The 53,564-nt window shown below is 69.3% G+C and carries 58 protein-coding genes and 1 riboswitch (1 of these 59 only partly in view); of the genes, 27 read left to right on the forward strand and 31 right to left on the reverse strand.

The annotated features are described in order from the left end of the window. Nucleotides 1-933: the end of a bifunctional proline dehydrogenase/L-glutamate gamma-semialdehyde dehydrogenase PutA gene (gene putA, locus AC1RRF_RS14425; RefSeq protein WP_492835712.1), read on the forward strand. 2,190 nt of this gene lie to the left of the window's left edge; 933 of the gene's 3,123 nt are visible here — the last part of the coding sequence; the start codon falls outside the window, past its left edge; it ends in the stop codon at nucleotides 931-933. Nucleotides 934-1,025: 92 nt separating this feature from the next. Next, entirely contained in the window at nucleotides 1,026-1,550 is a 525-nt protein-coding gene (locus AC1RRF_RS14430; RefSeq protein WP_492835714.1) for a hypothetical protein, read from the forward strand. 27 nt (nucleotides 1,551-1,577) lie between these two features. On the opposite strand, the gene AC1RRF_RS14435 is transcribed toward AC1RRF_RS14430, so the two are convergent. From AC1RRF_RS14435 to AC1RRF_RS14450, 4 genes are all read right to left on the reverse strand, one after another. Beyond that, the gene (locus AC1RRF_RS14435; RefSeq protein ID WP_492835716.1) at nucleotides 1,578-1,994 is read right to left on the reverse strand and encodes a hypothetical protein; all 417 of its coding nucleotides are present in this window, start codon (nucleotides 1,992-1,994) and stop codon (nucleotides 1,578-1,580) included. Nucleotides 1,995-2,104: 110 nt separating this feature from the next. Next, nucleotides 2,105-3,133, reverse strand: a complete 1,029-nt coding sequence (locus tag AC1RRF_RS14440) for a hypothetical protein (protein ID WP_492835718.1) — start codon at nucleotides 3,131-3,133, stop codon at nucleotides 2,105-2,107. 74 nt (nucleotides 3,134-3,207) lie between these two features. After that, entirely contained in the window at nucleotides 3,208-4,125 is a 918-nt protein-coding gene (locus tag AC1RRF_RS14445) for a hydroxymethylglutaryl-CoA lyase (RefSeq protein WP_492835720.1), read from the reverse strand. Beyond that, on the reverse strand, nucleotides 4,122-5,804 hold the full coding sequence (locus AC1RRF_RS14450) for an ArnT family glycosyltransferase (protein WP_492835722.1): 1,683 nt from the start codon (nucleotides 5,802-5,804) through the stop codon (nucleotides 4,122-4,124). Before AC1RRF_RS14450 ends, AC1RRF_RS14445 begins: the two co-directional genes overlap by 4 nt. Before the next feature lie 90 nt (nucleotides 5,805-5,894). Here AC1RRF_RS14450 and AC1RRF_RS14455 point away from each other — a divergent pair, with 90 nt between their 5' ends. Both AC1RRF_RS14455 and AC1RRF_RS14460 read left to right on the forward strand, forming a co-directional pair. Beyond that, on the forward strand, nucleotides 5,895-6,623 hold the full coding sequence (locus AC1RRF_RS14455; protein ID WP_492835724.1) for a glycosyltransferase family 2 protein: 729 nt from the start codon (nucleotides 5,895-5,897) through the stop codon (nucleotides 6,621-6,623). A 107-nt stretch (nucleotides 6,624-6,730) separates the two neighbouring features. Then, on the forward strand, nucleotides 6,731-7,174 hold the full coding sequence (locus tag AC1RRF_RS14460; RefSeq protein ID WP_492835726.1) for a hypothetical protein: 444 nt from the start codon (nucleotides 6,731-6,733) through the stop codon (nucleotides 7,172-7,174). 282 nt (nucleotides 7,175-7,456) lie between these two features. On the opposite strand, the gene AC1RRF_RS14465 is transcribed toward AC1RRF_RS14460, so the two are convergent. The 3 genes from AC1RRF_RS14465 to trhA are packed head-to-tail and all read right to left on the reverse strand — an operon-like array spanning nucleotide 7,457 to nucleotide 9,164. Continuing rightward, nucleotides 7,457-7,804 carry a hypothetical protein gene (locus AC1RRF_RS14465; RefSeq protein WP_492835728.1) on the reverse strand — a complete coding sequence of 116 codons (348 nt, stop codon included), beginning with the start codon at nucleotides 7,802-7,804 and terminating at the stop codon, nucleotides 7,457-7,459. Then, the gene (phaR, locus tag AC1RRF_RS14470) at nucleotides 7,801-8,388 is read right to left on the reverse strand and encodes a polyhydroxyalkanoate synthesis repressor PhaR (RefSeq protein WP_492835730.1); all 588 of its coding nucleotides are present in this window, start codon (nucleotides 8,386-8,388) and stop codon (nucleotides 7,801-7,803) included. Before phaR ends, AC1RRF_RS14465 begins: the two co-directional genes overlap by 4 nt. A 56-nt stretch (nucleotides 8,389-8,444) precedes the next feature. Further along, a complete protein-coding gene (trhA, locus tag AC1RRF_RS14475; protein ID WP_492835732.1) occupies nucleotides 8,445-9,164 on the reverse strand; it encodes a PAQR family membrane homeostasis protein TrhA in 720 nt (239 codons plus the stop codon). Nucleotides 9,165-9,311: 147 nt separating this feature from the next. Here trhA and AC1RRF_RS14480 point away from each other — a divergent pair, with 147 nt between their 5' ends. Continuing rightward, nucleotides 9,312-10,487, forward strand: a complete 1,176-nt coding sequence (locus tag AC1RRF_RS14480; protein WP_492835734.1) for an acetyl-CoA C-acetyltransferase — start codon at nucleotides 9,312-9,314, stop codon at nucleotides 10,485-10,487. Nucleotides 10,488-10,494: 7 nt separating this feature from the next. Here the strand turns inward: AC1RRF_RS14480 and AC1RRF_RS14485 are convergent, their stop codons facing one another. Continuing rightward, entirely contained in the window at nucleotides 10,495-10,686 is a 192-nt protein-coding gene (locus AC1RRF_RS14485) for a hypothetical protein (RefSeq protein WP_492835736.1), read from the reverse strand. Nucleotides 10,687-10,849: 163 nt separating this feature from the next. Continuing rightward, nucleotides 10,850-11,638 carry a DUF2461 domain-containing protein gene (locus AC1RRF_RS14490; RefSeq protein ID WP_492835738.1) on the reverse strand — a complete coding sequence of 263 codons (789 nt, stop codon included), beginning with the start codon at nucleotides 11,636-11,638 and terminating at the stop codon, nucleotides 10,850-10,852. A 106-nt stretch (nucleotides 11,639-11,744) separates the two neighbouring features. On the opposite strand from AC1RRF_RS14490, the gene AC1RRF_RS14495 reads away from it, so the two are divergent. Continuing rightward, on the forward strand, nucleotides 11,745-12,422 hold the full coding sequence (locus tag AC1RRF_RS14495; RefSeq protein ID WP_492835740.1) for a DsbA family oxidoreductase: 678 nt from the start codon (nucleotides 11,745-11,747) through the stop codon (nucleotides 12,420-12,422). Nucleotides 12,423-12,501: 79 nt separating this feature from the next. On the opposite strand, the gene AC1RRF_RS14500 is transcribed toward AC1RRF_RS14495, so the two are convergent. Further along, complete coding sequence (locus AC1RRF_RS14500; RefSeq protein WP_492835742.1) at nucleotides 12,502-13,152, reverse strand: hypothetical protein; 651 nt, start codon at nucleotides 13,150-13,152, stop codon at nucleotides 12,502-12,504. A 77-nt stretch (nucleotides 13,153-13,229) separates the two neighbouring features. After that, entirely contained in the window at nucleotides 13,230-13,571 is a 342-nt protein-coding gene (locus tag AC1RRF_RS14505) for a hypothetical protein (protein WP_492835744.1), read from the reverse strand. 486 nt (nucleotides 13,572-14,057) lie between these two features. Between AC1RRF_RS14505 and AC1RRF_RS14510 the strand changes: the two genes are divergently transcribed. After that, nucleotides 14,058-15,236, forward strand: a complete 1,179-nt coding sequence (locus AC1RRF_RS14510; protein WP_492835746.1) for a DUF262 domain-containing protein — start codon at nucleotides 14,058-14,060, stop codon at nucleotides 15,234-15,236. Nucleotides 15,237-15,239: 3 nt separating this feature from the next. Then, nucleotides 15,240-15,884, forward strand: coding sequence for a hypothetical protein (locus AC1RRF_RS14515; protein ID WP_492835748.1), 645 nt, complete (start codon nucleotides 15,240-15,242; stop codon nucleotides 15,882-15,884). Here AC1RRF_RS14515 and AC1RRF_RS14520 read toward each other — a convergent pair. The 3 genes from AC1RRF_RS14520 to thiC all read right to left on the reverse strand — a co-directional run bounded on the left by AC1RRF_RS14520 (nucleotide 15,879) and on the right by thiC (nucleotide 18,645). Then, nucleotides 15,879-16,013, reverse strand: a complete 135-nt coding sequence (locus AC1RRF_RS14520; RefSeq protein WP_492835750.1) for a hypothetical protein — start codon at nucleotides 16,011-16,013, stop codon at nucleotides 15,879-15,881. The genes AC1RRF_RS14515 and AC1RRF_RS14520 overlap by 6 nt on opposite strands. Nucleotides 16,014-16,162: 149 nt before the next feature. Continuing rightward, nucleotides 16,163-16,537 carry a DUF6547 family protein gene (locus tag AC1RRF_RS14525; RefSeq protein WP_492835752.1) on the reverse strand — a complete coding sequence of 125 codons (375 nt, stop codon included), beginning with the start codon at nucleotides 16,535-16,537 and terminating at the stop codon, nucleotides 16,163-16,165. Between the two features lie 197 nt (nucleotides 16,538-16,734). Next, nucleotides 16,735-18,645 (reverse strand): phosphomethylpyrimidine synthase ThiC, encoded by a 1,911-nt coding sequence (gene thiC, locus AC1RRF_RS14530; protein ID WP_492835754.1) that lies wholly within the window; start codon nucleotides 18,643-18,645, stop codon nucleotides 16,735-16,737. 66 nt (nucleotides 18,646-18,711) lie between these two features. After that, nucleotides 18,712-18,820, reverse strand: a riboswitch (TPP riboswitch). Nucleotides 18,821-18,969: 149 nt separating this feature from the next. Between thiC and AC1RRF_RS14535 the strand changes: the two genes are divergently transcribed. Further along, complete coding sequence (locus AC1RRF_RS14535; RefSeq protein ID WP_492835756.1) at nucleotides 18,970-19,209, forward strand: hypothetical protein; 240 nt, start codon at nucleotides 18,970-18,972, stop codon at nucleotides 19,207-19,209. Nucleotides 19,210-19,282: 73 nt separating this feature from the next. Here the strand turns inward: AC1RRF_RS14535 and AC1RRF_RS14540 are convergent, their stop codons facing one another. Next, nucleotides 19,283-19,894: a TetR/AcrR family transcriptional regulator gene (locus AC1RRF_RS14540; protein WP_492835758.1), complete on the reverse strand. Its 612-nt coding sequence runs from the start codon at nucleotides 19,892-19,894 to the stop codon at nucleotides 19,283-19,285. 267 nt (nucleotides 19,895-20,161) lie between these two features. On the opposite strand from AC1RRF_RS14540, the gene AC1RRF_RS14545 reads away from it, so the two are divergent. Genes AC1RRF_RS14545 through AC1RRF_RS14565 form a run of 5 tightly spaced genes read left to right on the forward strand, consistent with a single transcriptional unit; the run spans nucleotide 20,162 to nucleotide 23,670 of the window. After that, nucleotides 20,162-20,824, forward strand: coding sequence for a hypothetical protein (locus AC1RRF_RS14545; RefSeq protein ID WP_492835760.1), 663 nt, complete (start codon nucleotides 20,162-20,164; stop codon nucleotides 20,822-20,824). Nucleotides 20,825-20,826: 2 nt separating this feature from the next. Next, the gene (cuyA, locus tag AC1RRF_RS14550; protein ID WP_492835762.1) at nucleotides 20,827-21,825 is read left to right on the forward strand and encodes a D-cysteate sulfo-lyase; all 999 of its coding nucleotides are present in this window, start codon (nucleotides 20,827-20,829) and stop codon (nucleotides 21,823-21,825) included. Next, entirely contained in the window at nucleotides 21,822-22,481 is a 660-nt protein-coding gene (cuyB, locus tag AC1RRF_RS14555; RefSeq protein ID WP_492835764.1) for a cysteate racemase, read from the forward strand. The genes cuyA and cuyB overlap by 4 nt, the downstream gene beginning before the upstream one ends. After that, on the forward strand, nucleotides 22,478-23,098 hold the full coding sequence (locus AC1RRF_RS14560; RefSeq protein ID WP_492835766.1) for a hypothetical protein: 621 nt from the start codon (nucleotides 22,478-22,480) through the stop codon (nucleotides 23,096-23,098). The genes cuyB and AC1RRF_RS14560 overlap by 4 nt, the downstream gene beginning before the upstream one ends. A gap of 56 nt (nucleotides 23,099-23,154) precedes the next feature. Next, nucleotides 23,155-23,670 (forward strand): Rid family hydrolase, encoded by a 516-nt coding sequence (locus AC1RRF_RS14565; protein ID WP_492835768.1) that lies wholly within the window; start codon nucleotides 23,155-23,157, stop codon nucleotides 23,668-23,670. Nucleotides 23,671-23,677: 7 nt separating this feature from the next. On the opposite strand, the gene AC1RRF_RS14570 is transcribed toward AC1RRF_RS14565, so the two are convergent. Next, a complete protein-coding gene (locus tag AC1RRF_RS14570; RefSeq protein ID WP_492835770.1) occupies nucleotides 23,678-24,058 on the reverse strand; it encodes a PH domain-containing protein in 381 nt (126 codons plus the stop codon). Between the two features lie 91 nt (nucleotides 24,059-24,149). On the opposite strand from AC1RRF_RS14570, the gene AC1RRF_RS14575 reads away from it, so the two are divergent. The 3 genes from AC1RRF_RS14575 to AC1RRF_RS14585 all read left to right on the forward strand — a co-directional run bounded on the left by AC1RRF_RS14575 (nucleotide 24,150) and on the right by AC1RRF_RS14585 (nucleotide 29,026). Then, nucleotides 24,150-25,184, forward strand: coding sequence for a nucleoside hydrolase (locus AC1RRF_RS14575; protein WP_492835772.1), 1,035 nt, complete (start codon nucleotides 24,150-24,152; stop codon nucleotides 25,182-25,184). Beyond that, nucleotides 25,181-26,020, forward strand: a complete 840-nt coding sequence (locus AC1RRF_RS14580) for a ribokinase (RefSeq protein WP_492835774.1) — start codon at nucleotides 25,181-25,183, stop codon at nucleotides 26,018-26,020. Before AC1RRF_RS14575 ends, AC1RRF_RS14580 begins: the two co-directional genes overlap by 4 nt. A 165-nt stretch (nucleotides 26,021-26,185) precedes the next feature. Continuing rightward, nucleotides 26,186-29,026: a M16 family metallopeptidase gene (locus tag AC1RRF_RS14585; protein ID WP_492835776.1), complete on the forward strand. Its 2,841-nt coding sequence runs from the start codon at nucleotides 26,186-26,188 to the stop codon at nucleotides 29,024-29,026. Between the two features lie 99 nt (nucleotides 29,027-29,125). Here the strand turns inward: AC1RRF_RS14585 and AC1RRF_RS14590 are convergent, their stop codons facing one another. The 3 genes from AC1RRF_RS14590 to AC1RRF_RS14600 form a co-directional block, all read right to left on the reverse strand. Further along, nucleotides 29,126-29,797 carry a bifunctional 4-hydroxy-2-oxoglutarate aldolase/2-dehydro-3-deoxy-phosphogluconate aldolase gene (locus AC1RRF_RS14590; RefSeq protein ID WP_492835778.1) on the reverse strand — a complete coding sequence of 224 codons (672 nt, stop codon included), beginning with the start codon at nucleotides 29,795-29,797 and terminating at the stop codon, nucleotides 29,126-29,128. A gap of 135 nt (nucleotides 29,798-29,932) precedes the next feature. Next, a complete protein-coding gene (locus tag AC1RRF_RS14595) occupies nucleotides 29,933-30,436 on the reverse strand; it encodes a hypothetical protein (RefSeq protein WP_492835780.1) in 504 nt (167 codons plus the stop codon). Continuing rightward, the gene (locus tag AC1RRF_RS14600) at nucleotides 30,433-31,257 is read right to left on the reverse strand and encodes an alpha/beta hydrolase (RefSeq protein WP_492835782.1); all 825 of its coding nucleotides are present in this window, start codon (nucleotides 31,255-31,257) and stop codon (nucleotides 30,433-30,435) included. Before AC1RRF_RS14600 ends, AC1RRF_RS14595 begins: the two co-directional genes overlap by 4 nt. Nucleotides 31,258-31,302: 45 nt before the next feature. Between AC1RRF_RS14600 and AC1RRF_RS14605 the strand changes: the two genes are divergently transcribed. After that, nucleotides 31,303-31,560 carry an Lrp/AsnC ligand binding domain-containing protein gene (locus tag AC1RRF_RS14605; protein ID WP_492835784.1) on the forward strand — a complete coding sequence of 86 codons (258 nt, stop codon included), beginning with the start codon at nucleotides 31,303-31,305 and terminating at the stop codon, nucleotides 31,558-31,560. Here the strand turns inward: AC1RRF_RS14605 and AC1RRF_RS14610 are convergent. Beyond that, the gene (locus AC1RRF_RS14610; protein ID WP_492835786.1) at nucleotides 31,526-32,050 is read right to left on the reverse strand and encodes a GNAT family acetyltransferase; all 525 of its coding nucleotides are present in this window, start codon (nucleotides 32,048-32,050) and stop codon (nucleotides 31,526-31,528) included. The two genes, AC1RRF_RS14605 and AC1RRF_RS14610, sit on opposite strands and share 35 nt — an antisense overlap. Before the next feature lie 141 nt (nucleotides 32,051-32,191). Between AC1RRF_RS14610 and AC1RRF_RS14615 the strand changes: the two genes are divergently transcribed. The 6 genes from AC1RRF_RS14615 to AC1RRF_RS14640 are packed head-to-tail and all read left to right on the forward strand — an operon-like array spanning nucleotide 32,192 to nucleotide 37,914. Beyond that, on the forward strand, nucleotides 32,192-33,376 hold the full coding sequence (locus AC1RRF_RS14615; protein ID WP_492835788.1) for an acyl-CoA dehydrogenase family protein: 1,185 nt from the start codon (nucleotides 32,192-32,194) through the stop codon (nucleotides 33,374-33,376). A 4-nt stretch (nucleotides 33,377-33,380) separates the two neighbouring features. Then, complete coding sequence (locus AC1RRF_RS14620) at nucleotides 33,381-34,502, forward strand: acyl-CoA dehydrogenase family protein (protein ID WP_492835790.1); 1,122 nt, start codon at nucleotides 33,381-33,383, stop codon at nucleotides 34,500-34,502. Nucleotides 34,503-34,551: 49 nt separating this feature from the next. Further along, nucleotides 34,552-35,805 (forward strand): hypothetical protein, encoded by a 1,254-nt coding sequence (locus tag AC1RRF_RS14625; protein WP_492835792.1) that lies wholly within the window; start codon nucleotides 34,552-34,554, stop codon nucleotides 35,803-35,805. Between the two features lie 36 nt (nucleotides 35,806-35,841). Then, nucleotides 35,842-36,192 carry a hypothetical protein gene (locus tag AC1RRF_RS14630; RefSeq protein ID WP_492835794.1) on the forward strand — a complete coding sequence of 117 codons (351 nt, stop codon included), beginning with the start codon at nucleotides 35,842-35,844 and terminating at the stop codon, nucleotides 36,190-36,192. A 25-nt stretch (nucleotides 36,193-36,217) separates the two neighbouring features. Beyond that, entirely contained in the window at nucleotides 36,218-37,528 is a 1,311-nt protein-coding gene (gene hmgA / locus AC1RRF_RS14635) for a homogentisate 1,2-dioxygenase (protein ID WP_492835796.1), read from the forward strand. Continuing rightward, complete coding sequence (locus AC1RRF_RS14640; RefSeq protein WP_492835798.1) at nucleotides 37,525-37,914, forward strand: hypothetical protein; 390 nt, start codon at nucleotides 37,525-37,527, stop codon at nucleotides 37,912-37,914. The genes hmgA and AC1RRF_RS14640 overlap by 4 nt, the downstream gene beginning before the upstream one ends. Before the next feature lie 78 nt (nucleotides 37,915-37,992). Here AC1RRF_RS14640 and AC1RRF_RS14645 read toward each other — a convergent pair whose 3' ends face one another. The 6 genes from AC1RRF_RS14645 to AC1RRF_RS14670 all read right to left on the reverse strand — a co-directional run bounded on the left by AC1RRF_RS14645 (nucleotide 37,993) and on the right by AC1RRF_RS14670 (nucleotide 44,510). Next, nucleotides 37,993-38,277: a hypothetical protein gene (locus tag AC1RRF_RS14645; protein ID WP_492835800.1), complete on the reverse strand. Its 285-nt coding sequence runs from the start codon at nucleotides 38,275-38,277 to the stop codon at nucleotides 37,993-37,995. An 80-nt stretch (nucleotides 38,278-38,357) separates the two neighbouring features. Then, complete coding sequence (gene glk / locus AC1RRF_RS14650) at nucleotides 38,358-39,329, reverse strand: glucokinase (RefSeq protein WP_492835802.1); 972 nt, start codon at nucleotides 39,327-39,329, stop codon at nucleotides 38,358-38,360. 51 nt (nucleotides 39,330-39,380) lie between these two features. Next, nucleotides 39,381-41,273 carry a phosphogluconate dehydratase gene (gene edd / locus AC1RRF_RS14655; protein ID WP_492835804.1) on the reverse strand — a complete coding sequence of 631 codons (1,893 nt, stop codon included), beginning with the start codon at nucleotides 41,271-41,273 and terminating at the stop codon, nucleotides 39,381-39,383. Beyond that, nucleotides 41,273-42,001: a 6-phosphogluconolactonase gene (pgl, locus tag AC1RRF_RS14660; protein WP_492835806.1), complete on the reverse strand. Its 729-nt coding sequence runs from the start codon at nucleotides 41,999-42,001 to the stop codon at nucleotides 41,273-41,275. The genes edd and pgl overlap by 1 nt, the downstream gene beginning before the upstream one ends. Continuing rightward, entirely contained in the window at nucleotides 41,994-43,454 is a 1,461-nt protein-coding gene (gene zwf, locus AC1RRF_RS14665) for a glucose-6-phosphate dehydrogenase (protein ID WP_492835808.1), read from the reverse strand. The genes pgl and zwf overlap by 8 nt, the downstream gene beginning before the upstream one ends. Before the next feature lie 180 nt (nucleotides 43,455-43,634). Continuing rightward, nucleotides 43,635-44,510, reverse strand: a complete 876-nt coding sequence (locus AC1RRF_RS14670; protein ID WP_492835810.1) for a hypothetical protein — start codon at nucleotides 44,508-44,510, stop codon at nucleotides 43,635-43,637. A 123-nt stretch (nucleotides 44,511-44,633) separates the two neighbouring features. Between AC1RRF_RS14670 and AC1RRF_RS14675 the strand changes: the two genes are divergently transcribed. The 3 genes from AC1RRF_RS14675 to AC1RRF_RS14685 all read left to right on the forward strand — a co-directional run bounded on the left by AC1RRF_RS14675 (nucleotide 44,634) and on the right by AC1RRF_RS14685 (nucleotide 49,108). Beyond that, complete coding sequence (locus AC1RRF_RS14675; protein WP_492835812.1) at nucleotides 44,634-45,842, forward strand: NAD(P)/FAD-dependent oxidoreductase; 1,209 nt, start codon at nucleotides 44,634-44,636, stop codon at nucleotides 45,840-45,842. Nucleotides 45,843-45,983: 141 nt separating this feature from the next. Continuing rightward, nucleotides 45,984-48,287 (forward strand): TonB-dependent receptor, encoded by a 2,304-nt coding sequence (locus tag AC1RRF_RS14680; protein ID WP_492835814.1) that lies wholly within the window; start codon nucleotides 45,984-45,986, stop codon nucleotides 48,285-48,287. 143 nt (nucleotides 48,288-48,430) lie between these two features. Next, on the forward strand, nucleotides 48,431-49,108 hold the full coding sequence (locus AC1RRF_RS14685) for a Fe2+-dependent dioxygenase (RefSeq protein WP_492835816.1): 678 nt from the start codon (nucleotides 48,431-48,433) through the stop codon (nucleotides 49,106-49,108). Here the strand turns inward: AC1RRF_RS14685 and AC1RRF_RS14690 are convergent. From AC1RRF_RS14690 to AC1RRF_RS14710, 5 genes are read right to left on the reverse strand one after another with little or no spacing between them, the layout of a single operon-like run. Next, a complete protein-coding gene (locus tag AC1RRF_RS14690) occupies nucleotides 49,105-50,466 on the reverse strand; it encodes a sulfite reductase subunit alpha (protein ID WP_492835818.1) in 1,362 nt (453 codons plus the stop codon). The two genes, AC1RRF_RS14685 and AC1RRF_RS14690, sit on opposite strands and share 4 nt — an antisense overlap. Beyond that, the gene (locus tag AC1RRF_RS14695) at nucleotides 50,463-51,512 is read right to left on the reverse strand and encodes an FAD:protein FMN transferase (protein ID WP_492835820.1); all 1,050 of its coding nucleotides are present in this window, start codon (nucleotides 51,510-51,512) and stop codon (nucleotides 50,463-50,465) included. The genes AC1RRF_RS14690 and AC1RRF_RS14695 overlap by 4 nt, the downstream gene beginning before the upstream one ends. 50 nt (nucleotides 51,513-51,562) lie before the next feature. Further along, complete coding sequence (locus tag AC1RRF_RS14700; protein ID WP_492835822.1) at nucleotides 51,563-52,363, reverse strand: DUF4198 domain-containing protein; 801 nt, start codon at nucleotides 52,361-52,363, stop codon at nucleotides 51,563-51,565. A 12-nt stretch (nucleotides 52,364-52,375) separates the two neighbouring features. After that, nucleotides 52,376-52,897: a DUF2271 domain-containing protein gene (locus tag AC1RRF_RS14705; protein WP_492835824.1), complete on the reverse strand. Its 522-nt coding sequence runs from the start codon at nucleotides 52,895-52,897 to the stop codon at nucleotides 52,376-52,378. 10 nt (nucleotides 52,898-52,907) lie between these two features. Then, nucleotides 52,908-53,561, reverse strand: a complete 654-nt coding sequence (locus tag AC1RRF_RS14710) for a PepSY-associated TM helix domain-containing protein (RefSeq protein ID WP_492835826.1) — start codon at nucleotides 53,559-53,561, stop codon at nucleotides 52,908-52,910. Nucleotides 53,562-53,564: the final 3 nt, after the last annotated feature.

Consider the following 53,564-nt stretch of genomic DNA (forward strand, 5'->3'; position numbering starts at 1 on the left):
GCCGTGCGCCTCTATTACAAGGCCGGTCTGGACGCTGACCTTCTGGCCCTCGTCCCCGGTCGCGGCGAGACCGTCGGCGCGGCCCTGGTCTCGCACCCCGGCATCGACGGCGTCGCCTTCACCGGCGGCACCGACACCGCCAGCCTGATCAACCGCTCGCTGGCCGCCCGCCCGGGCGCCATCATCCCCTTCATCGCCGAGACCGGCGGCCTGAACGGCATGTTCGTGGACACCACGGCGCTGAAGGAACAGGTCATCGACGACGTCATCCTGTCGGCCTTCGGTTCGTCGGGTCAGCGCTGCTCGGCCCTGCGCCTGCTCTACGTTCCGCATGACGCCGCCGACGCCCTGATCGAGGGCCTGAAGGGCGCGCTGGCGGCCCAGGTCGTGGGCGATCCCACCGATCCGGCCACCGACATCGGCCCGGTCATTGACGCCGACGCCAAGGCCGCGCTCGAGGCCCACCTGACCCGTCTCGGCGGCGATGCGAAGATCATCGCCCGCGCCGAACTGCCGGCGGGCGCGGAGAAGGGCCACCTGTTCGCCCCGACCATCGCCGAGATCCCGACCCCCGACTATCTGGAGCGCGAGGTCTTCGGCCCGATCCTGCACGTCTGCCGCTACGAGCCCTCCAAGCTCAAGGAGACGGCGTCCAAGCTGGCCCAGCGCGGCTACGGTCTGACCCTGGGCGTGCACAGCCGCATCGAGGCCTTCGCGGATGAGGTCGCGCGCCTGGTTCCGGCCGGCAATGTCTACATCAACCGCTCGATCATCGGCGCGGTCGTCGGCGTCCAGCCCTTCGGCGGCGAGGGCCTCAGCGGCACCGGCCCCAAGGCCGGCGGCCCGTACAGCCTGATCCGCTACGCGTCGGAAAAGGCCATCAGCAACAACATCTCCGCCCAGGGCGGCGATCCGGCGCTGTTGAACCTGTAAGGGGGCGAGGCGTCAGGTCCCGGCGCCTCATGGCGGCTTTTCGGTCGCGGCTTTCGTCCCTAGTCTGGAAACAGGTCCCAAGGGAGTTGGTCATGAAACGTCTGGTCGCCGCCGCCGCCTTCGCCGTCCTGGCGTCCGCCTGCACCGCCGCTGAAAGCGACGCGCCCGCCGCGCCCGCTGCTCCTGCCCCTCCTTCCGCGTCCGCCGCGCCTGTCGCCCAGGCCGCGCCGCCGCTGTCGGCCTATGTCGGCAAATATCCGTTCGATGAGGTGGACGGGGTCGCCTTCATCGACCACCCCGACGTGCGACGGGCCCTGGAGACGTCGGGCGCTCCGGCCGAGGCGATCGCGCTGGCCCGTGACCGCGACACCGTGGTGGTTCCGATCTTCCGCACCGAGACCGCCCTGGTCGCCTCAGGCTACGACCCCCGCGCCGGCGGCAGCGTGAACTGGAATCTGGCCATCACGCCGAACGGCGAACAGGCGGTCGTCTGCTATCAGTCCGAACCGATCGGCCACATGTACGAGAACGGCCGCCGCACCCATCCGGTGGAGCCGCGGTGCGCCAGCGACCTGGAGTCGGCCAGCGACCAGCTGTTCGAGTGGCCGTCGAACTGAGCGGGTCTGCGGTCTAAATCGCCGCCATCAACGCCGGGTGAGATCCGCCGCGCCGAGGTGGAGGCTGCCGAACGGAATCAGGCGGTGGCTCACCCGCGCGTTCCCGGTGAAACCAGCGCCTCTGCGGGAGGTCAGGGTGTAGGTCATCCGCCCGCCGTCCGCGCTTACGGTGACCACCAGTCCGCCCCGGCGCAGCTGGCAGTCGGTCGCCGCGCCGTCCAGCACGCAGGCGATCCCGGATTGTCCCCGCGGGGTGACGGTCAGGGGCATCTCCATGCGTCCGCTGTCGGTCTTGACCGTGATGTTGGCGCCTTCTGCCGGCGTCATCTTGAGGGTCCAGTCTCCCAGGACCTCGGCGCGCTGCAGCGCCTGCGCATTCGCCGCGCCCGCTGCCATGCTGGCCGAGAGCAGCACCGCCACCCCCAGTCGCCGGTATCCCGCCATGTTCGTCCCCCTTGCGTCTCATGGAAGCTAAAGGGGCCGACAGAGCTGTGGCGAGTGAACTTTTGGACAGGCGCCGAGGTCGCTCGATCGCTCCAGGGCCTGATCCGCGCCTACCCCGCCTTCAGAACCCGGCCGTACCGCCGGCGTGGGTGATCGGCGCTGACCAGATGGCGCTCGTCGTCGACCAGGATGTCCTCGCGGACCCGCACGGGCTCCAGACCGGCGAACTGGCGGTACAGCACCATGGCGACGGCCGTCGGCAGCAGGATCATGCCGGCGAGCACCAGCAATAGGCCAAAGCTGAAGAGGGCCAACACCACGGGCGTCAGCAGTCCGATCCCGAAATAGGCCCAGGCCGCGGTCGTCTTCATCCCCCGGGCCAGGAAGTGGCCGCCGATCAGGCACAGGAAGATGGGGATGACGCCGACCAGGATCAGGAAGAACATCTCCATCCCGACGCCTAGGCTCATCTCGATGGCATGGTCGAGGACACGGGCATTGCTGCGGTCGGGCGAATAGCTGGCCTCGACGCCCATCGCTATCAGGGCGCGGACCGCGGCGCCGAGAAACGCGCTGAGAAGGGCGGCCAGGAACATCAGGGCAAAGGAGGTCCGCACCTGCAGCGGGCCATGGAAATAGCGGGCCTCTTCCGTTTCGATCAGGGCGGGCTGCGGCGCGGCGTCTGCAATCCCGTCCTGTTTCCGCGCAAGCGCCTCGGCCAGGACGTCAGGATGCTCCCGTTCCGGCTCCCAACCCGCCCTCCAGGCATAGATGAAGCCGAACACCGCGCCGGTGATGGCGGGCAGGGTGAAGAAGTAGAAGACCAGCCCCTTCCCGGCGACGGCGACCAGGTCGGAGGGCGGCATCTGGCTGGCGTAGGCGCCGGTCAGAGCCACGGCGCCCAGCAAGACGTAGGCCCAGCGCTGTCCGACCCGCAGGCGGTGCAGGATCAAGTGCCCGACGAACAGCGCGACCGTGAAGACCAGTCCGCCCGCAAGGCAGGACAGGATCAGGGCGTCGATGTTGGGCTCATAGCCCTTGACCATCAGGATCCCGGGCACGGTGCACAGGAAGATGAACAGGGTGGCGCCGACGAAGGCGAATCCGAACCCGGACCGGTCGGTTCTGATGGGGGGCACGATGATCTCCACACTGGGCCAGCCTATCAAGGCGAGGCGCGCTTAAGGTGTGGTGCAAGGGCGTGGTTAAACGGTCAGCCCTTTGGCCAGCCGCCCGCGCGGCTGAGGGCGCTTGGGGCCGGGCGGCCGATCTTCTCGCCGATCCAGCGGGCGGTCCCGATCAGGGCGTCCAGATCGTAGCCGGTCTCGAACCCGGCCCGCTCCAGCATGTAGACTAGGTCCTCGGTGGCGATATTGCCCGTGGCGCCCGGCGCGAAGGGACAGCCGCCGATGCCCCCGACCGAGGCGTCCAGCACGTCCACCCCGGCCTCGATCCCGGCGTAGGCGTTGGCCAGGCCGGTGTTGCGGGTGTCATGGAAATGCAGGCGCAGGGTCGCGTCCGGCGCCGCCTTGCGGGCCGCCTCGACCTTCTTGGTCACGGCCCAGGGATCGCCGACGCCGATGGTGTCGGCCAGGGCGATCTCACCGACGCCCAGCGCCGCGATCCGGCCCACCAGATCGGCGACCTGATCGACCCCGACCTCGCCGTCGAAGGGGCAACCCCAGACGCAGCTCAGGGTGGCGGACAGGGTGGGATTCGAACCCGCCGCGCCACCGGTGTTGGCGCGACCAGCCACGATGGCGACCAGCATCTCGACCTGCTGGTCGACGGTCAGGCCCTGGTTCTTCAGGCCGAAGCCGTCGGTGGCGGACATGGCCACATTGACCTCGTCCACCGCCGTGCCCAGCGCCCGGTCGTAGCCCTTGCCGTTCAGCACCAGTCCGATGCGGCTGCGCCCGTCCTGATGGGGCAGGGCGGCCATGACCTCTTCGGCGCCGGCCATCTGGGGCACGTATTTGGGATGGACGAAGCTGACGGCCTCGATCCGCCGCGCCCCGGCCGTCTCCAGCCGGGTCACCAGGTCGGCGCGGACGGCGGGCTCCAGGATGGCCTTCTCGTTCTGCAGGCCGTCCCGCGGGCCGACCTCGACGATGGTGATCCGGCGGCTCATCGGGCGGACCCGGCCTTCGGCGCGGGGCCTTCGCCGGGCGGGGCGTAGAGGATCAGGTCGACGTCGTCGCCTTGCGAATAGTTGTACCCCCGGACCTCGCCCACGGCCCGGCCGGTCACCCCGATGCGGGCCGTGGCGGCCTGGAACGCCTCGGCCTCGCGGCCTTCGACGATCGCCGGACGGCCCTCGGCCAGCGCCTGGGCGGCTTCTTCCGGGCTGGCCAGTTCGGTGTCCCGCCCGGTCAGGAAGACGAAGCTGGGCTCGTGGTAGCCGGTGATGGCCACCGGCCCCGGTCGGCCCTGACGCGGGTGCAGGTCGGCGGCGTACAGCGCCTTGTTCAGCTGCGGCGAGACCGATAGCGGGCGCAGCTGGCGCAGCGTTCCGGCCAGGGCTCCATGGGCGACGACGCCCAGGACGATGCTGACCAGCACGGCCGTCACCGCCGCCCGGTGCATCAGCAGGAAGGCCCCGATCAGGGCCGCCAGCACGGCGAAGACGATGGTGATCGTGGCCCAGGTCTGGGCCGTCGACTTGCCGTACTCGGTCAGGCCATAGACCACGCCTGCGGCCAGCAGCACGCCGACCAGCACGGTCAGGGCGGCGCCGAAATAGCGCGACAGGTTGCCGATCGGCCGGGTCAGGGCCGCGCCCGCCAGCAGAGCCAGGGCGCCGTAGGCGGGCAGGGTGTAATGAACCAGCTTGGTCGGGGTCAGCTCGAAGATGATCCAGGCCGGGACCAGCCAGCAGACCAGGAAGCGGATCGCCGGCTCGGCGCGGCGGCTCCACCCGGTCGACAGCGCGGCGGGCAGCAGCAGGGTGGCGGGGAAGAACATCACCAGCGCGCCCAGAAGATAGTAGCCCGGAGGCGCGCCGTGGCTCTCGTGGCCGCCCGCGATCTTGGGCGCCAGGTCGCCGGCGATGGCCTCGCGCCAGAAGCCGCCGTCGGTGGCGATGGTGATGGCGATGGCCCAGGGACCGACCAGCAGAGCCACCAGCGGCAGGCCCCAGCCCCAGCCCAGCCGCTTGAGCCAGCGGAAGTTCCGGTCCCAGGCCGAGACCGCGAGCATGGCCGGCGCGATGACGATCAGGCCGATAGGCCCCTTGATCAGGATCGACAGCCCCAGACCGAACCAGAACATCAGCTTGTGCGGTCTGAGCGGCGCTTCCCCGGCCTTGGAGGCCAGGTAGATACGCGCCAGCCCGGCCATGGCCAGGGTCACCGCCCCGCACAGCATGGCGTCGGTCTTGGCGATGCCCGCCTCGGTCGACAGCAGGAAGGAGGCCCCCATGATGGCCCCGGACAGGAAGCCCGCCCGGTTGCCGAACATGGCCTGCCCCACCCAGGCGACGGCCGCCGCGGCCATCATGGCCCCGAGGATGGAGGGGATGCGGTAGGGCTGGATGTCCCGATTCTCGACCTGGGAGGTGGCGGCCACAGCCAGGGCCTGCATCCAGTAGATGCCGACCGGCTTCTTCCAGCGCGGATCGTCCTGGAAGCGGATGTCGACATAGTCGCCGCTCTCGAGCATCTGCGAGGTCGCCTGGGCGTAGCGGCTTTCGTCGCGGTCCAGCGGCGGCAGCAAGGCCAGCACGGGCAGGCCGGCGAACAGCGCGATCAGCGCCGCCAGCACGGGGCCCCGCCATCCGGCGATGTATCGGTCAAGGTCAGGGCGCGTCATGTTCATCTTCCTAACACGGCCATTCCGGCGCCGTCATGCGTGTGCTTGGCCTCTCTCCCGCCCGGCCGCGAAACCGGCTAGACAACGCCCATGACCGAAGCCGTTCCCGACATCTCCGTCGTCGTCCCCGTCCATGACGAGCAGGGCGCCGCAGGCCCGCTGGCGCGCGAGATCGCCGCCGCCTTCGCCGGGCGTTCGTTCGAGATGGTCTTCGTCAACGACGCCTCCAGGGACCGGACGCTGGAGGAACTGCGCGCCCTGCAGGCCGAGCTGCCGCAGCTGCGCGTGCTCAGCCACGGCTCCAACGCGGGCCAGAGCCGCGCGGTGCGCACCGGGGTGCTGGCCGCGCGCGGAGCCATCGTGGTGACCTTGGACGGCGACGGCCAGAACCCGCCCGCCGACGCGCCCCGGCTGGCCGACCTGCTGGCGTCCTCGCCGCCGAACGTGGCCCTGGTGGGCGGCGTCCGGGCCAAGCGGCAGGACTCGGAGGCCAAGCGCTGGGCCTCGCGATGGGCCAACCGGATCCGCAAGAACCTGCTGGGCGACGACGCCGACGACACCGGCTGCGGCCTCAAGGCCTTCCGTCGCGACGTCTTCCTGCGCCTTCCCTACTTCGATCACATCCACCGCTACCTGCCGGCGCTGATGATCCGCGAGGGGTATGAGAACCGCTACCTGGACGTCGATCACCGCCATCGCGAGACCGGCCAGTCCAAGTATACGAACTGGGGCCGGCTGATGGCCTCGTTCTCGGACCTGCTGGGCGTGATGTGGCTGAAGTCCCGCTCGCGCCGCCCCGGGGCGATCAGCGAGTTCTGACGGACGTTCGCCTGTCAGGCGACCGGACGTAGCCGTATGGAGCGAACCGGGTTATCTATCGTTAACAAGCGCGGCCGTTACCGGCCGTGGATGCTGGAGCCTCGCCCATGTTGGTCGCCCTGCCGCTGCTGGTGATCCCGGTGATCCTGTACAACATCGTGGTGCTGTCGAGCCTGTTCACGGGCGGCGACCAGGTGAACCTGGCCGCGGGCGGCGCCGACGCCATCCTGCGCGATCCGATGTTCTCGATCCCCATGGCCTCGGGGACCAGCTGGAACGTCGGCGTGGGCGACCTGATCCTGTTCCTGTCGCTGATCCTGCTGTTCTTCGAGCTGCTGAAGTCGACCTCCAGCCAGAAGGTCGCGATCGTCAATCACGCCCTGTCGATGGTGCTGTTCATCGTCGTGCTGGTCGAGTTCCTGCTGATCAAGGGCTTCGCGACCTCGACCTTCTTCCTGATCGTGGCGATGGTCATGCTCGACGTGCTGGCGGGCTTCATCGTCACCATCATCTCGGCCCGCAAGGATCTGGATTTCGGCGGGGCGGCCTGACGGCTCCCTTTGGGGCGCTAACGCTCGCGACGCGGTCGGTCGCTGCTTGAGCGCGTCCCCTTCACCACGCTACGCGCGGTCCCCCTCCCCCGGTTGCGGGAGGAACGGCCCGGCCTCAAGGAGCGAGGCTCCGCGAGCCGAGCGTTAGGCCACTCTAAGAAAAACCTACGAAGATCAGGGCGACGACGGTGATGTCGAAGGCGCGGGTCAGGAAGGTCAGCATGGCGGGGTCCGGAAACGGGTCGATCTGACCCGGTTTCAGCAAGGACCGTGCCGGTTTCCCTAGATGTCGGTGTCTTCCGTCCGGCCCGGTTTGGGACGGCGTTCGCCGGCGCCGGAATACTCGGCCCCGAGGTAGGCGCTGCGGGCTGCGTCGAGGACGGGCGGGCCGCCCTTGAGGCCGCGCCGCTGGCCTTTCTGACCAATGAGTTGGGCGGCGAAGATCGCCGCCGACCCGTCCGAGGGCGGGGTCGGGGCAGGTCTTGCCGGGGGCTCGGCGTCTTCTGCCGGAAACTCGACCGGGACCAGGGCGCGCGAGGCCGAGGCCGCGCGGCGTTCGGCCGCCCGACGATCCGCGGCGCGGCGATCACGGCCTTCGACCGGGCCGACGCTGCGGATCTCGTCCGTCATCCCTTGGACAGCTTGTCGAGCTGGGCGCGCATCTCGTCCATCTGGCGGCGCATCTCGTTCAGCGGATCGGCGGCCGGAGGCGGCGTCTCGGCCTCGGCGGGGGCCGGCTGGCGGGCCACGGCGCTGAAGCCCGGCCACATCTTCATCGCCTCGGTGAACAGGGCCATGTTGCGTTTGACGGCCTCGTCCATCAGCCCGGCGCCCGGCGTGCCGCCGAAGGCCCGCGAGAACTGGCCGCGAATCTGTTCCTGCGAGCGCGAGAAGTTGTCGAGCGACATCTCCAGGTACGAGGGCAGCACGCCCTGCATCTGGCCGCCGTAGAAGCCGATCAGCTGGCGCAGGAACTGGACGGGCAGCAGGGCCTCGCCGCGGCTCTCTTCCTCGAAGATGATCTGGGTCAGGATCTGACGGGTCAGATCGTCATTGGTCTTGGCGTCGTAGACCACGAATTCGGTCCCCTCGCGGACCATCCGCGCGAGGTCTTCCAGTGTGACGTAAGCCGAAGTCGCCGTGTTGTAGAGCCGCCGGTTGGCGTACTTCTTGATGACGACGTTGTCTCCCGCACCGGACTTCTTGTCAGCCACGCGCTGTCCCCGTTCCTGTTGCAACGCCACAGTGTCCGCGCTGCGCGTGCGAAAGTCTAGCCAGCCCCGACGGTTGCGGGCGCGAGGACGACGCCGACCAGGACGGCGGCCCAGTGGACGGTCGCGCCGGTGACCACGAAGCCGTGCCAGATGGCGCGGCGGAACTTCACCTTCGGGCTGACGAAGACGAAGACGCCGGCGGTGTAGATCAGACCGCCGATGACCAGCAGGGCCAGGGCGGCCGGGTGGACGGTGTCGACCATGGGCTTGAGCGCGACGACCGCCAGCCAGCCGAAGGCGACGTAGACGCAGCTCCAGAAGACGTCGGACAGGCGCGGCAGCAGCACCTTGGCGAAGGCGCCCGACAGGCCGACGGCCCAGACCAGCAGGGTGAAGCCGATGGCCCACGCCCCCTCGAACCGCTGGGTGGTGAAGGGGGTGTAGCTGCCCGCGATCATCAGGAAGATGGCCGCCTCGTCCAGCCGGCGCAGGACGGGCCGCGCGGCGCAGGGGCGGATCTGATTGTAGACGGTCGAGGCGGTCAGCATGGCGACCAGACACAGGGCGTAGACCGCGATGGCGACCGCGGCGCCGACGCCCGCATAGAGGGCCGCCAGCACCGCCAGCAGTCCGCCGCCGACGACGGCCAGGGTCAGGCCGACCACATGGACGACCAGATCAGCGGTCTTCTCGGCGGGTGACAGATAGTGCTCGATCATGTCGAGTTCGTCCGGCGTGCAGACGTGGCTCAGCAGGCGTTTCAGACGCATCTTCATGGTCCCTTCTAAGACCGGACGTCGTACTTCGTTCCGACCAATGTAAGTCCAGGCCAGTGACCATGAGGTGAATGGCGGGAAGGGGGCTGACGAAGCGACCGCGATGCGGCAAAAGCGCCACAAGATTATTCCCGTTGGAGTGAAATCATGTCCGAGGTCGTCATCGTCTCCGCTGCGCGCACCCCCGTGGGCAGCTTCATGGGCGCGCTGGCCGGCCTGCCCGCCTCGCAGCTGGGCGCCGTGGCCATCAAGGCGGCGCTGGAGCGGGCCGGGGTGGCGCCGGACGAGGTCGACGAGGTCATCCTGGGCCATGTGCTGCAGGCCGCGGCCGGGCAGGGACCGGCGCGTCAGGCCGCCATGGCCGCGGGCCTGCCCAAGGAGGTTCCGGCCTGGAGCCTGAACCAGATCTGCGGTTCGGGCCTGCGCGCCGTGGCCGTCGGCGCCCAGCAGATCGCCACCGGCGACGCCCGCATCGTGGTGGCCGGGGGCCAGGAGAGCATGAGCCAGGCGCCGCACGCCCAGCAGCTGCGCGCCGGCCACAAGATGGGCGACCTCGCCTTCGTCGACACCATGATCAAGGACGGCCTGTGGGACGCCTTCAACGGCTATCACATGGGGCAGACCGCCGAGAACGTCGCGACCCAGTTCGACATCACCCGCGAGGCCCAGGACGCCTTCGCCCTGGCCAGCCAGCACAAGGCCGAGGCGGCGCAGGTCGCCGGCCGCTTCGACGACGAGATCGTCCCGGTGGTGATCGCGGGCCGCAAGGGCGAGATCGTGGTCGACAAGGACGAATACATCCGTCCCGGCGCGACCATCGAGGCGATGGAGAAGCTGAAGCCCGCCTTCAACAAGGAGGGCAGCGTCACCGCCGCCAACGCCTCGGGCCTGAATGACGGGGCCGCCGCTTTGGTGCTGATGAGCGCCGAGGACGCGAAGGCGCGGGGGCTGACGCCGCTGGCCCGGATCGTCTCCTCGGCCACGGCGGGGGTCGATCCGGCGATCATGGGCACGGGCCCGATCCCGGCCTTGAAGAAGGCGCTGGAGAAGGCCGGCTGGACGGTCGCCGACCTGGATCTGATCGAGTCCAACGAGGCCTTCGCGGCCCAGTCGCTTTGCGTGGTCAAGGAACTGGGCCTCGACCCGGCCAAGGTGAACGTCAACGGCGGCGCCATCGCCATCGGCCACCCCATCGGGGCGTCGGGCGCGCGCATCCTGACCACCCTGCTGTTCGAGATGAAGCGCCGCGACGCCAAGAAGGGTCTGGCGACCCTGTGCATCGGCGGCGGCATGGGTGTCGCGATGTGCGTCGAGCGCGACTGAGTCCGGGTCAGCCCGGGTCGCGGGCGAAGACATCCAGCCGGTGTCCCGCGTGGTGCAGCTCGACCCGGCTGTAGTCGCGGGTCAGCAGCAGGCGGACCCGCGCCAGCTCGCGCGCCTCGGCCTCGTCGTTCGCCTCGAGCGGCTCCTCGATGGGGTCGCCGCCGGACAGGTAATGCAGGCGTAGGCTGTATGCGGACATGAGGCTTTCGCGCGGCGGAGGCGGAGGGTCGGTGACGTCGTCGTCGAGGACGCTGTGACCCGTGTCACGGGGCCATCTCAGTTCACGACACGCTCAAGCTGCGGCATTCCGGCGGGAATAGATAGGGAAATCCGCCTAGTATAACTACTTACATTTCTGTGTGTCAGGCCCGTGACCCGAGGGCGGACCAGCCGAAGTCCAGCAACGGGCGGGTGTCGGCGGCGAAGGACGCGAGGGTGTCGGGCAGGTCCGGCGAGGTGATCTCGGGGCCGGTCAGCGGACGGGTCACCAGCCAGCGAGTACGCTTTAAAGTAGTTTCCAGCGGGCCGCCGGCCTGGGCCTCGAAGCCCTTGGGCATGCGCTTGACCGGATCGCCGGGGCCGAGCGCCAGGCCCGCCCTGGCCAGGGCGGCCTCGACCGCCGCCCAGCGGGCCGGGTGGGCGACGATGGCGCGGCGCATGGCGTCGATGTCCGGCCGCTCATCCAGATAGAAGCCGCTGGCGGCGAAGGGGCCCTTGCCGAAGGGCCCGTCGTCCGCGCCCGCCGCTTCGGACGGATGGGTGGATGGATCCAGCGGGTCGATGGCGTCGGGATCGAAGCCGGGCCGCGAGCCGCCCTCGGGCTCGATATGGATGTAGATCATGCCCGGGCTCATCTTGGCCCCGTCGCGGGTCAGGGTGGCCGAGACGTGGGTCTTGTAGGGCTTCTTGTCCTTGGAGAAGCGGGTGTCGCGATGGATGCGGAACACGCTCTTCTTCGGGTCGCCCGCCAGGGGGACGCCGCGCGCCTCGCAGGCCGCCGAGGTCGCGGCGATCAGGGCCGCCAGCGCCGGCTTGAGCCGGGTGTCGTAGGTCCCGCGGTGGGCGGCGAACCAGTCGCGGTCGTTGTTGACGGCCAGGCCGGTCAGGAAGGCCAGGTCGGCGGGGTCGAAGCCGGGGAAGGTCGTGGTCATGGCGCGATCCTGATCCTTTCCAGTCTTGAAGAGAAGATGGGGATGGCGCCGGGCGGAGCGGCTCCCATATGTGATCGACACCGTTGCGGAACCCGGAGGCCCGACCATGACCCAGCCCCTGAAGATCGATTTCGTCTCCGACGTCGTCTGTCCATGGTGCGTCGTCGGCCTGGGCGGGCTGGAGACCGCGCTGGAGCATCTGAAGGCCGAGGGCGTCGAGGCCGAGGTGGCCTTCCGCCCGTTCGAGCTGAACCCGCAGATGGCGCCCGAGGGCGAGAACATCGTCGAGCACATCGGCAAGAAATACGGCTCCACCCCCGAACAGTCGGCCCAGAACCGGGCGATGATCACCGAGCGCGCGGCCTCGGTGGGCTTCGACATGCGGATGACGGCGGACAGCCGGATCTGGAACACCTTCGACGCCCACCGCCTGCTGCACTGGGCCGGCGAGACGGCGCCCGACAAGCAGGCCGACCTGAAGAAGGCCCTGTTCCGCATCCACTTCACCGAGGGCCGCAACCTGACCGACGCGGGCGAGTTGACCACGGCCGCGCAGGCCGCCGGCCTGGACCGCGCCGAGGCCGCCGAGGTGCTGACCTCGGGCCGCTATGTGCAGGCGGTGCGGGCCGAGCAGGACCTGTGGCGATCGCGCGGCATCAACTCGGTCCCCGCCGTGGTGGTCGAGGGCAAATACCTGATCTCGGGCGGCCAGCCGCCGGAGGTGTTCGAGGACGCCCTGCGCAAGATCGCGGCCGAGACCCGGGGCGAGGCCGTTCAGGCCTGACCCCCGCGCGGAAGCCGCGCCGCGGGCTGACCGGGCGTTCTGAGGCTTGCGAGTTGGAATTCGGGCGGTCTGAGCGGGGTCAGCCGGGTCCGGACGGCGGCGCCGGCGGCCGTCCGACGGGCAGGCCGGGCAGGGTGAAGCCCGTCGTCGCCTCGGCGGCCGGGCCGGACGGAAAGACACCGTCCGAAGCGTCCGATGCGTCCGATACTTCCGCCAACGCGGCCTCGTAATCGGCCCGCGCGGCGGCCACGATGGCGTCGCCGAACGCGCGGGTCTCGCGGCTGGCGGCTTTCAGGCGCTCGCTTTGGGCCTTGTCGTAGAGCCGGTTCAGATGCGCGTCCTCGGCGTCGACGGCCAGGCGGACGCTGCGCCAGCGCAGGGCCTCGGCCGCGTCGCCGTGCAGCACCGCCCGCATCATCCGGCGGAAGGCGACCAGCGCCAGTTCGCCCAGCGGGATCTGGTCCAGGTCGCCGTTGACCCGCTCCTCAAGCGCCAGCCCTTCGTCGTCGGGATCCAGCCGGGTGTTGGGCGGCGTCCACGGCTGGTCGATCCGCCGCCAGCCCTCGTCCGCGGCCCGCGCCCGCAGGGCGCTCAGGCCCACGCCGTGCCGCCGGCAGCATTCGGGGGCCGAGACGCCGGACAGATAGGCCTCGCGCACCTGCGCCCAGACGTCGTCAGGGGCGGTGCGGCGGCCGTCGCCGGAGCCGGTGAAGCGGGGGGCGTCGTCCATGTGGGGGCTCCCGTGGGGTGGATACGGGGCCGATTATGGAACGGCGGTACGTCAGATTTGGACGGGTGGGGCCGCGCCTAGCCGCAGGCGCAGACGGCTTCCCGGACGCAGGTCGAGGCGCTGCCGGACCCGGGCGCGGCGTAGCGGGTCACGCCGGAGGCGCACCGGGCCGGAGTTCCGACGGCGCAGGTGGCCGTGCAGCCGCCGCAGACGCCGGTCGGGGCCGCGGTGCAGACGCCGCCCTGGGCCGCGCCGGCGCCGGCGTCGACCCGGGTGATGACGGCGTTCGCCTGCGAGGGATGACTGCCCGTCGGCTGGCCAAAGGTGCCGAGGACTTCGAGGCCGGGAACGCCGCCGGCGGGCACACAGCCCGCGAGCGCCAGGGCGAGCGTTGCGATAGCCAGGACACGTTTGAACATCTGATCCTCCCCAGGATGGTCCTGAAGGGGTAGGCGATCGCTGGTATTCGAGCAAGGAGGGTGGGGGCGCGCTGATCTCAGCATCGCGCTTGATCCGGCCGGTCCAACCGCCGGTGCGACCCCTCATCCGTCAGCCTTCGGCTGCGGCCCGCGCCCGCAGGGCGCTTAAGCCCACGCCGTGCCGGCGGCAGCATTCGGGGGCCGAGACGCCCGACAGATAATCCTCGCGCGCCTGCGCCCAGACGTCGTCCGGGGCGGTGCGGCGTCCTTCGCCGGAGCCGGTGAAGAAGGGGCGTCGTCCATGTGGGGGCTCCCGTGGGGTGGATACCGGGGCGGAGTATGGAACGGCGGTACGTCAGATTTGGACGGGGGCGGGGGAAGCGAAGTTCACTCGAAACGGGTGTGTATCGCCAATCTCCTGAGATATGCTTCACCATAATGTCCCCGTCCGATTCTCGTCTCCTGGGAGCAGAATTGAGGAGCTCTATGGCCGAAGCACCTGAGATGTCAGCTGAAGACGACTGGAACTCCGAGCTCGCTGGTGAGGTCGCTGCTGAAGATGTCAGTTCCCTAGTCGTCTACTCCCGCGATTGGACAATCGAGACGATCATCAGCCAAATTTTAAAGGGCAACATTGACCTCAACCCATCGTTTCAGCGTCGGAACGCTTGGAATGATGCGAAGCGCAGCAAACTGATCGAGTCACTTATCGTCGGCGTCCCCGTGCCGGAAATCGTTCTGGCGGAAGATAAGAACAAGCCAAAATCGTTCATTGTGATAGATGGCAAGCAACGATTGTTGGCCATTGCGGGATTCGCGGAGCCAGAAAAGTATCCTATCTGGACTAAAGCCTCTCTTCGCGGCCTGACGACGCGAGAAGACTTGAACGCAAGATCATACTCCGATCTGACAATAGGAGAAGTTGAGAGTCCCGAGCTTCGACAATTCCTTAATTCGGATATGCGCTGCACCGTAATTTCAAACTACAAGACTGATCAGGTCTTGTACGACATATTTTACAGATTAAATACGGGGTCGGTGCCGCTCAGTTCTCAAGAATTGCGGCAAGTATTGAACAAAGGTCCATTTGCTGACTATCTCATACAAACAACAAATGTGATTTTGCCCGTTCACAAGGTTCTTAATCTCAAAGGCCCGGATACCCGAATTAGGGACGCGGAGATTTTACTTCGGTATATAGCATTTTCTCTGTTTGGATCGGAATATACAGGCAATCTCACGCCTTTCCTCGACGCCAAGATGGGCCAGATCAATTCCGAATGGGCGGTTAGGCAGGGTGAGGTTGAGCGACTGACAGCAGAATTCAATAGCGCAACCTCGCTGCTGCTCGAGGTGATGCCGGATCGTAAGGTGGGAAGAAAGTTCTTGCCAACTGGCTGGGAAAGTCAGTTCAATCGAGCTTTATTCGAGGTCGAGGCGTATTATTTTTCGCGTATACCTCCGGAACTGGCTGTTAAAAATAAAGAAGAGTTGGTCTCTGCTTTCCAAATGTTTTGTCTGGAGAGGCCAGAATTTATTGACAGCATAGAAACATCGACAAAAAACATTCAAAAATACTATACTCGTTATTCTCTTTTCCAGAAGATGCTCAACGAGACTCTGGGAACGTCGATCAACAGCGTCCCTGTCCCGGCGAGAGATTAATAAATGCCTCTCAACGCTCTATACGGGGAGCTTGAGGCAGAGCTTTCTCGGCTCGAAAGCAAATTCATCGCGCCGTACATACCCGCCGATCCCAGCCATGAGCCGGAGCGGTTCGAACACGACGTTAAGGCCTATTCACTCCTAGCGCATGCTGCGTTCGAGGAGTTTGCAGAGGCCGTCTCTGAGATGGTGGTTGCAGCCTTGGTCGATGGAATTCTGGTGAAAAAGGTCACCCTCGCTACGGTAAGCTTGCTGGCTTGTTACGGAGCAGAAATAGAGATCGAGGGCGACGAGACCAAAGATCAGGAAACTGTGTTCAATTCTATCCGCGTTGCTTTAGGTGCCGCTAAAGTATCTCACTCCAAGGTAATCAAAGACAATCACGGATTTTCCTTGAAATATTTGAGGCGTATACTCACTCCCGCGGGCATAAACGTCTACGACGGACCGGAAGTGGACGCGATCAGACGGCTAGCTGACGCACGGGGTTCTTTCGCCCATACCGTGGCACGCCAAGCGAAATACGGCGAGTATCGTCAAGTGCAGGCACATAAAGTGTTTGCACCAGAAGATGCAAAAGACACCGTCGATGATTGCCTGAAGCTCTGTGTGAAGGTTCGCGATCAGGCGATCACCATACTTTCATAGCCGCGCTAAACCTTCACCTTCACCTTCACCTTCACCTTCACCGGCCTCGGCTTGAGCGGCATCCAGCAGCGATCCATCCGCATCGTTCTGCGCCATCGCGTCCCAGCGGATGTCTTGGCTGATCTTCATCGAGCAGGATTTCGGGCCGCGCTGGCTGCGGAAGCGGGCAGTCTTGAGGGCCTCCGTGGGCAGGGCGGTGTCGGGGTGTTCGCGGGCCGTCCCACGGTCGAGGCCGAGGTTGAGCGGGTCCTCCCCGCGGAACTCAAACCAGGCCCGCCCTACGGCCAGGGATCCCCCGCCACCCGAGCGATGAAGTCGTAGTGGAAGGAGTCCTCCGCCGCGTCGGCGAAGGAGACGCCGGCGGCGCCGAGGTCCAGCCGGTCCGCCGCGACGGCCCAGTCCAGATGGGCGAGGACGGCGTGGACGGCGGCCTGGCGTTCCGCCTCCAGCATGCGGGCGATGATCTCGCGGCTGTCCCGGTCCAGCGAGAGGAGCAGGGCCTTGCGGGCCTGTTCCTCGGCGGACAGGGGCAGGTCGCGGGTGTTGGTGCGCTCGGCGTGGCCGTTGGCGCGGATCTGGTCCGCCTCGACGTTGAGACGCGAGACCTCGACCAGGCCGTCGATGAAGGCGCGATAGGGGGTGCGGTCGGTCATGGGAGGATCGTGCACCGGGATGGCGACGGCGTCAGCCCCCTTCGCTACGACGCTGCGCCGGTTCCCCCTCCACCATCCTTCGGATGGTCCCCCTCCCCCAGAAGGGGGAGGAGATGGACAGTGGCGCGTCGCCCCCTCCACCACCCGGGCTTCGCCCGGGCGGTCCCCCTCCCCCATGAGGGGGAGGAGATGCGAATCTAGACCTTCACTTCGATGGCGCCGCCGCCGGCGCGGAACTTGGCGCTCATCTCCGCCATCCCGGCCTCGGCGTCCACCAGCGAAGCCCCCGCATCGTTCTGCGCCATCGCATCCCGGCGGATGTCCTGGCTGATCTTCATCGAGCAGAATTTCGGGCCGCACATGCTGCAGAAGTGGGCGGTCTTGTGCGCCTCCTTGGGCAGGGTGGCGTCGTGGTATTTGCGGGCCGTCTCGGGGTCGAGGCCGAGGTTGAACTGGTCCTCCCAGCGGAACTCGAACCGGGCGCGGGACAGGGCGTCGTCGTGCAGGCGGGCGGCCGGGTGGCCCTTGGCCAGGTCGGCGGCGTGGGCGGCGATCTTGTAGGTGATGACGCCGTCCTTGACGTCCTGACGGTCGGGCAGGCCCAGGTGCTCCTTGGGCGTGACGTAGCAGAGCATGGCCGTGCCGAACCAGCCGATCATGGCCGCGCCGATGGCGCTGGTGATGTGGTCGTAGCCGGGGGCGATGTCGGTGGTCAGGGGCCCGAGGGTGTAGAAGGGCGCCTCGTGGCAGTGCTTGAGCTGCTCATCCATGTTGGCCTTGATCTTGTGCATCGGCACGTGGCCGGGGCCCTCGATCATGACCTGGCAGCCCTTGGCCCAGGCGATCCTGGTCAGTTCGCCGAGGGTGCGCAGCTCGGCGAACTGGGCCTCGTCATTGGCGTCGGCGATGGAGCCGGGACGCAGGCCGTCGCCGAGGCTGAACGACACGTCGTAGGCCCGCATGATGTCGCAGATGTCCTCGAAGTGTTCGTAGAGGAAGCTCTCCTTGTGGTGGGCCAGGCACCACTTGGCCATGATCGAGCCGCCGCGCGAGACGATGCCGGTGACGCGCTTGGCGGTCATCGGCACGAACGGCAGGCGCACGCCGGCGTGGATGGTGAAGTAGTCGACGCCCTGTTCGGCCTGTTCGATCAGGGTGTCGCGGAACACCTCCCAGGTCAGGTCCTCGGCGACGCCGTTCACCTTCTCCAGCGCCTGGTAGATGGGGACGGTGCCGATGGGGACGGACGAGTTGCGGATGATCCAGTCGCGGATGTTGTGGATGTTGCGGCCCGTCGACAGGTCCATGACGTTGTCGGCGCCCCAGCGGGTGGCCCAGACCAGTTTGTCGACCTCGTCATCGACGCTGGAGAGGACGGCCGAGTTGCCGATGTTGGCGTTGATCTTCACCAGGAAGTTGCGGCCGATGATCATCGGCTCGACCTCGGGGTGGTTGATGTTGTGCGGGATGATGGCGCGGCCGCGGGCGATCTCCTGACGCACGAACTCGGGCGTGACGAAGTCGGGGATGCTGGCGCCGAAGTCCTCGCCGTCGCGGATGCAGGGGGCGTTCTGCTCGCGGCGCAGGTTCTCGCGGATGGCGACGTATTCCATCTCGGGCGTGATGATGCCGGCCTGGGCGTATTCGTACTGGGTGACGGGGCGGCCCTCGACGCCCTTGAAGACCTGGTGGTTGGAGACGTCGAAGCGGGGGGCCAGGTGCTTGCCGCTGGCGTGGCCGTTGTCCTCGGGCTTGACCTCGCGCGGGTGTTCGACGCGGGCGATGTCGCCGCGATCCAGCTGCCAGCTGGACTTCACCAGGGGCAGGCCCTTCTTGATGTCGATCGTGACCGTCGGGTCGGTGTAGGGGCCCGAGGAGTCGTAGATGGTCACCGGCGGCTCATTGGCCGACGGGTGGACGGCGACCTCGCGGAAGGGGACGCGGATCTCCGGGTAGAGTTCGCCGGCCACATAGACCTTGCGCGAGCCTTCGCGCTCGCCGGTGGGGATGGATCCCGTCTCCTTCATCACCGCCTCGCGGGCGTCCTTCAGAGCCAGTTCGATGTTGGGCTCTTCCGGGAGGGCGGGGGGCGTGACGGAGATGTTCATGGCGGCCTCAAACGGTGTGAGGTCCGCCGACGTCGGGCGAGAGGGTCCTGTGGCGTGAAGCCCTTGGGACCTGAGCGTTTCCCATCCCTTCGCCGGCATGACCCGGATCAGGTTCGACGGGTCAGGGGATCACCCCTATCTCAGCGCCTTGGGCGGCGCCCCCCGGAGAACGGCCGGAAACTGCGCCTGGCGGCCGGGAGGGTCAAGGGGCGCGGCCGCATCACGAATGCGTTCCGCAACCCAAAAGGGAATGGAAAACCTCTCTGGATTGTGCGTCTGCTGGCGCGTCGGGCGCCCTGGCGCCCCTTGTCAGCGGAGGAAGAGATGCGTGGAATTCGACTGAGACTGATCGCCGGCCTGGCCGCCGGAGCGGCCGTGCTGGCCACGGCGGGCGGAGCGACGAGCACCGTGCGGGACCCGTCCGACGCGATCTGCATCATGGACCAGGCCAGCTACTGCAGCTTCTACGAGGGGCATACGGTGGGCTCGCCGGGCTATCGCAGCTGTGCGCGGCGGTGGGAGCAGGCGCAGAACGGAGAGCAGTGCAACCCGATCCTGCCCTGACGGTCGCGGCCGTCCCGAAACGGCCCGAACGGAGGCCGCCGGCTCTCGCGAGGCCGGCGGCCTTCTCGCAGCGCTATTCGGGGAAGGCGATCAGCAGACGGTCGAGGGCGGCCTCGATGCGGGCCCAGCCGGCGTCGTCCAGGGCCACGCCGCCGACGCCGGGACGGGCGTCCGCCGACAGGGCCAGATGCTGGACGGCGGCCAGCAGCACGGCGTTGAGGGCGACGGGATCGCCCTCGGGCGGGACGCGCAGGCGCGGCCGGCGCTCGCGCATCCAGGCCTGCAGCACGATGGAGCGGTCGGCCTCGATGCGGTCCAGCAAGGGCGAGGCCTCGACCAGGGCCCAGGCCATGAGGCGCAGGGTCAGGGGACTGGCGCGCAGGGCCGCGACCCAGGCCGACAGGCTGAGCCGGGCGAAGGCGCGCAGGGATTCGGATTCGGCGGCGGGCGTTGCGTCCAGGCTGTGGACGAGGGCGCCGTGGGCGCGGGCGGCGATGCGCGTGACCACGCCGTCGACGCCGTCGAAATAGCGGTAGACCAGCTTGCGGTCGCAGCGCGCCTCGGCGGCCAGGGTCTGGACGTTCAGGCCGGGGAAGCCGTCGCGCAGCAGGATGCGCTCGCCCGCCTCGACGATGGCGGCTTCGGTGGCGCTTCGGTCGCGCAGTCTGATCGGCGATTCGCCCATGGGGGCAGTCTCGGGCCGGTCGGCTGAGTCGGACAAGGGCTGGATGTGGGGGAGGGGCAGATAAGGTGCGGCCCCGGCCTGCGTCGGGGGGCGTGGCAGAGACCGGGGCCGCTAAAGGACTCTGTCGAGCGCGCATCGCCGCAAGGTCCGACCAGTAAACTGCGTTCGGCTAGTTCGGTTCCGTACATTTCGTGCAAGAGTCGCCGGTGATCGGCGAACGCGGATTGGACGTTGGGTTCGTCGCGCATCTTCGATAAGGCGAGGGCCATGGCCGACCTTCCCAAGCCCGATCAGGACCCGCCGATGATCCCCGACGAGCATGAGCATTCGCATGCCCACAAGACCGGCATTCCCTGGCTGGACCTGATCATCGCGGGCTCGGCGATCCTGATCTCGGTGGTGTCGCTGATGGTCTCGATCCACCACGGCAAGGTGATGGAGAGCCTGGTCGACGCCAACACCAAGATGGTCGAGGCCTCGACGCTGCCAATCCTGGATTTCGGCGTGTCGAACGCGGACGAGGCGGGGAACCGGGTGATCACCTTCACCCTGGTCAACCAGGGGGTCGGGCCGGCGATCGTGGAGTGGACCGAGCTGCGCTGGCGCGGCAAGCCGATCACCGACCTGCCCGCCTTCATGACCGAGTGCTGCGGCCCGCCGAACGGCTGGTTCACGCAAAACGCCAGCGGGACGACCCTGCCGGCGGGGCGTGAGATCAAGATGCTGACCGTGCCGCTGACCGACCTGAACCAGACGATGTGGGCCAAGCTGGACGAGGAAGGTCGCTACATCGAGGCGCGGGCCTGCTACTGCTCGGTGCTGGACGAGTGCTGGGTCACGGACTTCAAGACCACCCGCCCGACGCGGGTCACGACCTGCGCCGCCGCCAAGGCCGGCGATCTCAGCCTGCCCGAAAAGAAAGGCCACTGACCATGCATCTCGCCCGGTTTCCCCGCGTCCGCCTCGCTCACCTGCCGACCCCGCTGGAGCCGCTGCCTCGGCTGTCGGAGGAGTTGGGCGTCGAGCTGTGGATCAAGCGCGACGACTGCACCGGCCTGGCCGGCGGCGGCAACAAGACCCGCAAGCTGGAGTTCCTGCTGGGCGAGGCCTTTGAACAGGAGGCCGACACCCTGGTGACCCAGGGGGCGGTGCAGTCCAACCACGTGCGCCAGACGGCGGCGGCGGCGGCGGCGCACGGGCTGAAGTGTGAAGTCATCCTGGAGGAGCGCACCGGGTCCAAGGCGACCGACTATGTCGACAACGGCAACGTCCTGCTGGACCGGCTGTTCGGGGCGGTGATCCGTCGCGTGCCGGGCGGGACGGACATGGCGGCCGAGCTGGAGACGACGGCGGCCGAGGTGAAGGCGCGGGGCGGGCGGCCCTATGTCATTCCGGGCGGCGGCTCCAATCCCGTGGGCGCGCTGGGCTATGTCGACTGCGCCCGCGAGATCGTGGTCGGGGCCGACGACCTGGACCTGAGGATCGACCGGATCATCACCGCGACGGGCAGCGCCGGCACCCATGCGGGCCTGGTGGCCGGGCTGGCGGTGATGGGGGCTGACATTCCGGTGCTGGGCATCGGGGTGCGGGCGCCCAAGGCCAAGCAGGAAGAGAATGTGCTGAAGCTGGCGCGCGAGACGGCGGCGCTGCTGGGACGGCCGGACGCGGTGACGGCGGAGATGGTCGTGGCCGACTGCGACTATGTCGGCGAGGGCTACGGCCTCGTCGACGGGGCCGTGATCGAGGCGCTGAAACTGGCGGCGCGGACCGACGGCATCGTGCTGGACCCGGTCTACAGCGGCAAGGCGATGAAGGGGCTGATCGCCCTGGCCAAGGCGGGCCGGTTCGAGGGCGAGACGGTGGTCTTCCTGCACACCGGCGGGGCGCAAGGCCTGTTCGGCTACAAGAGCGAGATCGGGGCCTCGTTGTGAAGACCCTCGGGGTCCTCGGCGGCATGGGGCCCGCCGCGACCGTGGCCTTCCTTGCGCGGGTGCAGGCGCTGACGCCCGCCGAGGGCGATCAGGACCACATCCGCATCATCGCCGACATCAATCCGCAGGTGCCGGACCGCAACCGCGCGCCCGACGCCGCGGCGGCGGTGCTGGCGGGGATGGCGCTGCGGCTGCGCGACGCCGGGGCGCGGGTGCTGGCCATGCCGTGCAACACCGCCCATGCCCAGGCGGCGGGGATCCGCAAGGCGGGCCTGCCCTTCATCGACATGATCGTCGAGACGACGGCGGCGGCGACGGCGGGCGGGGCCAAGAAGATCGGCGTGCTGGCCACCCCGGGCGGCGAGGCGCTGTACACCCGGTCGCTGCAGGCGACGGGGGTCAAGATCGTGCGGCTGGGCGGCGCCGACCGCGAGGCCTTCATGGGCTGCGTCTATGCGGTGAAGCGCGGCGACACGGGCGAGGGGCCGCGCGCGGAGATGAGGCGGCTGGCCGCGGCGCTGGTCGCGGCGGGCGCCGAGGTGGTCATCGCCGGCTGCACCGAGGTGCCGCTGCTGCTGGGGGCCGACGAGGTCGCGGTCCCGCTGATCGATTCCGCCGAGGTGCTGGCGGCGGCCTGCGTGAAGGCCTGCTTGTGAGCGAAGGCGAGACGCGCGCGGCCCGCAAGCGGGCGGCGGCGGTGCAGGCCCTGCTGAAGCCGGGGGAGACGGTAGTCTGGACCGGCCTTCCGCAGGGACGGCTGTTCCTGTCGCGACGGCAGGGGGCGGCGGTCGCCTTCAACCTTGTCTGGTGGATGATCCTCCTGTCGGCGGCCTGGTCGATGCGGGCGTTCGCCGACAGCCCGCTGCTGATCGTCATCGGCCTGTTCGTGGCGATCGGGGCGCTGCAGGACAGCTGGCGGACCGGACGGTGGCTGTTCAGCCGGATCGGCGAGCACTATGCGCTGACCGACCGGCGCGTGCTGGTGCTGGACCGCAAGGGCGGGCTGAAGGCCGATGTCGGCCTGCTGTCGGCGCATCCGTTCCGCGCCGCGCCCGCCACCGGCGCGCAGGGGACGATCCTGCTGGGCGAGGACGCGCCGCTGGTCGACCTGACCCGCGGGCGGGTGTTGCGGATCAATCCGGAGGAGGACGCGCCCCGGCTGTCGGACCTGGTGGGGCATCTGGCGGTGCTGGAGCTGATCCGGACGACAGCGGCGGCGTGGGAGGTCCGATGGGCGGGGACCGGCGACGAGGCGACGACCGAGACGCCGTGACCGGCTTGAGGCCGGGCGGTTTCGGCGGCATCGTCCGGGTTTCACGGGAGCCGTCCATGCGCATCGTCTTCGCTATCCTGGCCCTTGGCCTGTGCGTCCCGGCGGCGTCGGCGCAGGACTATCCGCGCCGCATTCCCAGTTCAGGCGGCGAGGTGATCATTCCGTCGGCGCCGCATCAGCGCGGCTATGACGAGATCGGCTACGCCCCGGCGCGGCGGGCGGGCGACGTGCTGTACGTCTCGGGCGCCATCGTCGGGCGGGCGCCGGACGAGGGGACGGACGTGGCCGCGTTCGAGATTCAGGTGCGGCGCACCCTGCGCCAGCTGGACGCGACGGTGCGGGCGGCGGGGGGCACGCTGGATGATGTGGCGATGATCCGCAGCTTCCACGTCTGGGACGGGCCGAACTTCACCGGCACGCGGATGCAGCAGATCGAGGTGATCGCGAAGGTCTGGCGCGAGTTCGCGACCGGGCCGCACCCGGCCTGGACGGCGGTGGGAACGACGGGGCTGCTGGCCCCGAACGGGATCGTGGAGATCGAGCTGACGGTGCACTCGCCGGCGCAGCCGTGAAGGCCGTTCAGGCGTCCGCCGACGGGCGCCACCAGGTCTCGATCAGGCCGTCGAAGCGTTGCCCTTCCGAGGAGATCATGTCGCGGTGCATGACCACCGGGAGTTCGCCGGTCGTAGGGATGAACCGCACCTCGCGGAACTGATGACGCAGATGGATCGCGGCGACCTGGGTCCAGGGCAGGCTGCGGGTCCGGGCGCCGCGACTGTAGGTCAGACCCGTCGGGTCGACCCTGAGGCGAGGCGCCCCCGGAAGGCGGAGCCGGAAAGCGATCCAGGTCGCGCCCGCGGCCAGAAGAAGGGCGGCGCCCGCCAGGACGGCGCCCCGGAGCGAGGGATGAAGGCCGAACTGGACGGCGACGGCGACGAACAGCAGGCCGAAGAGCGCCAAGCGAAGGATTTCGCGCGGCGGCGGCGGGGCCGGCCTGAACTCCATTGTCTTACCCACGGTCGCGCCCCCCCCGGGCTGATACGGGCGAAGAATGCGGGGGGTGCGATCGGCGCGCAAGGCGGAGGTCCGTGACGCCGCCCTTGCCCCGGACCGCGACCCGCTGCACACCCGTCCTGTGAACAGACAATCGCTGATTATCGACTGCGACCCCGGCGTGGATGACGCCGTGGCGCTGATGCTGGCCTTCGGGGCCGACGAATTCGAGCTGCTGGCCGTGACCACGGTGGGCGGCAATGTGCCGGTCGAGAAGACGGCGCGGAACGCGCGGATGCTGCGCCAGATCGCCAACCTTCAGAATTCTGGCCGGGAAGACGTGCCGGTGTTCATGGGCGCGGAGAAGCCGCTGCGCCGGACCCTGGGCACGGCGGCGGAATTCCATGGGCCGGAAGGGACCGGCGACCTTGAGCCGTTCGAGCCGGACGCGCCGGTCGCGGATGGCCATGCGGCCGACGCCATCCTCGACCTGGTGAACGCCCGGCCGGCGCAATCCGTGGCGCTGGCGGTGCTGGGGCCGCTGACCAATCTGGCGCTGGCGCTGCGCAAGGATCCGGCGCTGGCCGGGCGGCTGGGGCCGGTCGCGGTGATGGGCGGGGCGCGCTCCGAGGGCGGCAACATCACCGCCTCGGCCGAGTTCAACATCTGGGCCGACCCGGAAGCGGCGGCCGAGGTGCTGGAGAGTGGCTGCGACGTCGTGATGTTCGGACTGGACGCGACCCATCAGGTGCGGGCGACGGACGAGCGGATCGCGATGATCGAGGCGTTGGGCACGCCGATGGGCGACACGGCGGCGGCGATGATGCGCTTCTCGCAGGCGGTGGAGCGCCGGATCGTCGGCTGGGACGCCCCGCCGGTGCACGACCCCTGCCCGGTGGCCTGGCTGCTGAAGCCGGAGCTGTTCGCGCTGAAGCCGTGCCTCATTCGGGTGGAGACGGAGAGCGACCTCACCCGTGGCCACACGGCGGTGGAGTTCCGCGAGGGCGTGGCGGGCGAACCGCTGCGGCACCGCTGGGCGGTGAGCGCGGACGCGGACGGGGTGTTCGGGCTGATCGCGGAGAAATGCGCATGAGGATCACCGTCGTCGGATCGATCAATCTGGATTTCGTCGCCTCGGCGCCGAAGCTGCCGCGCGCGGGCGAGACCGTGACGGGCGCCGAGCTGGCGCGGCATCCGGGGGGCAAGGGCGCCAATCAGGCGCTGGCGGCGCAGCGGCTGGGGGCGGAGGTGTTCCTGGTCGGCCGGGTCGGGCGCGACGGCATGGCCGAGGAGGCGCTGGCCCTGCTGCTGGCCGATGACGTCGACGCCGGCGGGGTGGTCGCGGACGCCGAGGCGCCGACCGGCGTGGCCCTGATCGCCGTGGCGCCGGACGGCGAGAACCAGATCGTGGTGGCCGCGGGCGCCAACCACAGGGCCTTCCCCGAACAGCTGCCGCAGCGGATCGAGACCCCGCTGATCCTTCAACTCGAATTGCCGATCGAGACGGTCGAGGCGGCCGTGGGGCGGGCGACCGACTTCGTCTGCGTGAACCTGGCCCCGGCCCAGCCGGTGTCGGACCAGCTGCTGCGCCGGGCCGACCTGATCGTGGTCAACGAGACCGAGGCGGCCTTCTACGGCGACCTGCTGCACCACGGCGGCGGGCGGGTGGTGGTGACGCTGGGGGCCGCCGGCGCGGTGATGTACCAGCGCGGGGCCGAGATCGCGCGGGCCGCCCCGCCGCGGGTGCGGGCCGTCGACGCCACCGGCGCGGGCGACTGTTTCGTCGGCGCGATCTGCGTGGCCCTGCTGGAGGGGATGGAGCCCGAGGCGGCGCTGCGCTTCGCCTGCGCGGCGGGCGCCATCGCCGCGACCCGGCCCGGCGCCCAGCCCTCGCTGCCGACGCGGGACGAGGTCGAGGACCGGCTCTAGCCCCCCATCGGGGGATGGAGCGACGGATTTGCGCCCGCCTGTGCGTGAAAGGGTCGCCGGTCAGGATCCGGCGGCCGACCTTCATTACGAACTTGAAATCCGACCCGGGCGTCGTCGCTGTTAGGGTCGCGACGTTCAGATCACTGTCCTTGGGGGGACCTCATGATGACCCGCACCGCCGCCCTGCTGGGCGCCTCGCTGCTCGCGCTGACCGCCCCGGCCTTCCCGGCCCTCGCGCAGGACGCGGCGACCATCACCGTGCCGCCGCTGCAGTACACGCATCGCCAGCTGGCCAACGGGCTGAACGTCTATTCCATGCCCGACGCGACCGCCGGAACGGTGACCGTGCAGGTCTGGTACAACGTGGGCGGCAAGGACGATCCGGAGGGCCGCTCGGGCTTCGCCCACCTGTTCGAACACATCCTGAGCCGCAAGACGGTCAACCTGCCCTACGGCCAGATCTCGACCCTGGTCGAGAACGCGGGAGGCAGCCGCAACGCCTCCACCGGCCAGGACATGACCAACTACTACGAGACGGTGCCGCCGCAGTACCTGGAGACCATGCTGTGGACCCATGCCGAGCGGATGGCCCGGCCGGTGGTCGATCAGGCCGTGTTCGACGCCGAGCGCTCGATCGTGAAGGAAGAGCTGCGCCAGCGGGTCTATGCGCCGCCGTACGGCCGGCTGGACCGCTTCGTCATCGGCGACAACCAGTTCGACCAATCCATCTATCGCCGCAGCGTGATCGGCTCGATCGAGCAGCTGGACAGCGCCACCATCGAGGACGCGCGCGCCTTCCACGAGGCCTATTACCGCCCGGCCACGGCGACCCTGATCGTGTCGGGCAATTTCGACCAGGCGCAGCTGGACCGCTGGGTCGACCAGTATTTCGCCGATATCGAGAACCCCGCCCGCCCGGTGCCGGTGTTCGAACGCCCCGTGTCGTCGCCGCGCACCCAGCCGCGCCTGGTCGAGTCCTATGCGCCGAACGTGCCCCTGCCGGCCATCGCCGCCATCTTCCCCGGCGTGAAGGCGTCCGATCCGGATTCGGCGGCGCTGGACGTGCTGTCCGGCATCATGTCGCGCGGCGACAGCTCGCGCCTGCACCAGGCGCTGGTCTACGGCAGCCAGCTGGCCACCAACGCCAGCTTCGGCGCCAACCAGATGGAGGAGGCGGGCACGATCACCGTCCAGGCGACCGTGGCCCAGGGCAAGGCGATCACCGACGTCGAGGCGGCGCTGAACGCCCAGTTGGCGCGCGTGCGCGACGAGCCGGTGACCGCCGCCGAACTGGCCGAGGCCAAGATGGAGATCGTGGCGTCGGCCCTGCGCCAGCGCGAGACCTCCTCGGGCCGGGCCTTCATCCTGGGCCGGGCCCTGGTCGACGAGGGCGATCCCACGGCGCCCGACGCCAACCTGGCCGCCGTGCAGGCGGTGACCGCCGCTGACGTGCAGCGCGTGGCGCGCAAATACCTGGACGAACAGGCGCGGGTCTCGATCCGGTATCAGGACGAGAGCCAGCGTCCGGCCGGCGTCAGCGAGGACAGCTATCGCAACCCGGTCCCGGTTCCGGTCTTCCTGACCGTGCCGCCGGCCATCCTGCCGCCGAACGAACTGCTGCCCGAGGGCCAGCGGATGGCGCCGCCGGCCGCCGGCGCGCCGCGTCCGATGGCGACGCCGCATGTGGTCGAGCGGACCCTGTCCAACGGCCTGCGCGTGATCGTGGCCAAGTCCACGGACCTGCCCATCGTCAACGCCCAGCTGGTCATCGGCGGCGGCGCGGCGGCGGATCCGGCGGACCGCCCGGGTCTGGCGTCGATGACCGCCGGCCTGGCCACCGAGGGCGCGGGCGGACGCTCGGCCCCCGAGATCGCGCGCACCCTGGAGGCGCTGGGCGCCAATATCGGCGGCGGCGCGGGACAGGACGCGACGGCGGTCTTCATGTCGGCGCCCGTGGCCGCGGCCGATCGGGTCGGTGCGGTGCTGGCGGACGTGATCCAGCGCCCGGACTATGCCCCCGAAGAGGTGGCGAGGAACCGCACCCGGGCGGTCAACGCCCTGCGGGTCAACCTGCGTCAACCGGGGCCGCTGGCCAATCTGGTGCTGAACCGCCTGGCCTTCGGCGCCTCGCCCTACGGCGCCCCGACCTCGGGCACGCCCGACTCGATCGGCGCCGTGACCCGTGAGGAGATCGTCGCCTTCCACGACCGCTGGTGGCGGCCGGACAACGCCGCCCTGATCATCACCGGCGGCATGGAGCCGGAAGCGGCCTTCGCCTTCGCCGAGCGGACCCTGGGCGGCTGGAGCCGGCCCACCGGCGCCGTGCCGGCGACGGGCCCGCGCGCGGGCGCCGTTCCGGGACCGCGCGTGGTCGTGATCGACCTGCCGGGCGCCGGCCAGGCGGCGGTGACGGCGGCGGTGCGCAGCCCGCGCCGGGCCGACGGCAGCTTCTATCCCCTGTCGGTGGTCAACAGCATCATGGGCGGCGGTCAGAACGGCCACCTGTTCCAGGAAGTGCGGGCCAAGCGCGGCCTGAGCTACGGCGCCTATTCCGCGCTGGGCGCGCGGCTGGACGGCGGCATGCTGAGCGCCTCGACCCAGACCAAGAACGAGAGCGCCGCCGAGGTGGTCGGCCTGGTGCTGGCCGAGTTCGACCGGCTCAAGACCGAGGCCGTGACCGCACAGGCGGTGACCGACCGCGAGGCCTTCCTGACCGGCGGCTTCTCGCGCAACATCGAGACGACCGGCGGTCTGGGCGGGGTGCTGGCCGAGGCCGTCACCTACGGCCTGCCGCTGACCGAGATCGGGACCTATGCGGGCAAGATCAACGCCACGACGCCGGAGACGGTGCGCGCGGCGGCGCAGACCATCGGCTCGGACCAGGCCTATGTGGTGGTGGTCGGCCAGGCCTCGATGTTCATCGACGCCCTGCGCGCGGCGCACCCCGACGTGGTGGTGATCCCGGCGGCGCAGCTGGAGCTGGACAGCCCGACGCTGGGGCTGTGAGCAGGGGGTAGGGGTTAGGCCCTAGGGGTTAGGAGGACGGTTGGGGTTGATCGACCCTAGCCCCTAGCCCCTAGCCCCCTAGCCCCTAGCCCCTAGCCCCTACTTGCCCCGGAACGCGGCAATGGCGTCCACCGTCTTGCGCACCTGCGCCTCGATGCCGGCCCAGTCGCCCGACTTGACGGCGGCGTCGGTGATGAGCTTGGAGCCCATGCCGGCGGCGACGATGCCGCTGCCGAACCATTTGGCGATCGAGGCCTCGTCGGGGTCGACGCCGCCAGTGGGCATGATCTTGGTCCAGGGCATGGGGCCGAGCACCGCCTTGACGAAGTCGACGCCGCCGACGGACGCGCCAGGGAACAGCTTAACGATCTCGCAGCCCAGCTCGTGCGCCTGGCCGATCTCGGTGACCGAGCCGCAGCCGGGGAAGTAGGCGGTCATGCGGCGGTTGCAGACCTTGGCCACATCGGGGACCAGGCAGGGGCTGACGATGAAGCGCGCGCCCCGGTTCAGATAGAGGCTGGCCGTGCCCGCATCGACGACCGAGCCGATGCCCAGGATGATGTCCGGATCGGTCTTCTGCAGCTCGCGCGCGATGTCGCCGAACAGGTCGACGGCGAAGTCGCCCCGATTGGTGAACTCGATGGCCTTGGCTCCGCCGCGCGAACAGGCGCGGATGACGTTCAGGCAGACCTCGGGGTCCGGATTGTAGAAGACGGGGGCCACGCCCTGCGCTTCAAGGGCGGTGAGGACGGCGAGGCGGTCGTGGCGCATGGGTTACCCTCTTAATCCGCTCATCGGATGACCGGCGTCACCGGTGTCGTTGTTCTGCTTATCCCAGCCTGACAGCGAAACAAAAGAACCGGGTCTCGGCTTTCGCCGGGATGAGCGGAACTTATTGTTTCGGGGTCAGGGCGTCGGCGCTGGATAGCCCGGCGGGGCGTACATCCCCCGCGCGAGATCGCGAGCGGTCGGCATGCCCGGCGGCGGATCCTGGAAGTCCTCGTGCCGGATCAGCTGGTCGACGCGCCACCCGGTCTCGCCCCTGTTCGCATAGACGATGTAGAGGCGCCCCAGCTCGGGCTGGACGCCGCAACTGAGAGGCAGGACGGGCGAGCGCATGACGACGGCGCCCGTCGGCGGCGCGGTGTCGTACAGGGCGAAGAGCGGGGTGAGGGTGAAGTCGGCCTCCAGGGAACCGGTCATCCGCGCTTCACTGACCTGAGCCAGAAACACAGCGTCGGCCTCTGTGCGAAGCCGTTCCTGAAGGAGACGTTTTCCGCGCACGGCCAACTGGGCGTCAGTCTCGCCCGGCAAGGTGGGGTGCGGCACGACGGAAGGGCAGGCGGTGGCCGCCGTCCCCAAACTCAAGGCGCCGAGGGCGACAACGAGACCCGAGATGGTCCGCGTCATGCCGTCCCCTTCGCCAACGCCACGATCCGTTGCACCAGCGTGCTTTCCGCGTCGAACAGCGGGTCCAGCACGGTGAAGTGGTTCAGGCCGGGCAGGGCCTCGTAGCGGGTCTGGACGCCGTTGTTTCCCCAGTGGTCGGCCATCATGCGGGACTGGCGCAGGAACTCCGGGCTTTCGTCGGCGCCGACGAGGCAGTCGAGGACGGTGCCGCCCGGCGTCGAGCCGTCGGGGATGGGCCAGAAGATCGGCGACAGGGCGGCGGCCTGGTTGGCGTCGAGGTCCAGCGCCGTGTTGAGCGAGGTCGCGAGCAGGGGGCGCAGGTCGAACAGGCCGCTGATGGCGACGGCGGCGGAGGCGCGGGCCTCACTGAGCATGGAGGCGGCCATGTGCCCCCCGGCGGAATGGCCGATGACGACCGGGCGTTCGCCGCCGTTGCGGGTCCGGATCAGGTCCACGGCGGTGCGCACCTGTCCGAGGATCGCGCCGAGCCGGACGGCGGGGGCGAGGCCGTAGGAGGGGATGGCGAGGCTGACGCCGTGCTGAAGGAAGGTCGGCGCGATCCCGCTGACCTTGTCCTTGTCCAGCGCCTGCCAGTAGCCGCCGTGCAGGAAGACCGCGACGGGGGCGTCGGGCCCGGCGGAGAAGAGGTCCATGACCTCGCGGTCACCCGGGCCATAGGTGATCGTCTCCGGCGGATGGGCGGCGCGAGCGGCCTCGGCGGCGGCCGTCCAGCGGGCGAGGACGGCCGGGTGGCCGGGCACGCGGGCGCGGTTGTTGTACTCGGCCTCGTAGTCGATCTCGCCAACCGCCTTATCAGCCACGTCGCCATCCGCTATGCACCTCCCAAGCTCGGAAGGACCGCCGCCATGATGACCGCCATCTTCGTCTTCATCAAATGCGAGCTGGGCCACGCCAACGATGTGGCCGCCGACATCGTCGACAATGTCGAATACGTCTCGGAGGTCTATTCGACCTCGGGCCAGTACGACCTGCTGGCCAAGTTCCAGCTGCCGAAGGATCTGGACATCGGCACCTTCGTGACGAAGTCGGTGCAGACGCGGCCGAACATCCGCGACAGCTTCACGGTGATCACCTTCTCGCCTTTCCTGCCTTCGCGGGGGTAGGCGCGCGGGTCCCCTCGCGGACCTCCTCGGCGTCATCGTCGTCGCCGACCTTTTCCTCGACCGTGGCCGAGAGGCGCTGGAACACGCCGAGCCCGACCAGAACCAGAACGGCCGCGACGATCAGGGCGGTCGGGTAGAGCATCTGGGTGATGTCCTCCCGCGCGGTCTTGAAGACCATGACCAGCCCTTCGAGGAACAGGGCGATGATGATGGTCGAGAGGAATTTGGTCAGGCTGCGCCGGGCCTCGGACGCGCTGCGCCGTTCAGAGCCGCGCCGGACCTCATCCTCGAACAGGTATTTGGCCACGTCGAAGACGGCGATGGCGACGATGACATAGCCCAGGGTGTCGAGGATGGCGTCGGCCGAGCTGTCGCCGGACGAGGTGAAGGCCCCCGCCGCTTCCCTGAGGCCGAGCACGACGAGGCCGATGGCGAGCAGCATCAGCAGCAGGCTGGCCGCCGCGAAGACGGCGCGGGTGATGTAGGTCATGCAGGCTCCTTCTTCGGCGTAACGCGATCACAGCTTCGAGCGTTGCCGCGACGTCACCCGTGGTCAAACGCAACGGAGTGCTGCTAGCGTTGTCGAAAGAGGAAACGCGGCCCCCGCCTGCGGGGGATGACGGGGATTCAAATGACCGATCTCGAGACCTTCCGCGCGGAGACCCGCGCGTGGCTGGAAGAGAACTGCCCGCCCGAAGTGCGCGGGCCGCTGGACAATGAGGAAGACCGGGTCTGGGGCGGGCGCAACCCGACCTTCAAGACGCCGGCCCACAAGCTCTGGATGGAGCGGATGGGCGCGCGCGGCTGGACCGCGCCGGAATGGCCCAAGGAATACGGCGGCGGGGGGCTGAGCCGCGAGGAGGCCAAGGTGCTGGGCTCCGAGCTGCGCCGCATCGGCGCGCAGATGGCGCTGTCCAGCTTCGGCATCTGGATGCTCGGGCCGGCGCTGCTGCAGTTCGGCACCGAGGAGCAGAAGAAGCGCTTCCTGCCCGAGATCGTGCGCGGCGAGATCCGCTGGTGCCAGGGCTATTCCGAGCCGGGCGCCGGGTCGGACCTGGCCAATGTGCAGACGAAAGCAGAGGACAAGGGCGACCACTGGATCGTCAACGGCCAGAAGATCTGGACGTCGTATGCGGACAAGGCCGACTGGATCTTCTGCCTGGTGCGGACCGATCCGACGGCTCCCAAGCATCTGGGAATCTCGTTCGTGCTGTTCGACATGGCGACCAAGGGCGTGACCACCAAGCCGATCACCCTGATCAGCGGCAAGAGCCCGTTCTGCGAGACCTTCTTCGACGACGTACGGGTCGAGAAGGAGAACCTGGTCGGGACGCTGAACCGCGGCTGGGACGTGGCCAAGGCGCTGCTGGCCCATGAGCGGACGATGATCGGCGCCATCGGCGAGGCGGGCGGCGGACGGCCGCTGGGCCAGGTGGCGACGGACTCCATCGGCAGCGATGACGAGGGCCGGCTGGACGACCTGATGCTGCGCGCGCGGGTGGCCGAGCTGGAGATCGACGCCGCCGCCTTCCGCCTGGCGATGGAGCGGGCAGGCGACCAGATGAAGGCGCGTCAGGCCCATCCGGCTATCGCCTCGATGCTGAAATACTATGGCTCGGAGCTGAACAAGCGCCGCCACGAACTGCTGATGGCGGCGGGCGGCGCCGAGGCGCTGGAGTGGGAAGGCGAGCGGTCGCGCAACGGCACGGTCGCCCGCGACTGGCTGCGCACCAAGGCCAATTCGATCGAAGGCGGCACCAGCGAGGTGCAGCTGAACATCATCGCCAAACACCTGCTGCAACTGCCGGGAGCCTGAGCCCATGCCGCTGATCCTGACGGAAGAGCAGACCATGCTGAAGGAGGCCGCCGACGGCTTCCTGAACGAGAACGCGCCCATCGCCCACCTGCGGAAATTGCGGGACAGCCGCGACGCCGACGGGGTGTCGCGCGACCTGTGGAAGGCGTTCGGCGAGATGGGCTTCGCGGGCGTCATCATCCCTGAAGAGCACGGCGGATCGGGCCTGGGCGCGGTCGAGGCCGGGGTCGTGGCCGAGGCGCTGGGGCGGACCCTGACGCCGTCGCCCTTCATGGGTTCGGGCGTGTTGTCGGCCAAGGTGCTGACCGACGGCGGCTCGGCGGGGCAGCAAGGTGAATGGCTGCCGAAGATCGCGGCGGGCGAGGCGATCGTGTCGCTGGCCGTCGACGAGGGCGCCAAGCATGCGCCGTCCAGGATCGCCACGGTGGCCGAGCGGGCGGGCAACGGCTTCAAGCTGAACGGGGCCAAGGGCTTCGTGCTGGACGGCCACGTCGCCGACGCCCTGATCGTGGCGGCGCTGACGGAGAACGGGCTGACGCTCTTCCTGGTCGATCCGAAGACCAAAGGCGTCGAGATTGAGCGCACGGTGATGGTCGACGCGCACAATGCGGCGCGGGTGACCCTGACCGACGTCGAGGTCGACGCGGACGCGGTGATCGGCGCGGTGGACGGGGGCGAGGACCTGCTGGAAAGCGCGCTGAACCTGGGCCGGGCCTGCGCGGCGGCGTCGCTGAACGGGGCGGGCGATCAGGCCTTCCAGGTCACGCTGGAGTATCTGCGCACCCGCCAGCAGTTCGGCAAGCTGATCGGCGAATTCCAGGCGCTGCAGCACCGGGCGGCCCATCTGTACAGCGAGATCGAGATCGCCCGCGCGGCGACGATCGGCGCCCTGCAGGCGCTGGACGCCGGCAAGCCGAACGCGGCCCTGTCCGTGTCCGTGGCCAAGGCCAAGGCGGGCCGGGTCGCCGAACTGGCGGTGCAGGAGGCGGTTCAGATGCACGGCGGCGTCGGCATGACCGACGAGTTCGACGTCGGCCTGTTCATGAAGCGGGTGCGGGTGCTGAACGAGCTGCTGGGCGACGCCGGCTTCCATCAGGAGAAGATGGCGCAGGCGCAGGGGTTCTAAAGACCGTCAAAGCGTAGCAATAAACGGCGGTGTTTCGTTGGAGAGGTTCATGCGCCGTTTGTTGCTGTCCATCGTCCCGGCGCTGCTCGCGGGACCCGCGTTCGCCCAGGCCGATCCAGGTCCGACCGAAACCTTCGCCGAGGCCAGGGCGATCTGCGAGACCGACGGCGGGGCCTTGTGGGGCGTCCCCCTGTGCACGCCGGTCCTGCTGGTCGATCCGGCGACCCGCGCCCTCCATGCGGCGCGACGCGGCGACAGCGACGCCCTGAAGCCGGAGGGAGACCTGTTCGTCGGAACCCTGCCGGACACCGTCAACATCGCCAATACGGCGCTGGACTGGGACGGCGTGCGCTGGGCCATGCTCATCTGGCCCCTGCCTGAGGATCCGACCGAGCGCCGGGCGCTGCTGGCGCATGAAATCTGGCACGGGGTGCAGAGGGACCTGGGTCTGCCGGCGGGATCGCCCACGCCGGAACACCTGTCGACGACCGAGGGCCGGGTGCTGATGCGGCTGGAGTGGCGGGCGCTGGCGGCGGCCTTGCGCGCCGCGGACCCGGCCGCCCGGGATCGGGCCGTCGCGGACGCCCTGGCCTTCCGCGCGGCGCGGCGGGCCCTGACGGCGCAGGCCGGGGATCAGGAGCGGCAGCTGGAGATGAACGAGGGGCTAGCGCAATACACCGGCGTGCGGCTGTCGGGCGGCGATGTCACGGCGGAGGCGCTGAAGGGGCTGGCCCTCGCGGAGCAACAGAACAGCTTCGTGCGCAACTTCGCCTATTTCTCGGGGCCGCCCTACGGCCTGCTGCTGGACGCGGTCGCTCCCGACTGGCGGCGGGGGCTGACCGCCGATGACGATCTGGGCGCCCTGCTGGCGGCGCGGATAGACGCATCGACCGTCGAGGCCTCGGCGGCGGAGGCCCGGTATGACGGCGCCGGGGTCCGGGCCGACGAGGCGCAGCGCGCCGAACGGGCCCGCGCGGCGGCGGCGGCCTGGACGGCGAAGCTGGTGGACGGGCCCCGCCTGACGCTGGCGTTCGAGGACATGAACATCAGCTTCAACCCAAGCACCATCGTGGTGCTGGGCTCGCACGGCGCCGTCTATCCGACGCTGCGGGTGGTCGACAGCTGGGGCGTGCTGGAGGTGACGGACGGGGCGCTGATCGACCCGACCTGGAAACGCGTGAGGGTCGCCGCGCCGACCTCGGCCGATGGGCGGGAGGGGCCGGGCTGGACCCTGCGGCTCAATCCGGACCGGGCGTTGGAGCCGGGAGAGCGTCCCGGGGACTTCCGGCTGCGCGCGCGGTGATGGGTGGTGGGACGCAGGGGTTCTGAAGAGGTGGACATGGGCAAGATGATCGGAGCGTTCGCGATCGTGACGTTGACCGGTTGCGCCAGCGCGCCGCCGGAAGCGGTTCAGGACTCGCGTCCGAGGGCCATCGTCGAATGCGTCACGCGGCCCAATCCGCAGCGCGATCGGCCCTTTGAACGGTGCAAGTTGATATCGGTCAGCCCGGACACCCCGGACGCCCGCCGCCTGGCGGAAGACATGCTGGAGACGCGTCCCGCGGACGCGCGTCGTTCGTCCTCGGAGGCGCTGATCGGCGGGCAGACCCTGCGGTTCAGTGTGCGCTTGGGTCCGGGAGAGGCGGTCGAAGAGACGACGACGGGTGACGGACCCGACGCGCCCCGCTAAACCTCCCGCAAGGGAGAGCCACACCATGACGCGAGCCAACGCGCCCCAAAGAAACGCTCCAGAGTACCTGACCGGCTTCGGCAATCATTTCGCGACCGAGGCCGTGCCCGGGGCGCTGCCGGAGGGACGGAACTCGCCGCAGAAGACGCCGATGGGGCTGTACGCCGAGCAGCTGTCGGGGACGGCCTTCACCGCGCCGCGCAGCGAGAATCGCCGCAGCTGGCTGTACCGCCTGCGGCCGTCGGCCCAGCATCCCGCGTACAAGCCGTTCAGCCAGGGCAGGGTGCGGTCGGGGCCGTTCCATGAGGCGCCGCCGTCGCCCAACCGGATGCGCTGGGACCCGCTGCCGATCCCGGGCGAGCCGACCGACTGGGTCGAGGGGCTGGTGACCTACGGCGGGACCGGGGACGCGGAGGCGCAGACCGGCGTGGGCATCCACCTGTACGCCGCCAACCGCTCGATGACGGACCGGGTCTTCTACTGCGCCGACGGCGAACTGCTGATCGTGCCCCAGCAGGGCGAGCAGGTCTTCGTCACCGAGATGGGCCGCATCGACGCCCGGCCCGGCGAGATCGTGGTCATCCCGCGCGGCGTGCGGTTCCGGGTCGAAGTCTCCGGGCCGGTGCGCGGCTATGTGTGCGAGAACTACGGCGCGGCCTTCCGTCTGCCGGACTTGGGGCCGATCGGCTCGAACGGCCTGGCCAATCCGCGCGATTTCGAGACGCCGGCGGCGTGGTTCGAGGACGTGGATCGTCCGACCGAATGCGTGCAGAAATTCGCCGGACGACTGTACGTCACCCTGTTCGATCACAGCCCGCTGGATGTGGTCGCCTGGCACGGTAACAACGCGCCCTACAAGTACGACACGGCGAAGTTCAACACGATCGGGACGGTCAGCTTCGACCACCCGGATCCTTCGATCTTCACGGTGCTGACCAGTCCGTCGGACACGCCGGGGACGGCCAACGCCGACTTCGTGATCTTCCCGCCGCGCTGGATGGTGGCCGAGGCGACCTTCCGTCCGCCGTGGTTCCACCGGAACGTCATGAGCGAGTTCATGGGGCTGGTCACCGGCGAGTATGACGCCAAGGAGGGCGGCTTCGCCCCCGGCGGAGCGAGCCTGCACAACTGCATGAGCGGCCACGGGCCGGATCAGGCCAGCTATGACAAGGCGGTCGCGGCGGACCTGAAGCCGGTGAAGATCGAGAACACCCTGGCCTTCATGTTCGAGACGCGCATGCCCATCCGCACCACGGAATGGGCGCAAACCAGTCCGACGATGCAGCTCGACTACGACGACGTCTGGACCGGATTCACCAAGGGAGCCGTGGAATGAAACGACTGATGATCGCCGTGGCGGCCCTGCTCGCCGCCGCCTGCCAGCCGATGCCGGCCTCGGAGGGCTCCGCGACGGCGGCGCCGCAACAGTCCCAGGTCAGCGCCGCGGGCAGCACCGACGCGGCCCTGTGCGCCTCGCAAGGGGGCAAGATGCTGCCGCAGGGCCGGATGCAGAGCGTGCGCTGCGTGCTGAGCTATTCCGACGCCGGCAAGCGTTGCACCGACGGCGCCGACTGCCAGGGCGATTGCCGGATCGGCGACGTGTCCACCCCGCCGGACGCGGGCGTCAATGCGGTGGGCCAGTGCACCGCCGACAGCAACCGTTTCGGCTGCTACACCACGGTCACCGGCGGCAAGGCCGAAGCCACCATCTGCGTCGACTGAGGCGCTGAACATCGCGCAAGCAAAAGGCCCCGTCGCGAGAGCGGCGGGGCCTTCTTCGTTCGTCCGGAGACGAAGCGCTTAGTGCGCCGGAGCGGGGGCCGGCGGGGCGGTCATTTCGCCCGAGGGGGTGGTGCTGGGGGTGTTCGAGGTGGTCATGCCGCCGTCGGCGTTGCCCGCCTGTTGCTCGATACGGTCGGCTTCGGTGTTGAGGGCCTTTTCCTGGGCCTCGTTCGGGGTCGCGGCGGCCTGGGCCTCCAGCGCGTCGGCCTGGGTTTCGGCGGCCTTGTCGGCGGCGCTTTCCCCGCAGGCGGCGAGACCCACGACGGCGAAGGCGGCGACGGCGGCGATGGTGAACTTACGCATTGAACTAACTCCCTGTGTTCGGGGAGGTAAACGTCGTCGGGTCCGGAAGGTTCACGCGGCCGTGATCCTTCCGTGACGGATCAGGCGGCGAAGGCGACCCGCGCGGCGCCCAGAAGGGCGGCGTGCTTGTGCAGGATCACATGGGTCGGGATGGCCGCCATATAGTCCTGGAACCGGCCCTTGCGCTCGAACCGCTCACGGAACGGACTGGCCTTCAGGAAGGGCAGGATGCGCGGGGCGATGCCGCCGGCGATATAGATTCCGCCGCGGGCGCCGGTGGTCAGGGCGATGTCGCCGGCCACGGCGCCCAGGATGGCGCAGAAGCGGGCCAGGGTGGCGCCGCACTGGCTGCGCGGATCCTCCAACGCCTCGGCGGTGATCTGGGCCGGATCGTCGATATGGGTCTCGCGTCCGTCGATCTCGGCCAGGGCGCGGTGCATGTTCAGCAGGCCGGGGCCGCAGATCAGGCGTTCGATGGAGACCCGGTCATAGCGGCGGCGCAGGATGCGCAGGATCTCGTCCTCGACCGGATCACCGGGGGCGAAACAGGCGTGGCCGCCCTCGGACGGCATGGCGATCTCATTGCCATGCTGATCCCGGACCAGGGCCGAGACGCCGAAGCCGGTGCCCGGCCCGAGCACGGCGATGGCGGAGTGGGGCGCGCCCTCTTCCGGACCGCCCAGCGAGGCCAGCTCGGCCTGCGGCACGACGGGCGCACCCCAGGCCAGGGCCTCGAAATCGTTGATCAGGCGCACCGGCTCCAGACCCAGAGAACCCAGTTCCGTCTCAGAAACCCGCCACGGCGAATTGGTCAGGTCGATCTCGCCGTCGGTGACCGCGCCGGCCACGGCGATGACGCCGCCGGTCGGCTTGACCTCGCAACCGTCGATGAAGGCCTTCACGCCTTCCAGGAAGGTCGGATAGGTCTCGGCCGGGAAGCTTTCATGATGCTCGAGCACCGGCTTGCCCTCGATCATGTGGGCGATGGCGAAGCGGGCGTTGGTGCCGCCGACGTCTCCGACGAGCAGGGTGCGGTCCCAGTTCACGGTCATGAGCGCTGTCCTTGAATCCCTTGCCGCGCGGCGGCTTGTTCTTGATTGGCGTCAGGCATCGACGGCGCGGTCGACAATGTTCGGATCGGGCGGGGTATCGACGTTGACCGGACTACCGGTCGGCGTCGTGAAGCAGACCGAAGCCCCCTCCTCGGCGGTCGAGACGGTCTGGCGGAAGACGCTGAACAACTCGCGGCCGTAGCCCCAGGCCGAGCCGGTGGCGTGGGCCTGGGTGCGGTGGGCGGCGGGGCGTTCGCGCAGGCCCGCGACGCCGATGGTGGTCAGCACCCCGGCCTCGGCGTCCAGCCGGATGATGTCGCCGTCCTTCACGTGGGCCAGGGGGCCGCCGGCGAGGGCTTCGGGCGAGACGTGGATGGCGGCGGGGGTCTTGCCCGAGGCGCCGGACATGCGGCCGTCGGTGACGAAGGCGACCTTGAAGCCCTTGTCCTGGAGCACGCTGAGGGCGGGAGACAGGCTGTGCAGCTCGGGCATGCCGTTGGCCTTGGGGCCCTGGAAGCGCAGGACCACGACGACGTCGCGGTTCAGCTTGCCGTCCTTGAAGGCCTGCAGCGCCTCTTCCTGCGACTCGAAGACGGCGGCGGGGGCCTCGACGATGCGGTTCTCGGGCTTGACCGCCGAGACCTTGATGACGGCCCGACCCAGGTCGCCCTGGACGAGGCGTAGGCCGCCGTCCTTTTGGAACGGATCGGAGGCGGGACGCAGGATGTCGCGGTCCAGGCTTTCGCTGACGCCGTCGCGCCAGACCAGTTCGCCGTCGACCAGCGAGGGCTCCTGGAAATAGTGCTGGATGCCGTCGCCCATGACGGTGGTGACGTCCGAGTGGATGTTGCCGGCCTGGGCCAGTTCGCGGGTGACGAAGGCGACGCCGCCGGCGGCCTGGAAGGCGTTCACGTCGGCCGAGCCGTTGGGGTAGACGCGGGCCAGCAGGGGGGTGGCGGACGACAGCTGGTCCATGTCGGTCCAGTCGATCAGCACGCCCGCGGCGCGCGCCATGGCGACCAGGTGGATGGCGTGGTTGGTCGAGCCGCCGGTGGCCAGCAGGGCGACGATCATGTTGACGACCGACTTCTCGCTGATGACGTCGGCCATGCGGCCCCGACCGGTGCGGGCCAGCTCGACCGCGCGCTTGGCGGCGGCCGCCGTCAGGGCGTCGCGCAGGCCGGTCTCGGGGTGGACGAAGGCGGTGGAGGGCAGGTGCAGGCCGCCCAGCTCCATCATCATCTGGTTGGAGTTGGCGGTGCCGTAGAAGGTGCAGGTGCCGGGCGAATGGTAGCTGCCGATCTCGCTTTCCAGCAGGGTCTGACGGTCGACCTGGTTCTGGGCGTAGAGGGCGCGGACGCGGGCCTTTTCGGCGTTGGGAATGCCCGAGGGCATGGGCCCGGCGGGGGCGAAGACGACCGGCAGGTGGCCGAAGGCCAGGGCGCCGATGAACAGGCCCGGGACGATCTTGTCGCAGACGCCCAGCATCATGGCGGCGTCGAAGGCGTCGTGGGTCAGGGCGACGCCGGTGGACATGGCGATGACGTCGCGGCTGAACAGCGACAGCTCCATGCCCGGACGGCCCTGGGTGACGCCGTCGCACATGGCGGGCGTGCCCCCGGCGACCTGGGCGGTGGCGTTCACCTCGCGCACGGCGGCGCGGATGATCTCGGGGAAGCGCTCGAACGGCTGATGGGCCGAGAGCATGTCGTTGTAGGCGGTGACCACGCCGACGTTGGGCTGGGCGCCCGACATGGCGTTCAGCTTGTCCTTCACGGGCGCGCCGGCGAAGGCGTGGGCCCAGTTGGCGCAGCTGAGCTTGGCGCGGCCGACGCCGCTGTCGCGGGCGGAGTCCATGCGGCGCAGGTAGTCGGCGCGGGTCGCGCGAGAGCGCTCGGTGATGCGGGCGGTGACCTGGGCCACGACGGGATGAAGTTTGGGCATCAGACCTTCTCCGTCCACAGGACTTCCAGCGGGACGTTCGCGGCGATCAGGGCGGCGATGGGCTGGATCGCCGGGTCGCCCGCGGCCTCGCGCTCGAACACCGCGCGCTTCTGCTTGCCGGTCAGGGCCAGGACCACGCGGCGGGCCTGCATCAGATAAGGCAGGTTGATCGACAGGCGTTCCAGGCTGGGGGCCATGCCGTCGCGGCCGTGAGGCACGCCCAGGACGGTCGGCGCCAGGGTGGGCGTGAGCAGGGTCTTCAGCGTCGGGCTTTGCGGGAACATGGAGCAGATATGGCCATCCTCCCCCATGCCGAGAAGGACGGCGTCGAGGCGGCGGCCATCCAGTTCAGCGGACAGATTGTGAGCGGCGATGGCGGCGGCGCGATCGACGGTGACCTCTGACCGGTAGAGGGGCAGGAACTCGGCGCCCCGGGCGTCGCCGGTGATGAGGGTTCGCTTGATCAGGGCGGCGTTCGAGTCCGGCGAGGTCTCGGGCACGTAACGCTCGTCCACCAGGGTGACGAAGGTGTGCTGCCAGTCCTCAAAGGACCGCATCGCCGCCAGACGGCGGTAGATGGGCTCTGGTGTCGAGCCGCCGGCGCCCGCGAACACCGCCCAGCCATTCTGGGCCGGATCCTTGAGGCCTTCGGTGAGCGCGGCGGAAAGACTTGCGGCGCAGGCGTGGGCCCAGTCGTCGGCGAAGGGGATGATCTGAATCTCAGGCATCCGACGAATTCCATTCCCGGCCGGTGCGGGCCATCAGCATGTCGGCGTCCGCGGGACCCCAGGTTCCGGCGACATATTCCTGGGGCTTGATGCCGCCGTCGGCCCAGGCCTCGGAGACCTCGTCGACCCATTTCCAGGCCTGCTCGGCCTCGTCGCGGCGGACGAACAGGGTCGAGTCGCCGTGGAGCGCATCCAGCAGCAGGCGTTCGTAGGCGATGCGGCGGCGCGGCGGCTTGTCGCCCTTTCCGCCGACGCCCCACGACAGGCTCATCTTGATCGGCTGCAGCTGCATGCGCTGGTCGAGGCCGGGCTTCTTGTTCATCACCGTCAGGGAGATGTCTTCCTCGGGCTGCAGCTCGATGACCATGCGGTTGGCCTGGACCTCGCCGCGGTCGTCGCGGTCGAAGATGGAGTGCGGCAGCGGCTTGAACTGGATGACGATCTCGGTGCGCTTCTCGGGCAGGCGCTTGCCGGTGCGCATGAAGAAGGGGACGCCCGCCCAGCGCCAGTTGTCGATGTCGGCGCGGATGGCGACGAAGGTCTCGGTGTCGGACGGCTGGCCGCGTTCCTCGTCATAGCCCTTGGCCGGCTTGCCCTCGCTGGTCCCCGCCACGTACTGGCCGCGCACGGTGACGCGCTCGGCCTCCTCATGGGTGATGGGGCGCAGGGAGCGGAGGACCTTGACCTTCTCGTTGCGGACCGAGTCCGGATCGAGGTCGGACGGCGGCTCCATGGCCACCAGGCACAGCAGCTGCAGCATGTGGTTCTGCAGCATGTCCCGCAGGGCGCCGTACTCGTCGTAATAGGGCCAGCGGTCGCCGACGCCGACGGTCTCGCCGATGGTGATCTGGACGTGGTCGATCGACAGGTTGTTCCACAGCGGCTCGAACACCGTGTTGCCGAAGCGCAGGGCGATCAGGTTCTGGACCGTCTCCTTGCCCAGGTAGTGATCGATGCGGAACACTTGGTCCTCGCGGAAGGCTTGGCCGACCGCGTCATCGATTTCGCGGAAACTCCTGAGGTCGCGGCCGACCGGCTTTTCCAACACCACGCGGCAGTTCCGTTCGGCCAGCCCCGCCACCTTCATGGCGGTGACGATGCGGGCGTAGAGGGAGGGGGAGACCGCCAGGAAGGACGTGATTTCGCCGTCGCCGGCCTTGTCCTTGAGCGGCTTCAGGCTCTCGGCGCTGGTGGCGTCGACCGGCAGATAGTCGAGGCGGGCCTCCATGCGGGACCAGGCGGCTTCGGACCAGGCGTCGTCGGCCCGGGCCTTGCCCTCGACCGAGGCGCGGACCTTTTCGACATACTCGTCGCGGCTCTCGTCCGAGCGGGCGGCGCCGATGATCTTCAGATCGTCGGGCAGCAGGCCGTCATGCTCGAGGAAATAGAGCGAAGGCAGAAGCATCCGCATGGCGAGGTCGCCGCCGCCGCCGAACAGCACCAGGGCCGCCATTCGTGCTCCTTCACTTGTTGAACCCTTCGGGATGAAGGGTCTTTGGCCGCTTCCGCCCGCCTAGCCAACAGTGGCGCGGCGCGCTGAAACACCATGTGACGGCCAAGGTGGAAAAGCGAAACGGGCGCCGGGTCAATCCCCCGGCGCCCGCAGCGGTTCCGATTGGCGAAGGGGAACGCCCTACGGCACTTCGGTGATCAGCAGGGTGGCGGGCTGGTTGCCGCCGCCGTAGGTGCCGACCCAGATGTCGTAGGTGCCGGAGGCGGGCTTGGCGAAATAGACCTGGGCGTTGGTGCCGCCGCCCGAGTCATCGTCGCAATACCATTGGCCGTCGGGGCCGTTGACCACCAGGGTGGTGTCCGTATTGGCCTCGGTGCGGATGGCCAGCGGCAGCGAGCCGGCGGTGTAGGTGATCTCGTAGTCCGGCGCCGTGGCGATCGAGCCCTGGCAGGACGAGGACACGTCCGAGGCCGAGAGGGCGCCGCCGGCGGTCAGGCTGACGCGGTGCGGATCGGGGGTGAAGCCCGAGTTCAGGCTGACTTCGCCGAAGGTCGCGGTCAGGGTGGTGTCGGGAGAACCGCCGCCGCCCGCGCGGTCGCCGGCCAGCTCGGTGATGTTCAGGGTCGCCGAGGCCGTGCCGCCGCCGAAGGTGCCGACCCAGATGTCATAGGTCCCCGAGCGCGGGCTGTTGAAGGTCACCTGCGGGTTGGTGCCGCCGTTGGAATCGTCGTCGCAGTACCACTGGCCGTCGGGGCCGTTGACCACCAGCGTCGTGTCCGACGACGAGACCGCGTAGATGTACAGCGGCAGCGAGCCGGACGTGTAGGTCAGCTGATAGTCGGGGGCGCGGGCGATCGAGCCGCGGCAGGGCGAGCCGATGGTCGCGGCGTCGATCGAGCCGCCGGCGGTCAGGCTGACCGTGTGCGGATCGGGGGTGAAGCCCGACTCCAGGACGATGTCGCCGAAGGTCGACTTGGCGGACGGATCCTGAGCATGCGCGGCGGGCGCGACCAGCAGCAGCGCAGCCGTGGCGGCGATGAGAGACCGGATCAGCATTCTTTATCCCTCGGGGAATAGTTTGAACGAACGACGTTTGCACGGCAGGACCTGTCCAGCAAGGCGACGGCCTGTGCAGGGAGACTCTTGGCGTAAGGGTTCAGATCGCACTACTTGCGAAACATGACAAAGGTTCTGATCATCGGCGCGGGTCACGCGGGCGGCACGGCGGCGGCGCTGTTGCGCCAGTACGGCCACGAAGGTCCCATCGTGCTGGCGGGCGAAGAGCCTGCGCCGCCCTATCAGCGGCCGCCGTTGTCAAAGGCCTGGCTGAAGGGCGAGGCCGATCTGGAGGCGCTGCTGCTGCGCCCCGAGAGCTTCTACGCCGAGCAGGATATCGAACTGCGCACCGGGGCGACCGCGACGGCGATCGATCCGGCGGGCAAGACCGTGGCCTTCGCGGACGGAACGGTCGAGGCCTATGACGCCCTGATCCTGGCCACCGGGTCGACGGCGCGGCGGCTGGCCCTGCCGGGCGCCGAGCGGCCGGACCTGCTGGAGTTGCGCACCCTGGCCGACGCCGAGCGGCTGAAGGCGGCGCTGGGACCGGGCCGGAAGCTGGCGGTCGTGGGCGGCGGTTATGTGGGGCTGGAAGCGGCGGCCTCGGCCCGGGCGCTGGGCGCCGACGCCGTGGTCATCGAGCGGATGGACTGGGTCCTGGCGCGCGTCGCCTCGCATACGCTGTCCGAATTCTTCACCGGCTATCATCGCAAGCATGGCGTCGAGATCCTGACCTCGGCCGAGGTGACCGGGTTCGAGGAGGCGGGCGTGCGGCTGGCGGACGGGCGGCTGATCGAGGCCGACGCCGTGCTGGTCGGCGTCGGCGCCCTGGCGCGCGAGGGACTGGCGCGGACGGCCGGGCTGCACTGCCTGAACGGGGTGGTGGTGGACGGCGAGGCGCGGACCTCGGACCCGGCGATCTGGGCCGTCGGCGACGTGACCTACCGGCCCGTGCCCGTGCACGGCGGGGCGATGCACCGGCTGGAGAGCGTGCCCAACGCGCTGGAGCAGGCCAAGCAGGCGGCCTCGGCCATCGTCGGCCGCGCCGCGCCGACGCCCGAGGTCCCGTGGTTCTGGTCCGACCAGTATGACCTGAAGCTGCAGATCGCCGGCCTGCCGGACGGGGCGGACCGTCAGGTGGTGCGCGGCGACGTGGAGGCGGGCGCCTTCGCCGTCTTCCATCTGGCCGGAGACCGCATCGTCTGCGTGGAGGCCGTCAACGCGCCGGCCGAGTTCATGGCCGGGCGGATGATGATCGGCAAGGCGACGCCGGTGGACGCGAACCGGCTGGCGGACCTGTCGGTGTCGATGAAGGCGGTGGCGGTGGGCTGACGGCCAAGCTTTCATCCAGGCGGGGACGGGGCGAAACAGGGGCCATAATTCTGCGAGTGTGTCGCAAAAGCGGTTGCGGCGTCCGGTAAAGGTGATATTGCGAGCCGCTCGCAGATACCTTCCTCCCCGGAACCGACTCCCATGACCCAACGCGCCGATGCGCTCCGCTCGCTCCTGTTCGCTTCCAGCGCCGCCGGCATGCTGCTGGCCGCCGCGCCCGCCGTGGCCGGCGATCCGGATACCGCCGCCGATCCGCAGCAACAGGACGCCACCACCCTGGGGACGGTGACCGTCACCGGCCAGCATGTCCGCCGCGAGCCGACGTCGCCGGAGTTCGTCGCTCCCTTGGTCGACACGCCGCGCGCGGTGACCATCATTCCACAGCAGATCATCGAACAGACCGCCGCGACCTCGCTGCAGGACATCCTGCGCACCTCGCCGGGCATCACCTTCGGCGCCGGTGAAGGCGGCCAGCCGCTGGCCGACCGTCCGTTCATCCGCGGCCAGTCCTCGGGCAACAACATCTTCGTCGACGGCATCCGCGACTCGGGCGGCCAGCAGCGCGAGGTCTTCAACCTGGAGCAGGTCGAGGTCGTGAAGGGACCGGATTCGGTCTATTCGGGCCGCGGCTCGGGCGGCGGCAGCATCAACCTCGGCTCCAAGGCCCCACGCCTGCAGGACTTCACGCATTACGGGCTGGGCGTCGGCACCGACGGCTATCTGCGCGGGACGATCGACCAGAACTGGAACCTGGGCGGGACCGCCGCCCTGCGTCTGAACCTGATGGGCGCCGAGGGCGACGTGCCGGGGCGTGACTCGGTCGACTATGACAAGTGGGGTCTGGGCCTGTCGCTGGCGGCCGGCCTGGGCACGCCGACCACGGCGACCATGAGCTACTACCATCTGGAATCGAACCAGATGCCCGACTACGGCATCCCGCTGTTCACCAAGATCAACAACCGCACGACCGACAGCGGCGTGCTGGATGTGCCATACGACAGCTTCTACGGCCTGCAGTCGCGCGACTACCTGACCAATACGGTCGACACCTTCACCTTCGATGTGAAGCACCGCTTCGGCGACCACGCCGAACTGCGCAACGTGACCCGCGTGTCGCGTACGCTGAACGACTATGTCGTCACCAACCCCGGCGACGGCGGCAGCATCACCTCGACGCCTCCGGGCGTGGCCCTGATCGGCGGCGTCTACTGGATGAAGCGGGGGACCAAGTCGCGCTGGAACCCGAACGACACGATCGCCAACGTCACCGACCTGCACGGTCGGATCACCACGGGCGGCGTGCGTCACAGCTACGACATCGGCCTGGAACTGGCGCGCGAGAAGAACCGCAACGCCTCCTACACCGTCACGACGATCAGCGGTTCGGCCTGCCCGGCGCCCCTGACCGGCTTCGACTGCACCCCGCTGTACGATCCCAATCCGAGCGATCCCTGGACCGGCACGATCTCGCGCGGTCTGATCAGCACCAACACCACCGACACCGTGGGCCTGTACGCCCTGGACTCGATCGAGATCGGCGACCGCTTCATCGTCAACCTGGGCGTCCGCTACGACGACTATTCGGTCGAGGGGATCAACGCCACGGGCACCGTGGCCGCGCCGATCTACACGCCGGTCGCCGCGGACTGGGATTTCGTCAACTATCAGGTCGGCCTAGTCTACAAACCCAGCGCCAACTCGAGCGTCTACGTCTCCTACGCCACCTCCTCCACCCCGCCGCTGATCGCCGCGGGCGACCAGAACACGGGTGGCAACGGCACGGGTTCGGGCACGCTGACCAGCGTCCTGGATCCGGAAGAGACCGCCAGCTGGGAGATCGGCGCCAAGGCCAACCTGTTCGGCGACCGCCTGGCCCTGTCGGCCGCGGCCTTCCACCTGACCCGCGAGAACGCCCAGATCCTGGTCGGTCCGGGCCCGAACGACTTCCAGCAAGCCGGCGAGGTCGAGGTGCGGGGGATCGAGCTGGGCGTGTCCGGCAACATCACCCGCGAATGGCAGGTGTTCGGCGGCTATAGCTGGATGGACTCCGAACTGGTGAAGGGCGCGGTGACGATCGTCGGCGGCCTGCCGGTTCCCAACCCCTTCGAGGGCCAGCCGCTGGCCAACACGCCGGAACACTCGTTCAGCCTGTTCAGCACCTATCGGGTGACCCCGAAGCTGAGCCTGGGCGGGGGCGTCTACTATGTGTCCAAGAGCTTCGGCGGCAACCAGGGCGGAGCGGGCGGCGGCGCCAACCGCGTCTATGCGCCGGAGTACACCCGGGTGGACCTGTTCGCCTCGTACGACATCAACGACACCGCCTCGCTGCAGCTGAACGTCCAGAACGCGGGCGACGAGGAATACATCATCCGCACCAACGGCGTGCACCACGCCGATGTGGCGCCGGCCCGTCAGGCGATCCTGACGCTGAACCTGCGCTACTGAGGTCGCTGAATCTGCGCGGCGGGCTATTTCGGCCCGTAGGTCCGTTCGCGTAGAACCCGGGGGTTCAGGTTGGTCTTCCCTGATGGCCTGACCCCCCGGGTCTTTCCGTGTCCGGATCTCCGGCGCGACCAAGGAGGCGGCGCATGCTGCTGCATATTCCAGAGGTGTTCTCCAAGGCGGAGGCGGCCAGCCTGCGCGCGACGCTGGACGCCGGTCCGTGGGCCGACGGCAACGTCACCTCGGGCCATCAGTCGGCCACCGCCAAGGTCAACCGCCAGCTTCCCGAGGACTCGCCCCAGGCGCGCGAGGTCGGGGCGCTGGTGCTGCAGGCGCTGAACGCCAATCCGATGTTCGTGTCGGCCGCCCTGCCGCACACGATCTTTCCGCCGCTGTTCAACCGCTACGAGGGCGGCGAGCATTTCGGCGTGCATGTCGACAACGCCATCCGCCAGCGGGGCGGCGTGCGCATCCGCAGCGACCTGTCCTGCACCCTCTTCCTGTCCGAACCCGACGAATACGACGGCGGCGAGCTGATCATCGAGGAGATGTACGGGCCGCAGTCGGTGAAGCTGTCGGCGGGGGACCTGGTCCTGTACCCGTCCAAGAGCCTGCATCGGGTCACGCCGGTCACGCGCGGGGCCCGGGTGGCCAGCTTCTTCTGGCTGCAAAGCCTGGTTCGCGACGACGCCGACCGCGAGACCCTGTTCCGGATGGACGTGGCGATCCAGCGGGTCAATGCCGAGAAGGGACCCAAGGACCCTGCGGTGCTGGAGCTGACGGCGGTCTATCACAACCTGCTGCGGCGATGGGCCGAGGTCTAGTAGACGTCCCGGCGATAGCGCCCGGTCTCGGTCAGATCGCGCAGGGCGTCGGCGCCGACCACGGCTTCCAGCGCCTCGTGGACGCCCTTGGACATGCCTTCGAGGCTGCCGCAGACCATGATCGTCGCGCCGCGGGACAGCCAGTCCTTCAGCGTCTCCGCCTGCTCGGCGACCACGGCCTGCACATAGCGGCCGTCACCCGCGTCGCGTGAGAAGACGCGGTCCAGCCGGGTCAGCAGGCCCGAGGCCTGCATCGCCTGAAGCTCGTCATCCAGGAAGGCGTCGTGGGCGCGGGTGCGCTCGCCGAACATCAGCCAGGCGCCGCCGTGCGGCTGTCCCTCGCGGGCCTTCAGATGGGCGCGCAGGCCGGCCAGGCCGGTGCCGTTGCCGATCAGGATCAGGGGCGTCGCGGCGTCGGGACCGTGGAAGCTGCGGTTGGTGCGGATGCGCATGCCGACCTCGGCGCCGGGGGCGAGGTCGCGGGTCAGCCAGCCGGAGGCCAGGCCGGGCGTGCCGTCCGGGCGGGCCATGCGGCGGACGATGAACTCGGCGCGGCCGGTCGAGGACAGGGAGGCGACGGAGTATTCGCGGCTGCCCTGGGCGGGGTCGGGCAGGCCGATCTCGGCGATGTCGCCGGCGGCCCATGACGGCGTGTGGTCGATCGGCTCGAAGGTCAGCAGGCAAGCCTCGCCGCCGGGACTGCCGGGATTGAGCAGGCGACGCTCGGCCAGACGCCAGCGGTCATAGGCGGGCGGGGTCCAGTCGGCCTGGACCGCCGAGCCGGTGATCAGGCCCAGCTGGTGCTGCCAGTGGCGGATGGCGCCGGTGTCGCCGTTGTCGACCTCGACATGGTCGAACAGGGGCTCGGCGCCCGAGCGCCGCAGCCAGCCGTCCAGCGCCCGGCCGAAGCCGCAGTAGTCGGCATAGGTGTGGTCGCCCAGCGCCAGCAGGCCGTAGGACAGGCCCTGCAGGTCGGCGGGGGCCTTCATGGTCTGGCGCACGAAGCGGGACAGGCTGTCGGGCGGATCGCCCTCGCCGGTGGTAGAGGCGACGACCAGCAGGCGTCCGGCGGCCTTCAGCTCGGCGGGCTCGAGATCGCCGAGCAGGGCGACCCGCGCCGGGGTGCCGGCGTCGGACAGGCTCTTGGCCGTCATCCACGCCAATTCCTCGGCGAGGCCGGTCTGGCTGGCGAAGGCGACGAGGACGGCGTCGACCCCAGCGGGCGGGGCGAGGGCGGCGGCCTTGCGGGCGGCGGCGCGCCTGGCCAGCGCCCGGCTGACGACGACCCAGAGGACGCTCAGCAGCCACAGGCCGACGGCCACGGCCGCCCATGTCAGACGCCCGGGATCGGTGGTCACGCGCCCTCGTCCAACATGGCGGCGAAGGCGGGGGTGACGATCTCCGTGGAGCCGTCGTAGCCGCGCACGACGAAGGCGGCGGCGATCTTCATCGCGGTGGCGAAGGCGGGCCCTTCGGTCGGGCCCATGACGGTCAGGGCCGTGGCCATGGCGTCGGCGTACATCGCCGTTTCGGCCAGGACGGTGACGGAGGCGACGCCGTTCTCGACCGGCTGGCCGGTGCGGCCGTCGATGGTGTGGCTGTAGACCCGGCCATAGGATTCGAAGCTGCGGATCCAGTCGCCGGAGGTCGCGACGGCGAGATCGAACAGGGCCGCGACGGTGCGCGGGCCGGGGGCGTCCGGTCCCTGCTGCAGCTCGACCCACCACGGATGGCCGTCGGGCTTGACGCCCCGGCCGCGCAGTTCGCCGCCGATCTCGACCAGGTGATGGGCGGCGCCCAGCGCGGCCAGGCGGTCGGAGACGCGGTCGACGGCATGGCCCTTGGCGATGCCGGACAGGTCCAGCTTCAGCCCGCCGATCTGCTGCACGGCGCGCTGGTCGCGGTTGAGCCGCAGGCGGCCCCAGCCGGACAAGGCCAGGGCGGCGGCGATGTCTTCCTCGTACGGGGTGGTCGGACCGGTGCCGAAGGCGTTCAGCGGGCGCGGGCCGGGCGGGCCGAAGCCCCACAGATTGACCAGGGCGCCCAGCGTCGGGTCGACGGCGCCGTCAGTGTCATCGGCGATGTCCATGGCCTGGTTGAGCAGCAGCCAGAAGGGCTCGGACACCGCCCAGAACCCTTCGGGCGCGGCGTTGAACCGGGCCAGCTCGGAACGGGGGTCCCAGTGGCTGAACAGGCTGACGATGCGGGCCAGTTCGTCGTCGATGGCGGACTGGAAGGTCGCCCGCTCGGCGCCCTCGGGCGGGATCAAGCGGACGGACCAGTCGGTTCCCATGCTCGCGCCCGCGAAGTCCCAGATCAGGGTCGAGGGCGGGCGGACCGGCGTCTGGCCGTGGGTCGGGATGAGGACCCGGTTGTCCGGACGCGGCGCAGCGTCGCCGCCCACGATGACCGTGGGCGGCGCGCTTTGGCTGGAGAGAGGGCCTCCGGGCCGGGTCAGGGCAGGACTTCCACGACGCCGTTGTACTGGGCGTTATAGGCCAGCTGCTGGCCTTGGGCGGGCGTGCGGACCGAGGCGTTGACCCAGTACATGCCCGGCTCGGGCCAGGTGACGGTGAAGGCGCCGTCGGCCCCGGTGCGGACCGTGATCTCTTCCGGATTGTCGCGGTAGCGGGTGCCGCCGCGGGCGATGGTGACTTCCAGGTCGGCGGCCGGCTGGCCGTCGCGGACCAGCTTGAAGGTCGCGGCCTCGCCGGCGACCAGGTCGTTCGGGTGGGTCACCGGGACCAGTTCGATGCCCTGGCCGGTCGGGGCCAGCGCCGTGGTCGAGGTCGCGCCGAGGGTGACGAAGGTCTCGATGCGGCTGTTGTTGCGGGTGGCAACGACTTCGGTGGCGTCGGCCGGAATGTTGGCGGCCATCTCGGCCTCGGTCCCGCGCCAGCGCTTCTGCTCGCCGCCCTGCTTGTAGCTGACGATGACGCCGCCCATCACGTTGGCGACGCGGTAGGTGCCCTGCTGGGTCAGGTGCAGGTCGAAGGTCGAACGGTAGCGGGCGCGGCCCATGTTCTCGGGGGCGACGGTCGAGCCGTCCGGCGCGGTGATCACCAGGCCGGCCAGGTTCATGGCGGCGTGGTCGGGGATGAAGACCCCGTTCGACATGCCGGCGTCGAAGCCGACCCAGGCATCGGTTCCCGACAGGCTGGTCGAGGTCGGGGCCAGCCAGGCGCGGTGGGCCTGGGCGGACATCGGCAGGGCGAGGGCGGCGAGGGCCGCAATGATGGCGATGGACTTCTTCATGGCGGACTTCCTCTAGCGGGTGACGGCGACGCTGACGGCGCCCAGTTCGGTGCGCCCGGTTCCCTGGGCGGTATTGGCGCGGCCCCAGACGAAGGGCACGCGGACGACTTCACGGCCGCCCAGCTCGCGGGCCGCCTCGACGACGATCGAATAGTTGCCGGCGGGCAGGTCGCGCAGGCGGGCGGCGGGGATGCTGACGGTGTGACGGCCCGGGGCCTTGGTGGCGCTGGAGACGCCGTCGGCGGGCAGGGTCATGCCGCGGCCCAGACCGCGCCACCAGGTGCGCATGTCCTTGAGCCAGTCCTTGCCCTCGGCGACGTTGGAGACCTCGTACCAGACGGCCAGGGTGCGCACCGGCGTGGCGGCGGCTTCGCCGGCGCCCGCGCGCTCGATCCACAGCGCGACATAGGGGCGGTGATAGGCGGCGCCGGTCTGCTGCGGCACGGTCACCGTGACGTTCAGGTCGGCGGCCATGGCGGGAGCCGCGATGGCCCCGAGGGCGGCGGAGGCGGCGGCGAGGGTCAGGGGACGCATGTCGGACTCGTCAGTGAATGAAGATCAGGGCGATGATGACGGGGATCAGCAGACCCAGACCCAGCAGGGGCCAGGTCGAGGGGCGCTGCTTCGCATGCATCCAGGTCAGGGCGAAGCCGGTGACGGCGAAGACGATGCAGGCGGCGGCGAAGACGTCGATGAACCAGAACCACACCTTGCCGGTGTTGCGGCCCTTGTGCAGGTCGTTGAGGTAGGCGATCGGGCCACGCGTCGTGCGCTCGCGCGCGGCCTCGCCGGTGGCGCGGTCGATGGTCAGCCAGCCGTCGCCGCCGGGCTCGGTCAGGGCGACGTAGACCTCTTCCGGCGTGGTCTCGGTGGGACGGCCCGCGATGGAGACCTTGAAGTGGTCCGAGGCCCAGCGCGCGACATAGTCGGGGGCGGGATCGGTGGTCTCCTGCGGGAAGGCCGACAGCCGCTCCAGCAGGGGCGCGGGCAGGGTTCCGGTCGTCTCCACGGTGGAGACCTGGCCCGGGATCGAGGCCGCGTGATTCAGGGTGATGCCGGTGACGGCGAACAGCATCAGCCCGATCAGGCTGACGGCCGCCGAGATCCAGTGCCACTGATGCAATTGCTTCAGCCAGAACGACCTTGCGGCGTTCAGGGCCTTCTTCGGCTTCGGAGCTGTCGCGGCGGCGTCGGTCACGCC

Source organism: Brevundimonas sp. GW821-FHT12C05, from assembly GCF_058807475.1.

Bases quoted from the DNA above. Each gene is read 5' to 3' on its own strand.
- AC1RRF_RS14590 (WP_492835778.1), bottom strand. From the start codon at position 29,797: ATGCGCCACGACCGCCTCGCCGTCCTCACCGCCCTTGAAGCGCAGGGC.
- AC1RRF_RS14515 (WP_492835748.1), top strand. From the start codon at position 15,240: ATGCCTCTCAACGCTCTATACGGGGAGCTTGAGGCAGAGCTTTCTCGG.
- AC1RRF_RS14465 (WP_492835728.1), bottom strand. From the start codon at position 7,804: ATGACGGACGAGATCCGCAGCGTCGGCCCGGTCGAAGGCCGTGATCGC.
- AC1RRF_RS14700 (WP_492835822.1), bottom strand. From the start codon at position 52,363: ATGAAGAAGTCCATCGCCATCATTGCGGCCCTCGCCGCCCTCGCCCTG.
- AC1RRF_RS14430 (WP_492835714.1), top strand. From the start codon at position 1,026: ATGAAACGTCTGGTCGCCGCCGCCGCCTTCGCCGTCCTGGCGTCCGCC.
- AC1RRF_RS14680 (WP_492835814.1), top strand. From the start codon at position 45,984: ATGACCCAACGCGCCGATGCGCTCCGCTCGCTCCTGTTCGCTTCCAGC.
- AC1RRF_RS14520 (WP_492835750.1), bottom strand. From the start codon at position 16,013: ATGAAGATCAGCCAAGACATCCGCTGGGACGCGATGGCGCAGAACGAT.
- AC1RRF_RS14575 (WP_492835772.1), top strand. From the start codon at position 24,150: ATGCGGGGGGTGCGATCGGCGCGCAAGGCGGAGGTCCGTGACGCCGCC.
- AC1RRF_RS14485 (WP_492835736.1), bottom strand. From the start codon at position 10,686: ATGTCCGCATACAGCCTACGCCTGCATTACCTGTCCGGCGGCGACCCC.
- AC1RRF_RS14610 (WP_492835786.1), bottom strand. From the start codon at position 32,050: ATGACCTACATCACCCGCGCCGTCTTCGCGGCGGCCAGCCTGCTGCTG.
- thiC (WP_492835754.1), bottom strand. From the start codon at position 18,645: ATGAACATCTCCGTCACGCCCCCCGCCCTCCCGGAAGAGCCCAACATC.
- AC1RRF_RS14545 (WP_492835760.1), top strand. From the start codon at position 20,162: ATGGCCGACCTTCCCAAGCCCGATCAGGACCCGCCGATGATCCCCGAC.
- AC1RRF_RS14640 (WP_492835798.1), top strand. From the start codon at position 37,525: ATGAAACGACTGATGATCGCCGTGGCGGCCCTGCTCGCCGCCGCCTGC.
- AC1RRF_RS14670 (WP_492835810.1), bottom strand. From the start codon at position 44,510: ATGCTGATCCGGTCTCTCATCGCCGCCACGGCTGCGCTGCTGCTGGTC.
- AC1RRF_RS14645 (WP_492835800.1), bottom strand. From the start codon at position 38,277: ATGCGTAAGTTCACCATCGCCGCCGTCGCCGCCTTCGCCGTCGTGGGT.
- AC1RRF_RS14500 (WP_492835742.1), bottom strand. From the start codon at position 13,152: ATGGACGACGCCCCCCGCTTCACCGGCTCCGGCGACGGCCGCCGCACC.
- pgl (WP_492835806.1), bottom strand. From the start codon at position 42,001: ATGCCTGAGATTCAGATCATCCCCTTCGCCGACGACTGGGCCCACGCC.
- AC1RRF_RS14490 (WP_492835738.1), bottom strand. From the start codon at position 11,638: ATGACCACGACCTTCCCCGGCTTCGACCCCGCCGACCTGGCCTTCCTG.
- AC1RRF_RS14585 (WP_492835776.1), top strand. From the start codon at position 26,186: ATGACCCGCACCGCCGCCCTGCTGGGCGCCTCGCTGCTCGCGCTGACC.
- AC1RRF_RS14705 (WP_492835824.1), bottom strand. From the start codon at position 52,897: ATGCGTCCCCTGACCCTCGCCGCCGCCTCCGCCGCCCTCGGGGCCATC.
- glk (WP_492835802.1), bottom strand. From the start codon at position 39,329: ATGACCGTGAACTGGGACCGCACCCTGCTCGTCGGAGACGTCGGCGGC.
- trhA (WP_492835732.1), bottom strand. From the start codon at position 9,164: ATGAAGATGCGTCTGAAACGCCTGCTGAGCCACGTCTGCACGCCGGAC.
- AC1RRF_RS14540 (WP_492835758.1), bottom strand. From the start codon at position 19,894: ATGGGCGAATCGCCGATCAGACTGCGCGACCGAAGCGCCACCGAAGCC.
- AC1RRF_RS14450 (WP_492835722.1), bottom strand. From the start codon at position 5,804: ATGACGCGCCCTGACCTTGACCGATACATCGCCGGATGGCGGGGCCCC.
- AC1RRF_RS14685 (WP_492835816.1), top strand. From the start codon at position 48,431: ATGCTGCTGCATATTCCAGAGGTGTTCTCCAAGGCGGAGGCGGCCAGC.
- AC1RRF_RS14630 (WP_492835794.1), top strand. From the start codon at position 35,842: ATGGGCAAGATGATCGGAGCGTTCGCGATCGTGACGTTGACCGGTTGC.
- AC1RRF_RS14535 (WP_492835756.1), top strand. From the start codon at position 18,970: ATGCGTGGAATTCGACTGAGACTGATCGCCGGCCTGGCCGCCGGAGCG.
- AC1RRF_RS14605 (WP_492835784.1), top strand. From the start codon at position 31,303: ATGATGACCGCCATCTTCGTCTTCATCAAATGCGAGCTGGGCCACGCC.
- AC1RRF_RS14615 (WP_492835788.1), top strand. From the start codon at position 32,192: ATGACCGATCTCGAGACCTTCCGCGCGGAGACCCGCGCGTGGCTGGAA.
- AC1RRF_RS14480 (WP_492835734.1), top strand. From the start codon at position 9,312: ATGTCCGAGGTCGTCATCGTCTCCGCTGCGCGCACCCCCGTGGGCAGC.
- AC1RRF_RS14455 (WP_492835724.1), top strand. From the start codon at position 5,895: ATGACCGAAGCCGTTCCCGACATCTCCGTCGTCGTCCCCGTCCATGAC.
- AC1RRF_RS14495 (WP_492835740.1), top strand. From the start codon at position 11,745: ATGACCCAGCCCCTGAAGATCGATTTCGTCTCCGACGTCGTCTGTCCA.
- AC1RRF_RS14675 (WP_492835812.1), top strand. From the start codon at position 44,634: ATGACAAAGGTTCTGATCATCGGCGCGGGTCACGCGGGCGGCACGGCG.
- AC1RRF_RS14445 (WP_492835720.1), bottom strand. From the start codon at position 4,125: ATGAGCCGCCGGATCACCATCGTCGAGGTCGGCCCGCGGGACGGCCTG.
- zwf (WP_492835808.1), bottom strand. From the start codon at position 43,454: ATGGCGGCCCTGGTGCTGTTCGGCGGCGGCGGCGACCTCGCCATGCGG.
- edd (WP_492835804.1), bottom strand. From the start codon at position 41,273: ATGCCCAAACTTCATCCCGTCGTGGCCCAGGTCACCGCCCGCATCACC.
- AC1RRF_RS14460 (WP_492835726.1), top strand. From the start codon at position 6,731: ATGTTGGTCGCCCTGCCGCTGCTGGTGATCCCGGTGATCCTGTACAAC.
- AC1RRF_RS14525 (WP_492835752.1), bottom strand. From the start codon at position 16,537: ATGACCGACCGCACCCCCTATCGCGCCTTCATCGACGGCCTGGTCGAG.
- AC1RRF_RS14435 (WP_492835716.1), bottom strand. From the start codon at position 1,994: ATGGCGGGATACCGGCGACTGGGGGTGGCGGTGCTGCTCTCGGCCAGC.
- cuyA (WP_492835762.1), top strand. From the start codon at position 20,827: ATGCATCTCGCCCGGTTTCCCCGCGTCCGCCTCGCTCACCTGCCGACC.
- AC1RRF_RS14595 (WP_492835780.1), bottom strand. From the start codon at position 30,436: ATGACGCGGACCATCTCGGGTCTCGTTGTCGCCCTCGGCGCCTTGAGT.
- AC1RRF_RS14505 (WP_492835744.1), bottom strand. From the start codon at position 13,571: ATGTTCAAACGTGTCCTGGCTATCGCAACGCTCGCCCTGGCGCTCGCG.
- AC1RRF_RS14565 (WP_492835768.1), top strand. From the start codon at position 23,155: ATGCGCATCGTCTTCGCTATCCTGGCCCTTGGCCTGTGCGTCCCGGCG.
- hmgA (WP_492835796.1), top strand. From the start codon at position 36,218: ATGACGCGAGCCAACGCGCCCCAAAGAAACGCTCCAGAGTACCTGACC.
- AC1RRF_RS14580 (WP_492835774.1), top strand. From the start codon at position 25,181: ATGAGGATCACCGTCGTCGGATCGATCAATCTGGATTTCGTCGCCTCG.
- AC1RRF_RS14510 (WP_492835746.1), top strand. From the start codon at position 14,058: ATGGCCGAAGCACCTGAGATGTCAGCTGAAGACGACTGGAACTCCGAG.
- AC1RRF_RS14625 (WP_492835792.1), top strand. From the start codon at position 34,552: ATGCGCCGTTTGTTGCTGTCCATCGTCCCGGCGCTGCTCGCGGGACCC.
- AC1RRF_RS14620 (WP_492835790.1), top strand. From the start codon at position 33,381: ATGCCGCTGATCCTGACGGAAGAGCAGACCATGCTGAAGGAGGCCGCC.